This window comes from Finegoldia magna ATCC 53516 (genome assembly GCF_000159695.1).
Taxonomy (GTDB): Bacteria; Bacillota; Clostridia; order Tissierellales; family Peptoniphilaceae; genus Finegoldia; species Finegoldia magna_F.
On sequence record NZ_CM000955.1, the window covers coordinates 380,343 to 438,013 of the forward strand.

A 57,671-nucleotide genomic window follows, 5' to 3' on the forward strand; every position below is an offset into this window, starting at 1 on the left:
ACTACTGTTATTATGGCTCTGTATATTTTAAATTTATTATTCATTTCTTTATCTAAAAATTTCCTTTATCTTATCAATCAACGAATTATTTGCTTCATCTCTAAGTGCATAATTCATAACCCTGTCATTTCCAATAGCATAATCTTGAATTTGGTTTTCGATAAACATATCGGGATACCACGTTAATCCATCGCCTTTGTTTAAGTTAGAACAATGTAACACATCCTTGTAGTTATAATCATATCTTATCATTTCTCCTGATGTGTGGATGAATAGTTTGCTTTTCCCAAGATATACAAAATTTCCAGCAGATGTATTATAACTAGAAGATCCAGCAGTATTTGTTCCAATCATCTGTACATTTTCTAGGTTTCTTTTTACACTATCCAACATTTTTGTCCCAGCTGAGAAAACTCCCTCTCCAGTTAATACTTTGACATTGATTTTGGGATTTAATAATTGATATTGCATTATGGCAAATTCTAGCTCTCTGGTATGTAACTCACTGCCTCCTCCGTTATATCTGATATCTAATATGATATTGTCGATATCTTTTGCTTGTATTTCGTTTTGCATTTTTGTTATCATATCTTTTAATACGTTATCTTTATTCATATCATAAGAATAATTATATTTAATTACTAAATTTTTGTTTGATTTATAAAAGTAAAATGGTTTATTTTCTGTGAATTGTTCTTTTCCCCAATTTGTATATGCATCCCATTTTAATTCACTAGTATCATACATTATTTGATTGTAGCTTTCTTCATCGTAGTAATTTTTATATATTCCAATATTATCAGTTTTTATAGTATCTACAGTTTTATCAACGATTTTTTCATTTTGTAAAATTTGTAAATGTACTTTATCTTCTTTTAATATATTTTCTTTTTTAAGTAAATCAGTGTACATCATATAACCATAATGTAAAAGATTTTTCTTGCCAGTTTCATTTTCTGCAGATACATATTTGCTAACTTTTTTTAATATTTCTGACGATTTTACATCTTCAATGCTTACTATTTTAGAATACAATAAGTCTTTGTATTTTTCTGTTGTGTTTATGATATAGAATTCATCGCCAATTATTTTTATTATGAATGGGAATTGCTCTGTCCCCAAAAAATACATAGCAGTTGTGTGCCCGTCATTCATATTAGATATTATTTTAGCAAGTTGCAAATTCAAATCTCCAATTGTATTTCCTGTAGGATGTTGTAGTAATTTATCAATATCCAAATCTACTTGTTCTTTTGTATATCCTCCAAGATATCCTTGTTCATGAATATAAAAGCTTTTAAAATTATTAACATCTTTTATGTAATCTTCTTTTGATAAAACTCTATTTAATTCTATTTCTCCAAGTTTTTTACGTTTTTCCTTGCTTGTATCTAAGTTTCCCTTGTGGTACAGGCTATTTTTAGAAATAGTAAGAACTTCTATATTGTCTAATTCATTAGCAGTGTAAGATATATTAGAAAAAGCTACTGCTATAACTATAGCAGCGCTTAAAATTTTAATCTTATTTATCATTTTTAATTTGTATCCCCTTTCTGTATGGATTTACACATGGAAAATGGATATCCGCTCCTCCACCTTCATCTATTACCGTACAAGCTGAACTTGAAATCGATTTTAATGGTGTTTGTTTGGATACATATTGTCTAAGTCACTATTTTTGCAATATTGTATAAACTTTATTTTTTCTTCAAGAAATTATTCATTTGTTAGGTAAGTGTTTTCATTACAAGTACAATTATAATTTTCCTCATTCTTTAATACAAAATTGTATTTAGATTCCTTCATTTTTCCTTCCGTTATTACTTATAATATTACAGCAAAAATATTTTATTGTCAAAAATTTACTTATTTGATTTTCTAATAAATGGTCGGTAGTTATCTTATTTATTGTAATATTAACGATATTTATTATCATTCTTCTCGCTTTAATACTATTTCATCAATATTTGATTATTAATTTCATTTATTTGAAAAATCTATAAGTAATTGTTTTTTAGTAATACAAATTAATGTTTTTTTTGAAATTATATTATGACACAAAAAACAGGGACATTGTTTTTAAATGCCCCTGCAATATGCTCTATATATTTATTGAAAATCCAATGTATCTACGAATTTTAATATTTCTAATAGCTTTGTTCTTTTTTTGAATGTTTTCTCTATGTTTTTCTTCAAATATTGGTACAAATCATCGTTTCTAGCTTCGAATGATTTGATTTCCATAACTATATTCATGTATTTTTTGTCTTTGTATGTGCTTTTTAATCTCTTTCGATAAATTTCCCACACTTTTTCAAATGTTTTGTCTTTGTCTTGTTTGATAAGTTCTTCTACGAATAGTATAAAATAATACGAATCATGTATTGATGACAAATTTTTGAACACATTCGTATAATCTTCTTCGTTCAAATATTTCTTGGTTTCTGATATGATTTCTTTTTCCATTTCAATTGAGTAATTATCATTGTCCAAGCTTTGTGAAAGCATGATTACGTAATCGTTGATTAATTTGAATGTGGATTCTTTGTCGTCGACTTTTGAGTATTTGTATAGAAACTCTCTCCATTTTGCTATGAATTTAGTCATGTAATTCATAAGTATATACGTTCTGACATCTATTGTGAACACGTAATTGGATGTGAAGATGAAAAACTTCTTGAAATAATCAAAATATTTTAACAGTGCATCTGATATCATACTTATGGATAAGGTAGTGACTATTTCTTGGTTTTCTTCTGTTAATTGGATGTTGCCTTTTAATAGTGACGGACTATTTCCATATTGGATTAGTTTTTTGATTGCGTATACGAATAGATAAGGATATGATTGATCATCTTCGATTTTGTCGAACAAATCTTGTAACATATCAAAATCTTTGTCTTTTATGAGATATAGTATCGTCTTTTTATGAAGTTGTACTTCGCTCATATCGCTGTAGTAATTCACAACTGAAGAAAATGAATTTTCTTGTTCACGTTCAACTAAATCGATTAGTTCGATGTCACTGTTTCTGTCGTTGATGTATATGTCGTTAATTTTAAGAAGCTCTTGTTCGCTATTTTCGTTTTTGAATACGAACTTCTTTTTGTTCCAATCGTAGATGCTTAGCCCATCTGTTCCTGTTTTTTTGTATATTAAAAAGTTGTTTAATCTAAAAATATCGTAATTTTCCATAGCTTAAATTATATACAAAAAAAGCTACCAAATCAAATTTGATAACTTTTTTATAAAATATGTAGTTTAGATTATATACCCACAGATATTTTTAAAGCTTCATCCAACTTTATCAGAACTCTATCATCAAAGCTACCTACTTTTTCACGAAGCCTTTTTTTATCAATAGTTCTTATTTGTTCAGCTAAAATAACTGAATTTTTCGGTAAACCGTACTTGGATCGTTCGATTGCAACATGTGTTGGTAATTTCGCTTTATTTATTTGTGAAGTAATAGCTGCTATGACTACGGTTGGACTGTATTTGTTTCCCACATCATTTTGAACAACAACGACAGGTCTTACACCACCCTGCTCAGATCCAACAACAGGGCTTAAGTCTGCGTAAAATATGTCTCCTCTTTTTACTTTCATAAACTCACCCTATAAACTCTTCGCTATTTTAAGAACTATTTTTATTATATCCAAAACACTTCAAGAAATCAATATAATAAACTTGCCCAACTTAAAAGCTGGGCTAAGATTAGTTGATTTTTTGTAAATAGTCGCACACTTCTACGACTTTTCCATTTCTAGTGTAAATTCTAGGAATTCTCATTGTAACTCTGCACAAAAGCTCATAAACATTTGTGTTAGCCATTTCTGCCAAATCGTACAACGAGATTTCTCCCATGTCATCTTTTCCGAACAACAAAATTTTGTCGCCGACTTTTACATCTCTAATGTATGTTACATCTATCATGATTTGATCCATGCAGACTTTTCCCAAAATTTTTGCTTTTTTGCCGTTGATAATTACGTAAGCTTTGTTTGATAATTCCAAAGGATAACCGTCAGCATATCCGATTGTCGCTGTTGCAACTACTGTTTCAGAGTTTGTCGTGAATGTTCTACCGTATCCGATATCTGTTCCTTTTGGAACTGTTTTAATCATGGACACTGTTGTGTAAAGTGATGATATTTCTTCCAAATTTAGTCTAGAATTTTCTCTTACATAATCTGATGCGTGATATCCGTAAAGACCGATTCCACATCTTATCATATCCAAGAAATATCCGTGAATTATCGCTCCTGCATCATTTGCTATGTGTTTTATTGGAACAGTTATACCTCTGTTTTCCACATCAATCATAAAACCAATGTATGTATTGTATTGTTCTTTTGTATAGGAATAATCTTCGCTATCAGCATCTGAAAAATGACTGTAAATTCCTTGCAACACTACATTATCCATTTTATAGATTTTGAAGATTTCTTCCAAGCATTTATCTTTGTCAAGTCTAACTTGAAATCCTAATCTTGTCATTCCTGTATCGATTTTGATGTGAACTTTGCATATTTTATTCAAACTTTTTGCAACGTTATTGATTTCAACTGCAGTTTCGTAATCGTAAACCGTTAATTCGATGTTGTTTTTGATTGCTACTTCAATATTTTCATTGGAAATGTATCCTAAAATCATAATTGGTTTGAATATTCCATTTTTGCGAAGTTCCAAGGCTTCATTTATATTGGACACTGCAAAGTAATCTATTCCTAAATATTCCAATTCTTTTGTAATAAATGCTGCGCCTTGTCCGTAAGCATTAGCCTTAACTACGGCACACATTTTGACTAAATTGCTGATGTTTTTGATTTCTTTGTAATTGTGTTTTAATTTGTCCAAATCAACCTTTAAATAACTTTGATATTTAAACATTATTTCTCCTTACAAGCATTAATCGCATCCGGTAAATTTCTAATAATATCCGATGCAATAATGCTATCTTCTCCTATTTTTTGTTTTGCAAAATCTCCAGCTAATCCGTGAATGTAAACTCCCAATTTACAAGCTTCGAACACATCTCTGTTGTGCATGAAACTTGCAATGATACCAGACAAACAATCGCCACTTCCAGCAGTCGCCATTCCAGCATTTCCAGTATTATTTACATGTATCTCATCATTTTTTGCAACGATTGTGTGATGACCTTTGAGAACTACAATACATTTATGTTTCTTTGAAAAATCCGTGGCGACCTTTTCGCGATTTTGATTGATATATTCTACATCCAATCCAGAAAGTCTACTAAATTCAAGCGGATGTGGAGTTATCGCAACAGAATAATCATCGTATTCTAGTTCACTGAAGTCTTTTATTGAGTTCAATCCATCAGCATCTATCAACACTGGTTTGTGGAAGTTTTTGAGTACGGATTTTATCAATTCGTAATTTAACTTGTCTTTTCCCATACCACAACCTATTGCGACACAGTTTTTATTGGAAATATATTCTAAAATCTGAAAAATAGAATTGTCACTCAATTTTTTGTCGACACACTCAAGTGGAAGTATTATATTCTCAACGGATTTAATTTGCATAATTTCTGAGATTACTTCAGGGACAATTGTGTACACCAATCCACTACCACAACGAAGTGCTGCCATACTTGCCAAGTACACACTGCCACACATTCCGTCAGATCCACCGACTATGCAGACTCTTCCGTAGTTTCCTTTATTGGAAAAAGGATCGCGTTTTTTTATTGTAAAATCCATTTTAATCCTCCAACATCAACACGCACATTGCTATTGCGTATTCTTCATCGTGAGAAATGGATGCATCAATATCTAAAACTTTTGGAAATTTATCTGTATTTAATTTTACAACTAATCCATCATCATGTATAGACTCTACATCCATAAAACTCATTTTACCAATTCCAGTCTTCAAAGCTTTTGACACTGCCTCTTTCATGCAAAACATCCCCGTAATTGTCTCAAAACTTCTATTTTTGGATTCAATGTATGAAATTTCACGTTCAGTGAAGACTTTTTTCATAAATTTATCCAGATTTTTGATGTTTTCTATTCGTGAAACCCTTAGTATATCAGTTCCACATCTAATCTTCATTTTTTATTCCTTCAAATTTTTCCAAGAATTTGTTTCTCAATGCTAAGAAATCTAATTTTTCGATATCTTCCACACTTTCGACATCTTTTACGAAATCTTCCACGATTTCTCCAATTATTTCGAATGAATTTTGTGAAAAATTATTAATATTATACGATTCTGACAAATATTTTATGCTTTCTTTCATTAATTTATCCGTCAAAATATCTTGGTAAGTTTGGTTTATATTGCAGTTGCTGATTTCTTTTTCGATGACTTTTTTTATGGAATATATCACATAATACACAAAGTCCATAAAAATTTCGTTGTTTTCTCTGTCATCAAGCGCAAATAATATCGACAAACAGAAGTTCCAGTTGAAGTCCTTGTCCAGTCTGCTATTAAGTCCTTGTGCAAATGAAGTGTGAATGTAATCCCCAAATTCCATATCTGAAAAATCATACAATTCACCAAAACTAATTGGCTTGTTACTTATGGCATTGACCTTGTTTAGTATGTCGATCAATCTTTCTTCGTATTGTTTTTTCTCCAAAACATCCATTACAGAAAACAAATAATCGCTCACTACATTTGCTATGTTTCTCATATCTATTACAAAACCTAAGTTGTATTTCAGTTTGAGAATGTAACCATCGTGAATCATTTTTGTTATGATGCTTTTAAATTGTTGTCTTGTAGCGTCATCTTCGTTGGATTCCACTGTCATCATTTTTTTGTAAACGCTGTTGAGTTGCTTGTCGATAATTGTAAGGTTATTTTTGATTGAGTACATCACATCACGTATCAAATCTTCTGTCATAACGTAGTTTGAATTTTTGTACAAAATCGAATGATCTACCTCTCCCCAGAACACATTGACCATGGATTTGATTTGCACTTCGAAATTGATTTTCATGTCGTCATTTTCCACGAAAATAGCGTCGATTTTATAGATTTCGAACCCGTTTTTTTGTTTTTGTGGTTGTGGTTGATCCAGGTTAAGTCTGATTCTCATATCATACTTGGAATAATAGTAGCCATTGTCATCTTTGTAATAAAAAAGTCTTTTCAAATATTCGTACAAATCTTTTTCATTTTCATTGAAACGACATTCTATTCTAACTCCAATCAAATCTGGAAATAGATTGAACACATCCTCTACGTCTTTACATTTTATATAATAATTTTGTTTTAGTATTTTTTCTTTGATGCTGTCTTCTTTTTTTACACGTGCGTTAATATTAATAACATCTTCGTTTTTTTCAAAAACTTTACTGAAAAACTCTTTTGTTTCTTCTGCAACAAAGTTTATGAATTTGTAACGGCTATTAATTAAATTAACAGCATCATTCATAAATTGAAAAATTCCAGCTCTCATTTTTATTCTCCTTTTTATTGCTACTATTATTTTACCATATTTAAGCTTTTCACAAGCATGAAAAAAGAGCACTGCGTGTGCTCTTTTGATTTTACAATTTATAGAAACTTCATCCTGTTAGGATTAATGTCTCGTTCTATTTCGTGAAAGCCTTTGATTTCGATGTTGTTTTCTTCTATGATTTTTTCGATTTTCGGTTTGTCTTCCAAGTTATCATACAATATAGAAATCCCACAACACACATCCAATACTCTTGGTGTTGGTGCAATCGTAGCTTTGATAGAATTTTCTTTGATTAAATCGTAAAGTTTTTGTCCGTTTGCCACATCTTTGAACAAGATGTAGTTCATTTTATCTGCCATTTTCTATCATTTCAACGAACGCTTCAATTCTTGTCTTCAATTGTTCGCTGTCTTCGTCTGTATAATCAGTTTCAATTCCCAATACTGGAATGTTGTGATCTTTAAGTTCTTTTTCTACAATGTGACCTTCTGTATCGTAAATGTTACAGAATTTTAAGTTAACATCGATTACACCATCAACGTTGTATTCTTTTGCAAGTCTGATAATGTCGTCAACTCTTTCAGTGTTTGGAGTGTAACATGCGCAGTTGATACCTTTCATGTATCTATCTGTTAGGTGATCAACCATTTCGTCCATAGTTTTTCCAGATTCATCTACAGTTAATTCAAAATATCTTGAACCTGTACACATTTCTTCACATACAACAGCTGCTCCACTTGATTCAATGATGTGGTGTAGTTTCCAGTTTGGAATAGATAATGGAGTTCCTGTTAACATTAATCTTGTAGCGCCTTTTTTATATACGCTAATGTTTTGTTCTTTTCTCTTATCCAATTCATCGCATAGTTCATTAACTTTTTGTGCAAATCTTGTTGGATCATCGTAGAATGCGATTTGTGAAATCAATAAGCAGTCTTTACCACTGATTGGGACATTGTCTAATTTACGGAATTCCCACAATCTTTGCATTGCACGTCTTTTGTTGTTGATTAAAACAATTGCATCGTGAAGAGATTCTGGAGTTAATTTGTTGCCAGTTAATTCTTCGATTCTTGCGATGTATCTGTAAACTTCGTCTTTGAAAAATTCAACGTCTTTGTCTCTTTTCATTTGTGGCAAATCAAAGATGTACATTGGAGCATCTTTTGACATGATTTCCCAAGCTTTTTTCTTACCGTCGCATGTTGTTTCTCCGACGAATAAGTCTGCAAGTCTAAAGAATGGACAAGTTTTTTCAAATCTAGCACCTAGAGATGCTTTGATTAGTGGACATGTTGCAGTTGGAAGATATTTTTCTCCACCTGGTACCCAAAATTGTGATCCTGAACACAAACCAGTATTGATAGCTCCACAACCAAATACTACTTCATCAGGAACGTGAATACAGAATGTTCCTACAACTTTTCCGCCGTTTTTTTGGAATTCGATTAATTCAGCTGGTCTAATTCCGTGGATTTCTGCAACAACCATGTTGAAATAATCCATTTTTTCTGGTCTATTTTCTTGTGATAAATATACATCACCAAATGCTTGTGGTAAAACTTCACACAAAACGTCGTGTTGATCGACATCCATTCCTAAATCTTCCCACATTTTTCTGTAATCTGCCATTTTTATACCCCCTAGTAAGTAATTACATTATCATCACAATCAAATTGGCTACAGTTATTAATAACATAATCTGGTTTGAAATCGAATTGCTTGTACTTTTCATCTATGTATTCAAACCCTTTTTTTGTAAAAATATCGTGATATTCGCCTTCACAAAAATAGCCTTCTTTGATTAATTGATCAAATTTTTTGTACACTCCAGCTGCTGCCTGAAGTTTTACAGATGATTTATCCCTAAAAGAATCATCTATATGTTTTTTGATGAATTCTATTCTTTTGTCTATGTCGAAGATAAATTTTGAGAAATATTCCACCTCGTATATTCTTCTCTCATCAATATCGCATTTTCTGAGATTGAATATAAGAGATGAAATTTCTCTGGATTTTTCAATTAAATCATTAAATTTTTCTTCGTCAAATTTTTTGTCCAGTTTACCTTCCAAATACTCAATCAAAGATTTATAATCCCTGTATTTGTACACGAAAACATCTTTGTCAGTTTTCTTTTTCAAAGTTTCGTAGCGAATTTTGCAACTATCATCTACAATGAAAAACGATGAACTAAACATAAAAGGACATCTTCCAAGTTCCAAATAAGCAAAAGAAGAATTCAACATATCACAGTAATTATTATCTGTATAATCTTCTGTGACTTCCCTGTCTATTCCATAAGAATACACTGTTGTAACTCCAAAACTCTCAACGATTTCCCATGGAACTCTGCCCCACAATGAAACAACAGTTGTTGATTTACTCAAAGTGAGTGCATCAATATATGCGTTTTTTCTAATATCTAAATAATCCATTATCTTGCCAAGACTGCTGCTCCTATCGCTCCTGCAAATCTCGCGTTTTCATTTGTTTCTACGGTTGCTGACAGAAGTTGTGACAAGTGTTCTGTCATATAATCATTTCCCGAAAAACCTCCAGTTAAGAAATAATAATCCGTAGCAGGAAGTCTGTGAACCAAAGTCTTCACTTTATTAATGATAGAATTAATTACACCACAAGCAATATCTTCTTTTGGTGTGCCTTTTCCAATTAATGAAATGATTTCTGTTTCAGCAAAAACCGTACACATCGAAGAAATTTTCACATCTTTTCCAGTTCTTGCCAAATCAAACATTTCGTCCAGTCCAACACCAAGACGATTTGCCATTACTTCCAAAAATTTCCCAGTACCAGCAGAACACTTATCATTCATTATGAAATCTTCCACCATACCATTTTTGTAACTTATGGCTTTTGTATCTTGTCCTCCAATGTCGATAATAGTCATATCAGTATCGTTGAAAAAACTTGCGCCTTTTGCGTGGCATGTTATTTCTGTAACGACTTTGTCCGCAAATGGAACAGAAACTCTCCCGTATCCTGTAGCAACAACTTTGCTATTATCTTCGTTTACTCCATTTGATTCTAGCCATTCTTTTATAGTTTTACTTGTTTCAACAGAACTCCAGCCCGTTGGCATAACTTTTTTGAAAAGAATTTCTTTTTTTGAATCATCTAAAACAACTACCTTTGAAGCAGTTGAACCTATATCAATTCCTACATAATACATATTTATCACCATCTTCATTATAACATCAAACAAAATTATTTTCTGATTTATAAGATTATTCAATAAATCAAGGCTTATTTATAGGAAAAATTTATAAATAAAAATGTGAATAAAAAAAGCCTCGAAAATTAATTTCAAGGCTTTCATTCTTATCCTATTACTATAATATTTCCCCACCATCTGAAAATTGATTGTGACAATTCGTTTGCTGCATATAATCTGTCTTTACCTTTTGGTTGACCGTTAAAATACATTTCTCCCCAATTGTTTGGATCGTAAACTTCAAAATACAATCTATTATTGATATGAGTGTATCCTTTGACAACTAAGAAATGTCCTCCTTGGTAGTTGTAAAATCTACCAATGTTTGAATTATTGTTATTATTAAATGAAATAAATCCAGTATTCACGCAAACAATTGCAATGTTTCCATTATCCAATATATCTGTCAAAGTATCTTCTCCATTGTATACAATTGTACGATTTGGAATTCTTTGATCATTCAAATATTGTGATACAGTGTTTGTGGACCACCATCCACCTTGCATAGGATAACGATCTCTTGCACCAGCTGCTGTTGAGATTGTATTTCTGTTGAACCATTTTTCTACCATTACACTTGAAGATGGACCACAATTTGAGTTACTAGCCCAGCCAGTATTTCCTTGATCTATGTACCAATTATAGTTTCTATTGTTGTGTACTTCTTGTCTTACTGCGCCTGTAAAAGTAGGTGTTACTAAAACTACGATTGCCATTAAAAGCATTAATATTTTTTTGCTAAATTTCTTCATATTTTTACTCCTTTAATTTTATTTTTAAAAAGAAGACGTTTTACTTATATTTATAACCTCCTTATTTTATTTTTCTTCTTTTTATTAGCTAAATTATTTGATTTTATAACAATTAATTTCATAAATCTATGTATTTTCTGTAGTTATGTTATCGTTTACAATAAAAGTATAACATTTAATTTTAAATTTTGAAATAGTTTTGAACAAAAAAATAGTAGCGCATTTTTAAAATGCACTACTATTTTAATTTAATATTTAAAATAATGGCCAAATTATTCTTAATACGAATACTATTGCCAAGATATACATCAAAATTGAAACATCTTTTCTTTTTCCTGCTAATAATTTTATCAATACATAGCTTATCATTCCGAAAGAAATTCCTTCTGCGATTGAATAACAAAATGGCATCGCAATTATTGTTATGAATGCAGGAATTGCTTCTGAATAATCGTAAAAGTCGATTTCTTTGATTGAGCTAAGCATAAATAATCCTACGATTACAAGTGCAGGTCCTGTTGCTTGTGCAGGAATCATTCCGAATACTGGGAACAAGAATAAGCTTAGGAAGAAAAATAATGCTGTTGACAAAGCTGTTAGACCAGTTCTTCCACCTTCTGCAACTCCTGATGCCGATTCAACAAATGTAGTTACTGTACTTGTACCAAGTAGAGCTCCCATTGTTGTTCCAATCGCGTCTGCTAATAATGCAGGAGATGCTTCTTTTAATTTTCCTTGTTCATCTAACATACCAGCTTTTGCACTAACTCCAACCAAAGTTCCTACTGTATCGAAAATATCTACAAATAAGAATGTGAATACTACAGTGAACATATCAAAAGTAAATATTTTATCGAATTGTATTTTAAAAGCTACTGGAGCTAATGATGGTGGCAATGTTATTGGAGATCCGCCTTGGTATTTTGACACTCCCAAAATTAATGCCAAAATAGTAGACGCCAAAATTCCATACATCAACGCACCTTTGATTTCTCTTGCTAAAAGTAAAGCGATAATGAATAATCCTACAATAAATACTACGCTTTCTCTACTCAAAAGATTTCCCAATTGTAATACAGTACCTTCACCTTGCATAATAATTCCTGAATTTACCAAACCAACTAATGCTATAAAAAGTCCAATTCCACAGCTAACAGCTTTTTTCAAATTAATTGGAATCGCATCAAAAATCATTTCTCTTACTTTAAATAATGAAAGAATTAAAAATATAATACCTTCCAAAAATACAGCAGTAAGTGCAAATTGCCAAGTATAGCCTAAAGTTTTTACGACTGTGAATGTAAAAAACGCATTAAGTCCCATTCCTGGAGCGAGTCCAAATGGTAAGTTCGCTAAGAAAGCCATGCAAATCATAGCAATGATACTTGAAACAACACTAGCCGTAAACACTCCGCCCTTGTCCATTCCAGTTTGACTCAACATTTGTGGATTCACTGCCAAGATATAACTCATAGTCATAAATGTAGTAAATCCCGCCATTAATTCCGTCTTAACATCTGTTTTCTTTTCAGATAGACGAAATCTTTTTTCTAAAAAATCCAAGTTTTCCCTCCTTAATTTTTATCAAAATCTTCGTATTCCAATTGTTTATCTTCCCAATCTGAATACAAAGAATTTTTGTCAGCGTTAAGATTTTCCAATTCTTCATTTAATTGAAGAATTTTTTTAGGATCATCGTAAATATCATTTTGACAAAACATATCTTCAATTTCTTTGATTCGTTCGTCAATTTTATCTATGTTTGATTCAATCGTCTCAATTTGTTTCCTTAATTTTTTAAGATTATTAGTAATAGCACGTTGTTTTTTCTTTTCTTTCAAAGCGGCAGTTTTGTTCAAACTTTCCTCTGTTTTATCCACTTTCAAATCGTTGATTTTTTCTTGATAATAATCGTAATTTCCAAGATAAGTTGTCGCTTTATCTTTTTCCAACACAATAATTTTATCACAAACTCTATTCAAGAAGTATCTGTCGTGGCTAATTACAAAAACCGTACCTTCGTAATTTATCAAAGAATCTTCCAAACTTTCCTTAGAGTCAATGTCCAAGTGATTGGTAGGTTCGTCCAGCAACAAAAAATTTGATTTTGAAAGCATCAATTTCAACAACGATACACGCGCCTTTTCTCCCCCACTCAAATCTTCAATAAGTTTGAAAATATCGTCTCCTACAAAATTCATAATAGCAAGAGCGCTTCTGATTTCGTAATGAGTCATTTTAGGGTATTCGTCCCAGATTTCATCTATAATTGTGTTTTTGTCGTTCAAATACATCTGCTCTTGGTCAAAATATCCTATATTAACATTGGATCCTAATCTGAATTTTCCAGAAGTTGGTTTTAATTTTTTCGTTATGATATTGAATAAAGTCGTTTTACCAACTCCATTTGCTCCGATTAGTCCAACTCTTTCTTCCTTATATATATCTAAGTTACAGTTCTCAAAAATTAACTTGTCGTCGATTTTTTTGGATAAATCTTCAACCATCAAGACGTCCTTGCCGCTTGGCGAAGATATTTTGAATTTTATTCCAAAAGTTCCATCGTCATACGTTGGCTTATCCATAAGCTTCATTTTATCCAAAAGTTTCTTTCTGGATTGTCCTTGTTTATTCTTCTTCGCATTATCAGTGCTAGTGTATTTTTCGACGATTTCAAGTTGTCTCTTGTATTCACGTTGTTGATTTTCGTAGGTTTTTCGTTGGATATCCATGTAGATTTTTCTCTGTTTCATAAAATCAGTGTAGTCTGTCTCATAAGTTTTGATGGTTCTATTTTCCATATGAAAAATCCTGTTCACAATTCCATCTAAGAAATATCTATCGTGTGAAATTATCACACAAGCGCCCTTGTAATTTTTCAAAAAAGTTTCCAAAAATTCGATAGCTTTGATATCCAAATGGTTGGTAGGTTCGTCTAGTAACAATACGTCGCATTTTTGCAGAAGAAGTTTCGCGAGCATTATTCGTGATTTCTGACCACCACTGAAATTTGTGACGTTTTTATCCAAATCATCATCAGAAAATCCCAAACCTTTTAATGTCCCTTTGATTTCAGAATCATAGAGATATCCTCCCATTGATTCAAATCTTTCCAAATCTCTGTGATATTTGTTCATCAAATCTTCCAAATCTTCAGTATTCTTCATTTGATTTTCGTATTCGCGAAGTTTTTGTTCCAGTCTCAATACTTCTGAAAACACGCTCAAACATTCTTCATACAGAGTATTTGTTGAATCGAATGAATTATGTTGCTTCAAATATCCTATTTTCATATCGTTTTTGATGAACAAATCTCCACCGTCTTTGGATAATTCTCCTGTAAGGATATTGAATAAAGTGGATTTTCCGGCACCATTTATTCCTATGATTCCAATTTTATCATTGTCGTTAATATTAAAAGTCACATTTTCTAAAATGCTTTTATCTAAGAAAGATTTTTCTATGTCTTTTGCGCCTATTAGAATCATTTTTTCACTTCCTAACTAAACAGTCAATCAACTCAATACTGAGTTAATTGACCTTATATTTTCAAAGATGACAAAACTTTGCTAGTATCTGTAACTATAAGTTTGATTTCATCTTCATCTATTATCGCGACTGATTTTACACCGTCTTTTGGAATCGAAGGGCTTCCTGGATTTAACAAAATAACGCCGTCTTTTTCTTCCAAAACTTTTACGTGAGTGTGTCCTGTTATTACGATGTCACAATTATTTGCCTTGGCAATTCTAATTCTATTGTCTTCATCTTCTTCATATCCATGAATTGTGAAAATTCTATGTTTACCAAGATTTAATATTCTATGTTTTTGTGTCAAATCGTGTTCAATTACCATTTGATCTACATCGCTGTCACAATTTCCTCTAGTGTAGATTACATTATCCATAGATTTCAAAATAACTGCCAAATCTTTTGGATTGTAATCTTCTGGAAGAGCATTGCGTGGTCCGTGATACAAAACATCTCCCAAATGCAAAATAGTGTCGCAACCTTTTAAAATCTCCAGAGCTTTTTTCGTATTTTCCAAAGACCCATGAGTATCACTTATTACGCCTATTTTCATTAGATTAATACCTCATCCAAAATTTCTTTAACATTACTTGTAAAATAGAATTTGATTTTTTGTCTAATTTTAGGATCAATATCTTGGATATCTCTTTTGTTTTCTTTTGGCAAGAACACTTTATTGATTCCGTATCTGTGAGCAGCCAAGACTTTTTCCTTAACTCCACCAATTGCCAACACTCTACCTGTAAGTGTGATTTCTCCAGTCATTGCAAAATCGTGTTTTACTTTTCTTCCTGTCAATGCACTCACTAAAGCTGTGACCATTGTAACACCTGCTGATGGACCATCTTTTGGAACAGCACCTTCTGGAACGTGAATGTGAATGTCTTTTTCTTTGTAGAATTCACCTTTTATTCCCAAAGCTTCTTGGTTACTTCTGATGTATGAGATTGCAGCCATTGCAGACTCTTTCATTACATCTCCAAGTTTTCCAGTAAGTTGTGTTTTTCCTGTACCATCCATTACATTCGCTTCGATTGTAAGGATAACGCCACCAACTTGTGTCCACGCTAATCCATTCACAACTCCGATTGTATCTTCTCTTGGAATTTCATCATCTAACACTAATTTAGAGCCCAAGAATTTTTCCAAATTTTTGTTGTTAACTACAACTTTTTTCACATCATCTCTTACAATTTTAACGACAGCTTTTCTGACAACTTTACCGATATTTCTTTCAAGCTCTCTTACTCCACTTTCTCTTGTGTAGTTGTTTATAATCGTATAAATAGCATCTCTTGTGATGTGGAATTGAGATTTGTCCATTCCATTTTCTTTTAATTGACGTGGAAGTAAGTATCTGTTAGCTATTTCAAATTTTTCATAATCTGTATAACTTGTAACTCTTATAACTTCCATTCTATCCAACAACGCATCTGGAATTTGTTCTTGTGAATTTGCAGTTGTGATAAACAAAACATCTGACAAATCAACTGGGATTTCGATGTAATTATCTGTGAATTCGCTGTTTTGTTCGGGATCTAAAACTTCCAACAAAGCACTTGCAGGATCTCCTCTAAAATCAGATGCTAATTTGTCAATTTCATCCAATAAGAAAACTGGATTTAATTTCTTAGCTTTTTGCAATTGAGTTATAATTCTTCCTGGCATTGCTCCGATGTAAGTTTTTCTGTGACCCCTGATTTCTGCTTCATCACGTACGCCACCAAGTCTCATGGATACGAATTTTCTATTAGTTGCTTCAGCGATTGATCTTGCAATTGAAGTTTTACCAACCCCTGGAGGTCCAACTAGACAAAGGATAGGTCCTTTTAATGATCCAGTCATCTTCTTAACAGCTAAATATTCCAAAATTCTTTTCTTAACATCTTCAAGTCCAAAATGACCATCATTTAGAACTTTTTCAGCAACTTTTAAATCAATCGAACTTTTTGATTTTTTGTTCCAAGGAATATCCAATACTTGATCGATATAATTTCTAATCACTGTGCTTTCAGGATTATTTGGATTCATAGAAGATAATCTGTTGATTTCCTTTAAGACGTGTTCTTCAGAATCTTTTTTAAGTTTTAATTTCTTAACTTTGTTGGCATAATCATCTGTGTCTTCAATGTCGTATTCTTCACCCAATTCCATCTTGATTTGACGCAATTGTTCCTGAAGAAAATACTCTTTTTGTGTGTCAGATATTTCCTTGTTTGTTCTTTCTTCGATATCTTCTTTTATCTTCAAAAACTCAATTTCTTTTATTACAAATTTGTACACCAACTCAATTCTTTCATCCATATCCAAAGTTTCCAATAATAAAATTGAATCCTTGTCGTTTAATGAAATTAGCATTGAAATTGTATCTATCAAAGAACTTGGATCTTCTTCGTTTAAAAGTCCCCCAAGCAAATCTTGTGGTAATGGTTTTTTGATAATTTCTGCCAAGCTTTCAAACGAAGAAATAATCATCCTAATCATAGTCAGTGATTTATCTGTAGGATGATATTTTGTTTTATCGTATTCCATAACTTCTACGTTTGCTTCTAAGAAACTGTCGTTTTCAACAAAGTCTACGATTTTAGCTCTGTCGTAAGCTTCAACCAAAACTCTGACATTTCCATTTGGCATTTTAATAGTTTGTTTGATACTTGCAAGAACTCCTGTATGATAAAAATCTTCTTTTGTAATGTTTTCTACCATTGGATCTTTTTGCGTACAAATAAAAATCTCAGAATTTCTGAGCAAACTAGCATTTAAAGCATTTAATGAAACTTCTCTTCCAACTTCAAAATGTTGGATATTATTTGGAAACAACCACAAACCACGCAACGCGATTATTGGAAGTTTCTTTTCTGATATTGTATAGTATTCTTTCATCAAACTCCTCTTTCGAATTTAATCTATTGATAAAAATAGCTCACCTAAAGTGAGCTATTTGTGTTATTTATTATTTGTTTTAAAAACAAGTTTTGGGTCTTTTCCTTCTAGTACACTTTCTTTTGTCAAAATTACTTTGGAAATGTCTTGTCTTGATGGTAGCTCAAACATAATATTCATCAAAGATTTTTCTATTATTGTTCTCAAACCTCTGGCACCTGTTTTTCTATCGTAAGCCAACTTGGCGATAGCTTTCAATGCATCTTCATCAAATTCTAACTCAACATCATCCATTTTGAATAATTCTTGATATTGTTTGATAACTGCATTTTTAGGTTCCAAAAGTATTTTAATTAAAGCTTGTTCATCTAGTTCATCAAGTGTAACTAAAACTGGAATTCTTCCTACAAATTCAGGAATTAAACCAAATTTAATCAAATCTTCTGGCCTAATATCTTTGAACAATTCAGAAATTCTCTTGTGTTCATTTTCTCCCAAATCTGCACCAAAACCTATTGATTTTGTTTCTGTTCTTTTTTCGATTATTTTTTCTAAGCCGTCAAAAGCTCCACCGACAATGAATAAAATATTTTTTGTATCAACTTGAATATATTCTTGATTAGGATGCTTTCTTCCACCTTGTGGCGGTACATTACAAATTGTACCTTCAACTATTTTTAACAAAGCTTGTTGTACACCTTCACCGCTAACATCTCTAGTGATGGAAGGATTTTCGCTTTTTCTAGTAATCTTGTCGATTTCGTCAATGTAGATGATTCCTTGTTCTGCTTTTTCGATATCGTAATCCGCCGCTTGAATAAGCTTCAAAATTACATTTTCTACATCTTCTCCGACATATCCAGCTTCTGTAAGGCTAGTTGCATCGGCAATAGCAAAAGGAACATCCAATATCTTGGCTAAAGTTTCAGCTAAAAGTGTTTTTCCGCTTCCAGTTGGACCCACCAATAAAATATTTGATTTTTGTAATTCTACATCATTGTTCATTAGATTAGAATTAATTCTTTTGTAATGATTATATACTGCAACAGCCAAGGCTTTCTTGCCTTCTTCTTGTTTGATTACATAATCATCAAGCACATCCTTGATTTCGATTGGCTTAGGCAAATCAATTCTTTCTTGGGTATTATCTATATCTTTGAATTCTTCTTCTATTATGCTGTTACATAATGAAACACATTCATCGCAAATAAATACTCCAGGTCCAGCAATTAATTTTCTGACTTCATCTTGTGATTTACCGCAAAAAGAACATTTATATTGATTTTCATTTTTTGGCATAAATATTTCCTTATTTAGAAGTATATATAACTTCGTCTATCAATCCATACTCTTTTGCTTCTTCTGCTGTTAGTATGAAATCTCTGTCTGTATCTCTTTCAATTTTTTCTAGAGGTTGTCCAGTTCTTTCAGATAATATCTTGTTTAATAATTCTCTCTTCTTCAAAATATTCTTAGCGTGAATTTCGATATCACTAGCTTGTCCTTGTGCTCCACCAAGTGGTTGATGGATTAAAGTGTCTGCATTTGGAAGTGCATATCTTTTTCCTTTTGCACCACTTGTTAGAAGGATTGCTCCCATACTAGCAGCCATTCCTACACAGATTGTTGAAACATCTGGTTTAACGTATTGCATAGTATCGTATATCGCTAATCCTGCACTTACAGAACCTCCTGGTGAATTGATATATAATTGAATATCCTTTTTTGGATCTTCACTTTCTAAGAACAATAATTGAGCTATAACAAGATCCGCCATCTGATCATTAACTTCGCCTGTGACGAAAATAATTCTTTCTTTTAAAAGTCGAGAGAAAATATCGTAAGATCTTTCGCCTCTATTACTTTGTTCTACAACCATTGGTACTAAAGATGGCATAATAATAACCTCCTATTATTAATTCTAATATATTGAAATATTATTTATCTTCTTTTGTTTCTTCAGCTTTCTTTGTTTCAAATTTAGTGATTTCTACTAATTTTTCTAATGCTTTCTTTCTCTTGATGTCTTCTTTTAAGAATTCTACGTTTGGACTATTTTTGAATTCTTCGATGAATTTTTCTTCGTCGTCTTGTCCGTAAACTTTAGCGAATTCTTTTAATTGTTCATCTAATTCTTCATCTGTAGATTCGATTGCTTCTTTTTCGATATATTTTTCTAATACCAAATCACCTTTAACCTTTAATTCAGCGTTAGCTCTTAATTCGTTTTTAACATCTTCTTCTGAAGTGTTAGTGATTTGGAAGTATTGATCTGTATTTAAGCCCATTTGTTGAACTCTTCTTGCAAAATCTTGGAATTGACGATTAACTTCGTTCTCAATCATTGATTCTGGAACTGTAATTTCAGTAGCATCAATCAAAGCTTCTACAGATTTGTTTTGTTTTTCAACTAATTGTCTTTGTTCGTTGTCTTTTTCTAAGTGTTCTTTGATGTCTTTCTTGTATTCGTCAAGAGTATCGAATTCAGAAACATCTTTTACGAATTCATCATCTAATTCAGGTAATACTTTTTCTTTGATTGAATTGATTTTGCATTCAAACTTAGCATCTTTTCCCTTTAAAGAATCTTCGTGGTAATCTTCTGGGAATTTAACATTAACATCAAATTCGTCTCCAACATTGTGACCTACGATTTGTTCTTCAAATCCTGGAATAAATGTGTGTGAACCTAAAACTAATTCGTAATCTTCAGCTTCGCCACCGTCAAATGCTTTATCTTCTACAAAACCTTTGAAATTGATAGAAACAGTGTCATTTTCCTTAGCTTCTCTTCCTTCAACTTCTTGAACTCTTGCGTTTGATTCTAATTCGTGGTTAATTTTCAAATCAACATCAGAATCAGTTACTTTGTATTCTTCGATTTCTGCTGAAAGATTAGAATAATCACCTAATTCGAATTCTGGTTTCAAATCAACAGTGAATTTTACTTTTACATCATTGTTTTCAGTAATGTCATCAAGATCAATGTCTGGTTGAGAAACTGGTTCTAATTCTAATTCTTCGATTGCTTTTTCGTAAATTCCTGGTAATAAAAGATTTACAGCATCTTCGTAGAATAATCCTTCACCATAAGCTCTTTCCAACATTTTTCTTGGAACTTTACCTTTTCTAAATCCTTTTAAACTAAATCTAGATCTATTCTTTTTATAACTTTCCTCAATTGCGTTATTGAAATCTTCTGCAGGTATTTCACATGTGAATACCGCTTGATTATTTTCTTTACTTACAAGCACTGCGCTCATACTTTCCTCCTAATTTTTATTTAAAACTTAAATTAATTTCACTTAAAATAGAAATTCCAGCTAATATTATACCCTAAATACCATTTTTTTTAAAGTTTTTTAGCTAAAATGATTAAAAAACTGTCATTTTTGTTCAACTTTGTAGTATAAATCCAATTTTTTTGCTAATTTTTCGAAATTTTCTTCCCCTTTTCCTATATATACACCATTTTGTATAGATGTCGTGAGAAGTTTATTGGTAGTCTTGTCTACATTTCCTTCATTTACCAAAATATTTACGTAATTTTTTTGTAGACTCACATATGATGCCAATAAAGATGTTCGGATATCTTTGTATTCTGTAAAAATAATTTTAGAATACTTGATATCTGAGTTTTGAGCATAGTTTGCATCATAAACCGATCTGTAATCATTTCGTGTGACTTTGAAACCATTTTGTTTTAATTTCTCATCGTATTCACTACTTATTATAGATGTCGGTTGGTCAATCAAAATATTTGAAATCCCCTTGTCGATAGCAAATTTGGTAATTGATTCGTCAAATTTTTTACCTTGTACAAATGTAATCGCGTATCCATTTTTTAAATAGTAGCCCATCTTTGCTTGAATAAAATTGAAATTAGACAAATCGCTAATAACTAAAGTATCTGTAGGATTTAGGTTTGTGTTCTCTTTGATGACATTCTTGGATACTTCTACACGATCTCTGCCGTCAATTCTTGTAACCAACAAACCGCTCAATTTCAAATTATCAGCAATTTCTTCTGAAACTGATTTGGGTCCGCCGATTATATACACGTTTTTAGCTTTCAACCTATTATCTTCTTTTAATATTGGACTTTCTTTCTTTATATACGCTCCATCATTTTGAATAAGCAAAATCGCCGCTTTATTCTTATATGCAAAGCTTAGAGCTGAAATTATGTCGCTTTCTTTTTTTTCATTTACTATTACTAAGTTCGCATTTTTATCGTAAACTTCTTCCGTCAATTTTTCTGACAAATCGGAGACGTCTTTCTCAATTATTTTATCCAGAACTACATCCGTATTCGCAAGTGATTTTGTGGATAAAAACAGCAAACACATACACAAAATTAAAATTCTTTTCATAATTACCTCTTCATTAATTATATATTAAAATCAAATCAAATTGCAAAAATATATCATTTCTTGCAATTTCAATCAAATTAGTTATATAATTAGTTCGTAACACTCAAAAAATGAAAGGAATTGTATATGTTCGAATTGGAATCAAAGTTAATAAAGGCTGTTCAGCTAAAATCGAATAAAGAAGCACATGAATTAGCTGACAAATTGTTGAATATTTGGCAAAATTCAGAAACTAATATAAGATCCCAAAAGAACACAATTATTCAATTGTTGGGAATATTTTGCTGGAACCAAATTAAGAATATAAGCGATAATCAGAGTCTAAAATTTTGCGAAACCGAAAAAAACAAATTATTGTCTAAAATAGAAAATGATGAATCTGAAAATCTTGATGAAATACTCCATGAAATTGTAGAATATTACACTACAAACCAAAATATATTTACAAAGGGTTGTGAAAACCCATTAATCAGAAGGGCATTGGATTATATTTACAATAACAGTGAGCAGAAGATTTCTCTGGATATTCTGTCTGATCACTTGCACGTGTCAAAAAGCTATTTGTCGACATTGATTTGTCAAAACACGGGAAGCAATCTTCCAAATATTTTGACTACTTTTAGAATAGAAAAAAGTCTACTGCTTTTGACTTACACCGACAAATCCGTTAGCGAGATTTCAAAGGAAGTTGGGTTTCAATCTGATTCATATTTTTGTCAACAATTTAAAAACATAAAACAAATTACACCGAAAAAATTCAGGACAATAACAAAGCGTGACCTCTGCTAAAGGCCACGCTTTTTTTATTGTTTATTGTAATTATTAGAATGAGGGCAAGAAGTGGAACCGCAATCGCAGCTACCACCTTTTTTAATCATACGACGTACTGCAAACACAATTGCTACGACAATTATTGATAATACTACTATATCAGCTATATTCAAAAAATCACCTTCTTTAAAATTCTATCTCTATTCTACTGCTCTTTTTGATTGATTGTTTTTGTATTTATCTTTTCTAAATATCATATACAACGTTCCAACCAACACTACAAGCGCTATTGCTGTCATAATTGTAAATGGTTGTTTTACTACCAACACATTTAAGAATTGATATACCATAAACGATATTAAATATGCAAAAACAATTTGATAAATAATCGCAAATGCTGTCCATTTTGAAGAATTCATTTCTTCTTTTATAGCACCAACTGCCGCAAAACAAGGAACTGTTAATTGGTTGAATACCAAGAAACTCAAAGCAGATGCTATAGTGAAGTTACTTTTTACCAAATCAGCTATTTTACCTGTATCATTACCTACACCAGAAACTATTCCGTAAACGCTGACTACCATTTCTTTAGCAACAGTTCCTAAGAATGAAGCTACAGTTGCAGTCCAATTTCCGAATCCTAATGGAGCAAACAATGGTGCGAATATTTTTCCGATGAACGCCAATATAGTATCGGTACTATCATCAGCGAAATGAACAAATTCTCCCTTAACAGAAATACTTTGTAAAATCCAAACGCAAATTGATGCAACTAAGATTATTGTACCTGCTTTTATGATAAATGATTTAGTTCTATCCCAAGTTACACGCAAAACATTTGAAACAGTTGGTTTGTGATATTCAGGAAGTTCCATTACGAATGGAGCTGGTTCTCCTGAAAAAGCTTTTGTCTTTTTCAAAATAAGGCCACTGATTATTACTGCCAAAATTCCTGTAAAATACAATAATGGAGCAAACCACCATTGACCGAAAATCGCTGCTGCAAATAATGCTATGATTTCTGTTTTTGCACCGCAAGGCATGAATGATGCAACGATGATAGTCATTTTTCTGTCGTTTTCATTTTCAATAGTTCTTGTTGCCATAATTCCTGGAACTGAACAACCAGTACCAATTAAGATTGGAATAAATGATTTACCAGATAAACCAAATTTTCTGAACATTCTATCCAACATAAATGCGATTCTTGACATGTATCCTATATCTTCTAAAATAGCTAACAATAATTCCAACGTTGCAACCAAAGGCAAGAATCCCAATACTGCACCAACGCCGGCAACAATACCATCTACAACAAGGCTTGTTACCCATTCGCTAGTTCCGATTGCTTCTAATCCTTTTGTAGCTAAATCAGCTAATGCAGTTCCCATCACAGTATCTGCCCACCAATCGTGGAATGGAGGACCACCAACAACCTTTACCGCAATAAAGTAAACGGCTATCATTATCAATACGAAAATTGGTAATGCCAAAAATCTATTCGTAACCACCCTGTCGATTTTATCACTAGTTGTTAATCCCAATCTTCCTTTTTGTACAGAATCTGAAATTACTGAAGTAATGAATGTATATCTTTCATCTGTAATTATGGATTCACCATCATCATCGTATTCTTCTTCAATTTTTGAAACAATTTCTTCAACTTTTGCTTTTTCTTCATCAGTGATATGAACAGCTTGTAATGCTTTTTCATCTCTTTCCAAAGCTTTTACAGCAAACCATCTTTTTGATTCAGAATTTTTAATGGATTCTACACTATTTTCTATTTCAGTAAGCACATTTTCAATTTCATCACTAAATGATTTTATCGATTCATGATGAGATTTCACTTGTTTTTGTGCAACTTCAATTAATTCATCCAAGTTTAATTTTTTAAGTGCTGATACTTCAACTATTGGAATTCCCAATTTTTCAGATATTAGTTTTGTGTTTAATTTATCGTTATTTTTCTTAACGACATCCATCATATTAAATGCCAAAACCATTGGAATTCCAATTTCAGATAATTGTGTTGTAAGATACAAGTTTCTTTCAATATTTGAAGCATCCACAACATCAATAATTACATCTGGTTTTTCGTTTATTAAGTAATTTCTACTAACAACTTCTTCCAAAGTATATGGAGAAAGCGAGTAAATTCCCGGTAAGTCGGTAATTTTAATATCTTTGTTATTTTTTAAAGTTCCCTCTTTTTTTTCTACAGTAACGCCTGGCCAGTTACCAACATATTGATTGGATCCTGTCAACGCGTTAAACATCGTGGACTTACCACTATTAGGGTTACCTGCTAAAGCAATTCTTATTGACATAAGTCCTCCTAATTATTTATCTATAATTTCTATTAAAATATTTTCTGCATCATCTTTTCTAAGACTTAGTTCATATCCTCTCAAATTAATTTGAACTGGATCTCCTAATGGTGCTACTTTTCTGATATAGATTTCTACATTTTTTGTAATACCCATATCCATTATTCTTCTTTTAACAGGACCTTTTCCCAAAATCTTAACAACTCTGTAGTATTTTCCTACTTCGGCGTGTTTAAGATTCATTTCGTTATCCACTTATGTATCCTCCTTAATTAAATATGATTTACCATAATTCTCATAGCTATATCTTTTCCTATAGCCACTCTTGAACCTTTTATTTTAACTATCAAATTTCCGTAGCTTTCTGAAACAACCGTAACTACTGCTCCTTCAACAAAACCCATATTATTCAATAATTTTTTTTGTGAATCATCTTTTATTTTTTTTATTTTTACGATTTCAAAATCTTCATTGAGTGGCACTAATGCCAAATTCATTTAATCACCTTCATTTAAACGTTTAAATCTATTACATTGATATTATATTGATAAAGAGTATTAATGTCAAGTGAAAATCATTATTATTTTTTCATTTGTTACAAAATTATTGCAATTTGCTAATAAAATTTACACTACATTTTATATTTGATATAATATCTCAAGAGATAAAAACAAAAAAGCGCCAGACCTTTACGGTTAACGAGGGATAGAGTTATCGAATTTTTCGGCGGGAGCTCTATAGGTAACACAGCCTTAGCATTTAACAAAGTTCAAGAGCAATTTTGAAACAAAAATAATGAAGTGTATCTCTAAAAAATTTGGAGGTAAATATATGTGCGGAATAGTATGTTATAACGGCGAAAAATCAGCCGTAGAAATCATATTAAACGGATTAAAATCTCTGGAATACAGAGGATATGATTCAAGCGGTATTTCTGTAGTAACAGACAAAATCGAAACAGTAAAAAGAAAAGGAAAATTACAAAATTTAATAGATTCTATCGATGAAATTGACAATGACGCAAGTGTCGGAATTGGTCACATTAGATGGGCAACTCACGGTGAACCAAACGAAATTAACGCTCACCCACAAGTAAGCGAAGACGGCGAATTTTCAGTTGTTCACAACGGTATCATCGAAAATTATAAAGAATTAAAAAAAGAATTGGAAGATAATGGCTACACATTCAAATCGACAACGGACACAGAAATTGTTGTTGCATTGATTAGCCAGTACTATAAAGACGATTTATTAGAAGCAGTAAAATCTACAATCAAAAGATTAAAGGGAGCTTATGCATTAGGAATTGTTTCAGAATACGAAAAAGACAAACTAATCGCTGTAAGAAAAGAATCTCCGTTGATTTTAGGAAAATGTGACGACGGAATAATTCTAGCAAGTGATATTCCTTCTGTTTTAAAATACACAAGAGACATCGTGTATTTGGAAAATGGAGACATCGTAGAAATTGACAAGAAAAACTACACAATTTACGACAAAGATTTCGAAAAAGTAGATCGTGAAGTTAAAACTGTAGACATGACAATTGATCAAGCTAGTAAAGGTGGCTACGATCATTTTATGTTAAAAGAAATTCACGAACAACCAGAAGTTGTTAAGAAGACTTTGGAAGTTAATGTAAAAAATAACGTAATAGATTTTGCAGAAAATTCATTAACTAAAGAAGAATTATCGAAAATCAACAAAGTATACATCGTTGCATGTGGTACAGCTTATCATGCAGGTGAAGTTGGCAAAGTTGCTATTGAAAAATTAGCGAAAATCCCTGTAATTACTGATATCGCATCAGAATTTAGATACAACGATCCATTTATCGATGAAAACACTCTAGTGATTTTGATTTCTCAATCAGGAGAAACTGCTGATACATTGGCAGCTCTTAGAGAATCCAAAAACAAAGGCGCAAAAATCTTGGCGATTACAAACGTAGTTGGCTCATCAATAGCAAGAGAAGCTGACAAAGTTATCTACACTTTGGCCGGTCCTGAAATTGCAGTAGCCAGTACTAAAGCATACATTTCACAATTAGTTACAGTGATAATGTTGGCTTTGGATTTCGCAAAAAAATTAGGCACAATTGAAGATGTTGAGTATTCAAAATACATCGAAGAATTAAAAACAATGCCTGAAAAAATAGATGAAACATTAAAAACAGAACCTATAACTGAAAAAATAGCTGAAGCTATCAAGGAAGATAAATCGATGTTCTTTATTGGACGTGGACTTGACTTCTTGAGTGTAAAAGAAGGAGCTTTGAAGTTAAAAGAAATATCCTACATTCACACTGAAGCATTCCCTGCAGGAGAATTAAAACACGGTTCAATCGCTTTAATAGAACAAAACACTCCAGCATTATCAGTTATCACACAATCAAAATTAGCTGAAAAGACAATTTCAAACGTTCAAGAAGTTGTGACAAGAGGAGCGAAAGTATTCACAATCACAGTTGAAGGAAATGACAATATGAAAGACTTCTCAGAAGAAATCATCTTCATTCCTAAAACTTTAGAATTATTGTACCCTATACTTTCAGTAGTTCCTGAACAATTATTGGGATATCATACTTCCTTGAAAAAAGGCTTAGACGTAGATAAACCACGTAACTTAGCAAAATCAGTTACAGTTGAATAAAAAATACGGAGTGCTCATTTTAAAGTGAGCACTCCTTTTTTGATGTTAATATTTAATTTTCTAGCTAAAATTTATAATTCTAAATTAGGATAAACTTTCAAATCAAGTCCGTCTTGTTTTCCGTTGATATAATCATAATATCCAGCAGTTGCAATCATTGCAGCATTATCTGTACACAAGATTTTGTCTGGGAAGTAGACTTGTATTCCTTTTTCTTCTGCTTTTTCCAAAACTCTTTCTTTTAATCTGGAATTTGCTGCAACTCCACCACTTAGAACGAAAGTTTTTTGATTTTTTTCTTCTAATAATCTAAAAGATTTTTCAACCAAAACATCTATGACAGCTTCTTGGAAAGATGCTGCAACATCTTCTTTTATTATTTCTTCGTTTTTTTGATTTTTATTGTTCAAATAATTTAGAACAGCTGTTTTCAATCCACTAAAACTAAAATCGTAACTGTCTTTTTCAAGCATTACTCTTGGAAAATCTATCGCTGTTGGATTTCCTTGTTTTGCAAGCCTGTCAATAACAGGTCCCCCTGGATATTCCAATCCCAAAGCACGAGCGACCTTATCATAGCTTTCTCCACAAGCATCATCTCTTGTAGATCCAATTATTTCATAATTTTGGTAATCCAAAACATCTATAAGATAAGTGTGTCCTCCTGATACAACCAAGGAAATGAATGGAGGTTCTAATTCTTTGTGGTTAATGTAGTTTGCGCAAATATGCCCTTGCATGTGATTAACACCTACAAGTGGTTTTTTCAAACAAAAACTCAATGATTTCGCACAAGATATTCCAACCAAAAGAGCTCCAATAAGTCCTGGGCCCTTTGTAACGCAAATCACATCCACATCTTTCAAAGTAATATTAGCCTCATCCAACGACTGTTGCAAAATGGAGTTCATAGCTTCCAAATGAAGTCGACTTGCAACTTCTGGAACAACTCCTCCGTATCTTTTGTGTACATCAATTTGAGAAGAAATCACATTGCTCATTACTTCTCTTCCATTTTTGACAATAGCAACACTTGTTTCATCACAAGATGTTTCAATTGCAAGCGTAATTATATTTTCATTTATTTCTTCCATATTCAACATCATCCTCAATGCATCCTCTTTTGGAGTTTCGTAATATCCATTAATTCTACCGTTTTTTTGAAATCCAAATTTCGTGTAAAGATTAATAGCCTCAAAGTTAGATTCTCTAACTTCCAAGTAAATATTTTTGACACTTTCTTTTCTGCAAAAATCTAACATAAATTTTATAAATTCAGTTGCAATCCCACAGTTTCTGCAACTTTTTTTCACAGAAATTGTTTGTAATTCAGCTTCATCAACAACTACTGAAAACCCAAAAACTCCTACGATTTCTCCATCTTTTTCTCCTACAAAATAGTGATTGAATTCATTTTTTAAACAAGCTTCGTATCCCATTTTGCTCCAAGCATCTGAAAAACTTTCCCTTTCAATTTCTACAACATCATCCAAATCAAAGGAATCCATCTGTCTAATTATCATTACTGTGTCTTCTTTCGTAATCTCGTTGCGCTTGTGATTTTCTCACATAATCTGGACTAAGAGTGTAATAGCTATCAAATGTCTCAGTTTTATTTGCCAAGTCACAAATCGACCTTGTAATACAATTATTCAACGAAGAATTTGCAAGGTGGAAGTTCTTCTTAGATTTGATTTCATCTAAGAAAGAATACACTCCATCTCCCACGAAAATATATTCCTTATCATCGTCAAGTTGTTCAACCAAATCTTCAAAATAAATCAAATCATCATCCATCAAACGTTCTAATTTTGAATCGTTAGTGAACATCGAGTAGTAAACTCTCCCACCTCTCGCATCCAAAATAGGAATAATGATTTTGTCAGTGCTAATCATATTAGCCAAAGCTTCCAAGGTAGATATGCCGACGATTTTTTTATCGAAAACTTGTGCAAAAGTCTTTGCAGTGGTCATTCCAATTCTAAGACCAGTAAAAGATCCAGGTCCCTTGCACACCGCAAACACGTCCACATCTTCAATATCTGTATCTAATTTTTCAAGCATTTGCTCAATCATCAAAACCAAAGTTTCGCTGTGAGTTTTCTTTTGATTTATATTATAATCTCCAACGATTAGTCCATCTTCCATCAAAGAACAAGAGCTAATCATAGTTGAAGTATCAATCGCTAAAATTTTCATTTAATTCCTCTATAATTTCTTTTTCTCTTTTGTTGTTCCCGTCAATTCTAATTTTTCTGGAAACATCACCAGTTTTTTCAATGTAAATTTCAATTAAATTTCTAGGCATATAAGACTGTGCTTGACTTGCCCATTCAATGATAGTAATTCCTTCTGGATACAACAATTCATCTATATCCAAAGATTCTATCTCCATCTCATCTTCTAATCTATACAAATCAATATGATTTAATTCAACATCACCGTAGTATGTATTTACCAATGAAAAAGTCGGACTGGTTACACTTTCTTCAATTCCAAAACTTTTTGCAATAGATTTAGTAAGAGTAGTTTTTCCGGCTCCCAAATCACCAATCAAAGATATAACATCTTGTTTTTTTAAAGCTTTTGCAAAAAGTTGTCCAAACTTTTCAGTATCTTTTAAATCATTTAAAATATATTCCATAAATATCACCAAATAAATTATATCACAACTGAACAACAACAAAAATGACTCATTATTTTAGATTAATGAGTCATTGTATATTTTATGAATTTTTACATGTATGTTATTGATTATTTTTTCAAAAATCTTGAAATTGGCTTGTAAAGTGCGATTGTAACTGCAGATACGATGATACCTTTTACAATGTTAAATGGCACGATACTGAAAAGCACGAACATCAATGGAGTGCCTGCCAATGAATTTACTTTTGCAAACTCTTTTGTAAAATCAACCAAGTTAATTCCGTACAATGGGAAAATTACAAAATAGTTAGAAATACAAGCAACTACTGTGTACGCCAATACACCAAAAACTAATCCAGTGATTGCTGATTTTTTGCTTTTTCCTTTGTTGTAAATTGAACTTGCTACAACAACAAATACTGATGATAATATAAAGTTAGATAATTCCCCAACTCCACCAGTAGTTGTTCCGTTAATTATAAAGTTCAACAAAATCTTAACTGCAGAAGTTAACACTCCTGCTATAGGTCCTAGTGCAAATCCTGAAATTAATACTCCCAAATCTCCTATGTCCACTGTCATAAATGGTGGTGCAAATGGTAGAGGGAATTTAAAAATCATAAGCAATGCACTTATTGCCCCTAAAATACTGATTTTCACCATAGTTTGAGTACTAGAATTTTTTCTTGTGGTTTCCATAACCTACCTCCTAAGATTTTCAAGGGCAAATAAAAAAGCCCTTATATTTAGGGCTAAATGTTAATTATTACATTTACTTCTTTCGTCCAGACTTTACTGTCGGTATTGGAATTACACCAATTCATGCATAATGCTCGCGGACTATAACCGCCGGTGAGGAAATCAACCTCGCCCTGAAGTAACTTCATTATACCACTAAGTATATTTTTTGTAAACTTTTAGTATTAAGTATTTTTATTTTTGGGTATACTATTAATGAGGTGATTTTATGAACATAACAAAAGAATTAATGAGTTTTATCGATAACAGTCCATCTGTTTTTCACGTTATCGATAATTTCAAAAAAACACTAACAGAAAACGGATTTACTGAATTAAAATTTAAAGATAATTGGAAAATCGAAAATGGCAAAGGATATTTTGTAACAAACAACGATTCATCAATTATAGCTTTTAAAGGAAGTTCTGATTTTGATAATATCAGATTGGTTGGATCTCATTCAGATAGCCCAACTTTTAGAATAAAACCAAATTCTATCGTAAACAAAGACGGGTTTTTGACTTTAAACACTGAAGTTTATGGAGGACCAATACTAAGCACATGGTTCGATAGACCATTGTCTGTAGCTGGTAGAGTTGTGTTGAAATCAGATAATCCTTTCAAACCTGAAATCAAACACATCAATGTAGACAAAAATTTATTGATAATTCCTAACGTTGCAATCCACATGAACAGAGATGTAAATAATGGATACAAATTCAATGCACAAAAAGATACATTACCACTTTTGGCGTTATCAGAAAAAGATTCAAAGATCTCTTTCGAAGAAATTTTGGCAAGAAATACTGGAATAAATGCAGAAGATATTTTGGATTTTGATTTATTCTTGTACGACAGACAAAAAGGGGAATTTGTCGGAGAAAACGACGAATTTTATTCAGTAGGAAGAATCGATAATTTGGGAATGGCTTTTAATTCTATTAAATCGTTGGTAGATTCAAATGTTACTAACACATTAGCATTGGCTATGGTTTTTGACAACGAAGAAATAGGCTCTTCAACAAAACAAGGCGCAGGTAGTACACTTCTAAGCGATTGTTTCAAAAAAATTGTAGAAGATAATGATAAAAACTTCTACGAAGTATTACACAATTCTTATTTGATCAGTGCAGACCAAGCTCACAGTTTGCATCCAAATTACACAGAAATGGCAGATCCTACTAACAGACCACTAATCAATAACGGCCCAGTTATAAAATACGCCGCAAACGGAGCATACACTTCAGATGCTGTTAGCTCTTCAATATTTAAAAAATTATGCTTAGATAAAAACATTCCATGCCAAGAATTCACTAACAGATCAGACAAAAGAGGAGGATCCACAATCGGACCTATCACTGTTTCTAATTTGGATATTCAATCTATTGATATTGGAAATGCAATCCTTTCAATGCACTCTGTAAGGGAATTAGGCGGATGTAAAGACAACGAATATATCTACGAATTATTCAAGTATTACTACGAATATTAACAGAATGTAAATAAAAAGTTAAAATTTTTAAAAACTTAATAAAAAGGAGATAAAACGCGATTATTAAAATTAATCGTTTTTATCTCCGATTATTTAGTTATAAACAGATTTGTCATAATCCTAAATCTATCGTATACTAATAAAGTACTTGAGATAAGCAAGTAATAAAAACGTCGGGGTGTAGCGCAGTCCGGTAGCGCACGTGGTTTGGGACCATGGGGCCGGGGGTTCAAATCCTCTCACCCCGACCATAATCACAAATATAATTTGTGATTTTTTTGTTTCCTTTTGTTATTGATATTATGAAAAAATACATCTGTTTCGTACAGATGTATTTTTTTGCCCATTTTTAAGCAAAATAAAAAACGCAGGACAAATTTTCATTCATCCTACGCTTTTCTCTACATATTTTTAATCAATACGACTACACTGTGTGCAGCTTTTTTTGTTTTTGTTTCTAAATCATTGTAAAACTCATCGTCCGCATCGTCATCTGCAAAGTCGGACAAACTTCTTATGACCAAAAACTTCACATCGTTAAGATAACACGTATGAGCAATGGAGCAGCCTTCCATTTCCGTTCCCAACGCGTGATATTTTTCAAATAACTCTTCTTGTTTTTCAGTAGTTGAGATGAATTGATCTCCCGTAACAATAAGACCAATTCTGTGTTTCAAATTTTCTTGCGTCATAATCTCATCTAATTTTTGCAAAGTTTCACGGTCAGCTTCAAAAGTGTCAGTGTATGGAATATTATCACTAAAAATATCCACATTTATGTCGTGGTATTTTAATTTGTCAGCAAGTATTACCTCATCAAAAGTAAGTGATTTGTCCAATCCACCGCACACACCACAATTTATTACCAAATCAGGATTGTACATATCGATAATTCTTTGTGTTAGAGCTGCTGAGTTAACTTTTCCAATTCCACAAACACAATTTATAATTTTCTTGTCTTCAAATTCCGAAACATATATTTCATAGTGATTGAACTTATCTATTTTGATTGGTTTGAATTGTTCTCTGAAATACTCTTGTTCGCTTTCTAATGCTGAAATAATCGCTATCGTTCTCATATCAACTCACATCTTTCTTCTATTAAATCTTTTAATTCAATAGCTTTTTTCTCTAAATATTCTTGGTTTTCTCCCTCAATCATAACCCTAATCAAAGGCTCAGTTCCCGAAGGCCTAATCAAAACTCTGCCTTCATCTTTGAATTCATGTTCGAGTTCCGCTATTTTTTGATTAATAACTTCATCATCTTTGTACACTTTTTTGTATTCGTTATTGACTTTTGCATTCACCAAAACTTGTGGGAAACTAGTCATTAATTTGTTCATTTCTGAAAGTTTTTGTTTTGATTTAATAGCTATTTCCGCTAATTTAATCGCCGATAATATTCCATCACCAGTAGTATTATCTTCTATGAAAATAATATGTCCTGATTGTTCTCCTCCAATAATGTAGCCATTTTTTCTCATTTCTTCAAGAACGTATCTGTCCCCAACTTGTGTTTTGATAACATCTACGCCAATTTCTTTCAAGCTTTTGATAAGACCGATATTAGTCATAACAGTTCCCACTACAGCATTGTTTTTTAGTTTGTTGTTTTCTTTTAAGAAATGTCCAACTGCACAAATAGCGTGGTCTCCGTCCATTATTTCACCAGTTTCATCACAAGCAATCAATCTATCGCCGTCGCCATCAAATGAAAATCCCATGTCAGATTCAGAAATTTTTACCAAATTACTTATAACTTCAGGATTTGTTGAGCCGCATTTGAAGTTGATGTTTTTCCCATCGTATTCAGTATTTGTAACAGTTACATCGGCGTTTAATCTATTGAAAATAATTGGTGCGATTTCAGAAGTCGCTCCAAAACCACAGTCCAAGCTCACCTTCACACCAGTCAAATCCAAATCAACCCTGCTCAAAAGATAATTGATATATGTATCCTTTGCACATTCTTCTTCATAAACTCTGCCTACTTTTTCTCCTGTAATTTTCACGTTGATTTCATCTTGATGATCAATCAAATATTCGATTTCTTCTTCAAGACTATCTTTTAATTTGAAACCTTCATTCGAAAAATATTTTATTCCATTAAATTCGTAAGGATTATGGCTTGCAGAAATTACAATTCCGCAACAAGCATTGTAAAATCTAGTCAAATACGCCACAGCTGGTGTTGGAATCACACCTAATCTGTACACATCAAAACCCATACTAGTAATTCCACTAATCAAAGCCGCTTCCAACATATCCCCAGAAATTCTAGTATCTTTTCCTATAACAATTAATTTATTATCTACATCTTTTAATTTATAACAAGCTGCTCTCGCAAGTTTATAAGCTAATTCAACAGTTAAATCTTCTCCCGCAACGCCTCTTATGCCGTCAGTTCCGAAATATTTTCCCATCAATATCCCCCTCATATTTTTATAATCTAATTATAACACATAATGTAAAAATCAATTAAAATGTACATTTTTTGCAAACAAAAAGCGAGTATACACTCGCTTTTATATAAACATAAAACTTGTAATCGGTAACAAGAACAATGTATTTATTATTAAAGTTTTAAAATTTTCAGTTTTATATGAAAAGTACACACCAATAAATGATGTGATTGGCAATGAGTAAAATACAACTTGGCTCAGTAATTTTGGTAAATCCGGCGATGTTTCAGCTACTCTTTGCATATAGAATGAAATAACTGTTAGAATTACACCTAGTATAATTGTTATTATTGGGATTTTGTTTTTAGTTTTCATATTATTTTTCCAGAACAACTGTTGCTGTGATTCTTCCATTGGAGCCTTCTGCAAGGACTATTGATTGCGGTAAATCCAATGCTACATCTACAGTGTTTTCTCCCTCTTTAAAATCTTTTAAATCTATTGCTTTGGTTGTTATATTTGAATGTGATTTTATAATATCATCTTGTCCTTTTATCTTGATTGTTGGTCTACTAAATGTAACTTTCTTAACTTTCAATCCATCTGGAATATTAGTCACAACCGGTTTGATTTCGACATCTTTTTTCAGCAATACATCGATTATTACTTTGCAACTTTCAGATGATTTGGTCAAGTATGATCTTGCCGTGTCGTCTTTTAAGCTTAGATTAATCGGTAAATCTAAGTTGATATCTTTGTCAATATTTGACTGATCGATTTTGACTGATGCGTAATCAATTGAATTAAGATATGTTTTCGCTCCAGATACTTTTATATCTTTTGGATCTAGTTTTATGGAGTCAATTTCCACATTTTCTGGTAAATCCCCAACCTTCATTAATCTTATAGGGAATTTAACCGTATCGACTGTTTCTGTTTTCACTAAAATAGTTTCGTCAGATTGATCAGTTACGTTGACTCCTTGAGGAAGATTTACTTGCACAGGTAATGTTTCAGAATCCACTTTTATGGATTTTACATCGACAAAAGCTTTTATTTCTGAATTTTTCATTTTGGTTATTGTGTTTCTTCTTCCTTCCACACGCATAGACATTGTCGGAGTTTTCGGTGATATTATCACTCTTCCATTTTCCCTTAACTTATCTATGTCACGATATTCAACATTTACTACTGGAATATCTTTTGTTACTACAGGGTTTTTATTTTCCATTACAAAAGACCACAAAAATATCGCCAAAAAAAGACAGACTATTTTTATTATAAGATTGTTTGAATAAAATCCTTTGAAGTCAATATTTTTTAAGTATGAATTATTCTTTATTTTATCTTTCATCTTCTATTTCCTTTCTGTTGAAAATATAAGAATCTTGATCATTGTATAATTTTGTCAGAATCTTTGTTAGAGTTGGTTCATCAACGTATCTGTTGATTTTGCCGTGTTCAGCTATTGAAATACCACCTGTTTCTTCTGAAACTATAAGTGCCAGACAATCACTTTTTTCACTCATTCCTATAGCTGCTCTGTGTCTTGTCCCCAATTCCTTGGATATGGATTGTTCTGTGGACAATGGCAAAAAACATGCCGCCGCTTTGATAGTATCATTTTTGATTACAACTGCGCCATCATGAAGTGGAGTATTAGGTATGAATATATTTATCAAAAGTTCGCTAGAAATCGCAGAATTTAAAACCGTGCCTGTTTCTACAACATCTCCAAGACCTGTACTTCTTTCGAAGATAATCAACGCACCGATTCTTTGTCTTGAAAGTGAAAATACAGCGTGTACAATTTCTTCCACGCACTTATCCACTTTTTCTCCTCTGATATCCGCAAATGATTTGGTCAAAATATTACTTCTACCTATTGTTTCCAAAATTTTTCTAAGTTCAGGCTGGAATACCACTATTATCATGATAGCCAAAGCCGTCATCATGTTCTCCAAAACCCAGTTTACAGTGTATAATTTCAACGAATCACTGATTTTTACAAAAATAAATATGATTACTAAGCCTTTTACAAGTTGTTCGGCTCTTGTTTCTTTTATCATCATATATAATTTGTAAATACAGACCGCAACTATAGCGATATCTATGATATCCAAAAATCTTAGTGTATTGATCATATTAAAAAATTTATCCAAAAAAACCAAATTAATCATTCCCATCTATGCTTCTTTAATTATATGATACCATAAATTATCACCAATTTTTCGCAAAATTAAACGATTATATAACCATTTATCCGTAAAAACATTTTCATACTATGTTTTAATAATCCAGCCCTTTTTCAATTAATTCGCTTAATTTTTCAAGTGCTAATTGTTCATCTTCACCATCGCACCTTAAAATAAGCTCACATCCTTTGTGCGCTGATAATGACAAAATGCTTATAATACTTTTGCCACTGTATGTTTTATCATCTTTTATGAATTCAATATTAGAATTGTATTTTACTGCTTCATTCAAAAATTTAGATGCAGCTCTTGCGTGAAGTCCTATCTCATTTGTTATACAAACCTTTTTCTCTACCATAATTTCCTCCAGATTTTAAAAATATAAGCCGGTATTACCCGGCTTATATCAAAAAATTAATATTCTATGAATTTTTCGGATTTACATCCGCAAATTGGACATGCATCGATTTTTTCAAATCCTATGTATCCACAAATTGGGCATAGTAATATTTCTTCTACTTCTAAGTCTTTTCCACCGTCAACGAATTCTTTTGCTTTTCCGAATCTTTCAGCGTGAACTTTTTCAGCTTCTACAGCAAATCTCATAGCTCTTACTGCTTCTTTTTCTTCTTGCATTTCAGCTACTTCTATGTAAGCTGGGTACATTTCTGTTGCTTCGAAGATTTCTCCGTTTCTAGCTCCTTCTAAGTTTTCAGAAGTGCTTCCAATTCCGAAACCAGCCATGCTAGTTACTGCGAAATCACCATGAACATCTTTTAATGCATCAAAGTGTAATGCAGCGTGGATTTTTTCAGCGTCAGATGTAGCGTTGAACAATCTAGCAACATTTTTAAAACCGTCTTTTTCAGCTTTATTCCCCCAAATGTTGTATCTGTTTCTTGCTTGAGATTCTCCTCCGAATGCTGATTGTAAATTTGCTTGTGTCATCATTTTCATATCAAAATACCCCCTATTTTATTTTATACATATATTATACCACATCGTTAAAAAACAATGAATACAATTTGTAATAATTACATTTTATCTCATTCTACTAACTATTACTTTTCTTCTCAAATCTTGATGAGAGTCACTGTCTTCTTTTAATTTATCCATCCACATTAGTGATTTGCCTGTTCCCCTAACAACTGCTGTGATTGGACCATCTACTATTCTAGCGTTCACGCCAATTCTTTCAGAAATCAACTTATCCAATCCTTTTAATAGACATCCGCCGCCGCTCATGATGATTCCTCTTTCGTAAACATCTGCCGCTAATTCAGCTGGTGTTTGTTCCAAAACTTCTTGAACAGTGTCTACGATTTTGTCGATTGGTTTTTTCAAAGCAACAGAAATATCTTTTGATGAAACGTAGATGTGCATTGGTAATCCATTTACCAGGTTTCTACCTTTGATTTCGTACAATTCACCATCATCTCTAGGATATGCGCTGCCTACATTTATTTTAACTTTTTCTGCAGTAGATTCTCCAATAATCATGTTGTATTTTGTTTGGACAAAATCTTGTATTCTTCTGTCAAATTCATCTCCTGCAACAGGAATTGATTTGTTGATTACAATTCCTCCCATGGAAATCACCGCGACATCCGTAGTTCCTCCACCGATATCTACGACAATGTTTCCCCTTGCATCTGTCACATCAATTCCCGAACCTATTGCTGCAGCCAATGGTTCTTCAATTAAATACGTGTTGTAAGCTCCAGCATATTTTGAAGCTTGAATGACAGCTCTTCTTTGAACTTGTGTGATTTGACTTGGAACGCAAATTAAAACTTCTGGTCTGATTAATGATTTGCCCAAAGTTTTTTTGAGTAAATAAGAAATGATTTTTTCTGTTGAATTAAAATCTGCAACCACACCATCTTTTAATGGCTTTTTGGCGACAATATTTCCTGGAGTTCTCCCCAAAATTTTCTTAGCGTCTTTTCCAACAGAAATTATTTTTGAATTAAAACTATTCATCGCCACAACAGAGGGTTCATTCAATACGACTCCTTTGTTTGGCAAATACACAAGAACAGACGCTGTTCCCAAATCTATTGCTATTTTTCTTCGAAAATTCATATTATCACCTATAAATCTTTTTTATTCAATATGCAGACACTGTTAGCTGTGATTCCTTCGCATCTGCCTTCGAAGCCAAGTTGTTCTGTTGTAGTTGCCTTGACTGAAATATTAAATGTATTAGTGTGCAAATCTTGTGCGATATTTTCACGCATTGTGTCGATGTAATCTCTAAGTTTTGGTTTTTGGCAAGAAATCGTAGAGTCAATATTTCCAACTTCATATCCCATATCATCCATAATTTCAAAAACTTTTCTAAGCAAAACTCTGGAATCAATGTCCTTGTATTTCATATCAGTGTCTGGAAATAACTTGCCAATATCTCCCAAGCAAAGTGCTCCACATATAGCATCCATTATAGCGTGAATCAAAACATCTGCATCACTGTGACCTAAAAGTCCCTTATCGTGTGGAATTTCAACCCCGCCTAATATCAATTTTCTATCTTCAACAAGTTTGTGTACATCTAACCCAAAACCTATTCTCATTCGTTTTCTCTCTTTCTAGCAATTAACTCTCCAAATAGCAAATCCTCTTGTGTAGTTATTTTGATATTGGAATAATCGCCCTTAATTATTTTTACTTTTTTACCGACGATTTCAAGTAAAGATGAATCGTCTGTCACATTTATTTTTTCGTCAAATACTAGCTTGTATGCATCTTTGATAGACTTATATTTGAAAACTTGTGGCGTTTGCGCCATATACAAATGCGATCTGTTAGGAGTATTCACAACTCTCATATCATCATCAACGTATTTTATTGTATCCTTAGCTCCCACGCTCACCACAAGCCCGTCATAATCGCCGATAGATTCAATGGCTTCAAGTATTTTCTCACGTCTAATAAATGGCCTTGCTGCATCATGGCTTATTATTAAATCACAATTTTGATTTACTTTATTCAAGCCATTGTATGTAGATTTTTCTCTTGTGTCGCCACCGATAGCGATTATGATATCTCTGTAGTTTTTATCTTTTATAAAATTTCGTACAAATTCTTCGTCTTCTTCTCTAATTACAAGAATGAATTCTTTGATTTCGTCGATTGACTGGAACACATCCAAAGTCATCTCCAAAATCATTTTGTCTTTGATTTTCAAAAATTGTTTTGGAATTTTTTTATTCATTCTTTGAGAGGATCCAGCCGCAGTTATAATAGCTGAAATATATTTATCCATATAACACCTCATTATTATTATATCAAAAAATCAATTTAATTAAAAAGATTTGCTCTTGCAATAAAAAAGAGAACTACACAAATAGTTCTCTAATAAGTTAAAATAATAAATACAATATAAAGCTACTGATCTTTCCCATCAGATTTCTTTGCAAAGATCATTTTCCCTGCAGAAGTTTGAAGAACACTTGTAACAGTACATTCAATAACTTGTCCCAAATATTTTTTGCCATCTTCCACTACAATCATAGTACCATCATCTAAGTAGCCTATACCTTGATTGTTTTCGCGTCCTTCTTTTATGATTGACACATTAATCGGCTCACCCGCTACAAAAACAGGTCTCATAGCATTTGCCAAATCATTTATGTTGAACACGAAAACTTCTTGCAAGTCTGCAACCTTATTCAAATTATAATCGTTCGTAAGTAAATTTGCGTTCAATTCTTCTGACATTTTAACAAGCATAGAATCGACTTTATCGATATTAGGATATCTCTTATCAACCACTTTAACCTTGTCCTTGTACTCAGTTTGCATAGTTTTTAAAATATCCAATCCACGTCTTCCTTTTTGTCTTCTCAAATAATTATCAGAATCCGCGATATGTTGAAGTTCTTCGATAACAAATATTGGAATTATTAAATTTCCTTCCAAAAATCCCGTCTTCAATATATCGATAATTCTCCCATCGATAATAGTAGAAGTATCTACGATTTTAGGTCTAACTTTGCTATCTTTGTTTGAAAATTTTAGATTTGGTTTTTCTTTAGTTTTGATTCTATCGAAAAATGCGAGAAAATCATCGTGATAATTAAGAGCAAGTTTTGCTCCCAAAAATCCCATTCCAATATAAAACACAATTTCAAAAATAACCGTCAATACAGTTCCTATCCCTGGAATATTTAATTTTAACAACGGTTGCGATATCAAGAAAGCTAATATCAGCCCTACCACCAAACCAATTGTCCCTATAATAATATCGACCAGAGAGAACTTTTTAAGCGAATCTTCAATAGATTCTATCAATTTTAATTCTACCGATATGAATTTCGGAGCCAAAGCATAAAATATGAATCCAAATACGACTGCCGCTATTATCATAGCGACTATCTTAATAATAACACTAGTTGATTTTTCAATAAAATTACTGAAAATAACATTAGTAAATATAATTCCTAAAATAGCTCCGATGATAGATATCAGTATTGACATCCCTCGTCTGAACAAATCATTTCTCCTTTCACAAATATTTTAATCTAAATCGATTAATTCGTTCACCATGCTTTCAGCTTTTGATGGTTTGATATTCAAACCACTTGCTATTTCACTAATAAGCATTTTTCTGGAGGTATTAAGTACTTTCTTTTCAATCATGGATAGGCCTTTTGAACAATCTAATTCATACAAGCCCTTATACACAATGGCAGTTTCTTTTATATCTCCCGTTCTCAATTTTTCGAGATTTTCTTTGTACCTTTTATTCCAATTTGAAGGAAAATCAACTTCACTATTCTTTAAAATATCTCTTAAAGAATGAATGATTTCTTCTTGTGCAACAAATCTTATTCCCATATCATTTATCTTATCTACGGGTATCGAGATTTTCATTTCTCCCATTGGCATTTGCAAAATATAATAATCTTTTTTAACTCCCAAGACCTCTTTATTTTGTACTTCGGTAATTATGCCTGCACCGTGCATAGGGTAAACAATCTTATCGCCTATTTTAAACATACTATCACCTCACTATATATTATAGCTTAATCACAAATTTAATTCAATAACAAAACTTTTTATTATATCATATCTTATGTATTTGTCAATTAAAAAAGACGATGAAATTCATCGCCTCATTTTATCGTAGTAATAATATTTAATTAGTTTAAAATTGTAACTCTAACAGTTCTTCTTCCCCAATTGTTGCTTTGAGATCTCGAACCAAATACTAAGTCGATTCTATTTCCTTTAATAGCTCCACCAGTATCTTCTGCTCTAGCGTATCCATAACCTTCAATGTACAATCTAGTTCCTAATGGAATAACTCTAGGATCCACAGCTGCCACACCATATCTAATTGCAGTTCCCATTGCAGTTGTAGAATATCCACCATTTTCTGCAGGATCTGAAGTATAAGCAGTAGATCTCATTGTGATAGTTCTTCCTGAAACATTTTGAGGAGCTGATTGTGCTTGTTGTTTTTCCTCCTTAGCTCTTTCTTCTTGTTCTTTTTTTCTTTTTTCTGCAAGTTTTTGAGCTTGGATTTTTCTTTCTTTTGCTAATCTTTTGTCTCTATCTGCTGGAGACTCCTTTGTTGTATTCTTTGCAACAATATAAGCAGTTCTTCCGAAATAAGTAATTCTCAAATTATCTTCATCGATATGACCTTTGATTTCTGAGTCTTTGTCGATTACTCCCAATTCTTTTGCTTCTTTTTCTTTTGAATCAAAAACTTTAGTTTCTTCGTTAACCCATCCTTCAAATTTGTTTGGATCTGGTTTAACTTCTTTTTCTGACAAATATGATTTATAAATAAAGCCTTCGAATTTTTTGCCATCTTTTGTGAAATTTACTTTCGCAAAAACTTCTCCGATTTTTTCAACTTTTACATTGTCACCTTGTTCCAATCCTTCGATTATTTTACTATGTTCATTTTCTTTCTTAAACAAATCTGTATCATCATTTATCCAATATTTTTTTGATTGTATATTTTCACTTGATTTTTGTTCTACTTTAACATTCTTTAAATCTTTTGCTTGTGAATTTGATGGTACAAATGCTAATAAACTTGTCATAATGACAACCGAAGAATTTAAAATTAACTTTCTAAAATTCATTTGTATCTCCTCTTTCTTTTTTAGATTTTTTTGTGTTTAATTTTTACTACTCGGCTATTTTATTAAACCAAGAAAAATAATTCAAGAAAAAAGATCATATTTTTAACCCTTTAAATGATATTTGTTTTCATTAGAACTCTTTGTATCTATTCGCTCAAATTTTAAAATTGTTAAATGCTTGAAAATTAAGGGTTACAAAAAGGTTACAGTGATTTTTAATTTCATTTGTTAATTGAGTACAACAGTTTGAAATATTACATTTTTGTAATATTTATGGTGTTTTTGACTGGATTTAGAAAAAATTGTCATTTTAAAATGAAAAAATCCCCATAAAAGTTATCAAAAACAAAAATTTTGAATTTCAATCATGAGGACTATGTCAATTATTTAATTGTAAACATCTATACCCTACAATTCTCCCAATTCCTTTTTCAGTTCATACACTAATTTATTCTCTAGTTTTTCCACATCCATTACGAAATTCATCAATCCGCCGAATAATGATTTGTTATGAAGTTTCATATCAACATCCACAAAACTTCCTGAATTTGTATCTCCAAAATCAAAATTCAAATATCCATCTATGCTTTTGGAGTTTAAATCGATGTACATTTTTTCGTTTTCAACGATTTCTTTTATAGTGTAGGTCATTGTAACTCCCAAGTTATCTATTACGTACTGATTTTCAACTCCTGTTGGTTTTGAATTGTCTAACAATCTATCTTTTATCGTTTGGAAAACTCTACTTTTATCCGACTTGAATTCTTCTCTTTTCTTTAGTTCACCCATTGATGATTTCCACCTTTCTTTTTATTATTTCGTCTAATTTTTCTGAATAATCTCTTAAATTTTTGTAGTTTGTGTATTTTATTATATCATCTTTTATGATTTTAGAATTAGCAGTCATTCCAAATCCTATTATGCTTTCTAATTCTTCATTGATTACGATATTGTATCTGGAAGGAATGTCTTTGCAATATCCGATATTTTCCATGTTATTCAGAATATTTTTCTGACGATATAAATAATACGGACGGTAATTATTTTGAAATGTCCATTTTTTTATCAATTGCATTTGTTTCTCAGCAATATTTTCTTTAAAATTTCCCTTGTCGTATTGTTGTGAGTATTTACTTCCTTTTTTTATCGACAATGTGTGAAAAGTTATATTATCAGGTTGTAGCTGTCTTAGAATTTCGAGGTTTTTTTCTGTATTGTTCACATCATCGTACAATAATCCAAGTATGAAATCCATATTTATCACAAATCCCAAGTTTTTGGCTTGAGTGTACAAATCAAGTAAGTTCTCATTATTTTGAATCCTTCCCATAGCTTTCAGTGCTTTTTCGTTAAAAGTTTGTGGGTTCAAGCTAATTCTTGTCACGTTGTACTTTTTTAACAATTTTAGCTTATCAAAGTCCAAGCTATCTTCTCGTCCAGCTTCAAATGTGTATTCAACCAAGTTTTCCGACACAAAACAGTTTTCAATAACTTTCAATAATTTTTCTAGCATTGTGTAGTCTAAACTAGTCGGAGTTCCACCTCCAACATAAATTGTTTTAATTATGTTTTTGTCGATATTTTTTGAGACTTCGGTTATTTCTTTTAATAGATACCCCAAGTATTCTTCTCTTCTGTCGTTGTTTTTGTAAACAATAGTAGGAAAGGAACAATAATCGCATCTGCTCGGGCAAAAAGGAATATTGATGTAAATGTTGTAGTTTTCCTCATCAAAATCTAAACTAGACTGAACCTCGTCTATATCTCTAAGTAATTTCAAATTCTCATCATTAATTAAATACATTTGTTTTAATTCTTCGTCTGTATGATTTTTCAAAATCTTAGAGGGTTTCGTTCCAGTTAATATTCCCCAATCATTTGTATAATTGTATCTTTTTGAAAATATGGTATAGAGTATTCTCTTTAATTCTAATCTTGTAGTGAATGGATGAGTTTTCTCTTTTTTCACGTAATCTTTTCCTATCACAAAATCACTTTCACCAAATTCTAGATTCTGTTTGGAATCAAATATCGTAAAAATATCTATGCACTCTTTTTGATATCTTTTGTCTTCTAATTGTATTTTCATAATTTCTCAATTAAATAATCCGGCATTTCCTGTATGAAAAATGCCGGTTTTATTTTATAAATCGTCTTCTATTATCGCTGATTTGGAATATGCTGATGGTTTTGCTTCGAAGAAATCTGTCTTGATTTTATTTGGATCAGAATATTCGCTTACCCATTTCATTGAAGGGATTTCTCTCTCATAACCTGGATAGATAACTCCAAAACCAAGTCCCGTAGATCTCAAATTACCCAAATATTTGATGTAATCTTCAACCATTTTGATGGACAATCCTTGGATTTTTTCTCCGATAACGTATTTTGCCCATTCAATTTCAGCTTCTGAACCTTGTTTTATCATTTCTTTGTATTGGGCATTTTTTTCTTCAGTAAACAATTCTGGACGTTCTTTTTTCAAATCTAAAATCATAGATCTGAACAACCACAAGTGAGTGTTTTCATCTCTATTGATGTATCTGATTTCTTGTACAGTTCCTGGCATTTTGCCCATTCTTCCCAAATTATAGAAGAACATAAATCCAGAATAGAAGTAAATTCCTTCCAAGATATAATTTGCGATAAGAGCTTTCATGAAGTTTCGTTCGCTTTTTTCTTCAAAAAAGTCGTTGTATTGATCTCCAATAAATCTGTTTCTTTCTAGTAAAAACTCATCATCTTTCCATTGATACAAAATGTCTGTTCTTTCTTCTGGAGAACAAATCGTATCCAAAATATAGCTGTAAGATTGTGAGTGAATAGATTCTTGGAACGCTTGGATGGACAAGCACAAGTTTATTTCATTAGCAGTGATGTATGCTTCTAAGTTTGGAAGTTGTGCAGTTTGTAAACTATCCAAGTAAATCAAAAACGATAAAATCTTGTCGTAAGCAATCTTTTCGTCTTCCGATAAATTTCTGTAATCTTTGATATCTTGATTCAAGTTGATTTCTTCTGGAATCCAGAAATTATTCATAGCTTGTCTGTACCATTCACTTGTCCAAGAGTATTTTATGTTATTAAAATCGTTCAAATTAGTAGTATTGCCATTAATTATTTTTCTCTTTGATAATTCAATATCTCCGTGTTCATTAAATAAACCACGTTTTTGTAATTCGTCCATTGCTCCTCCTTGATTTTTCATACCTATATTATATTCTATTTAAGAAAAAATCGATAGCCTCAATATATCCATCTGCTCCTTTTCCTTTGATAACTTTTTTTGCAAAAAGTGATACATAAGAAAGTTTTCTGAAATACTCTCTTTCATCTACATCTGATAGATGCACCTCAACTGTGTCTACATCTACAGCTTTCAATGCATCCAAAATCGCAACAGAAGTATGCGTGTATGCTGCAGGATTGATGATTATTCCGTCTGCTTTTTGATAGGCGCTTTGTATAATATCCACGATTTCTCCTTCGTGATTCGATTGATAAAACTCTACATCTATTTGATTTTTTGCGCAGTATAAGTTTATCTTGGATTCAATGTCTTGTAATGTCAGCTTCCCATAAATTTCAGGCTCTCTTATGCCAAGCATATTTAAATTGGGTCCATTAATAATAAATAGTTTCATTGAAATCCTCCACGATTAATTTGGCAGTTGTTTTTGCGTTGTAATTGTTGAAATATTTATCACTGAATCTTCGATACAAATAATTTCTGTTTTGTCTAATCTCACGCATAGTATTCGTTTTGTAAATCGGCCTGTTTTTTCTGGATAATTTACTGTTCGGTCTGTCAATCCAATAAACAACTGAATTTTGATGAAGATAATAAAAATTCTTCTTCACAGTTACAGCCCCTCCCCCAGTTGCGATAACCAAGTTCTTTTCCTTGGAAAATTCTTCTAAAACTTCAGACTCTATTTTTCTGAAATATTTTTCGCCTTGTACTGCAAATATATCATTAATATTTCCGTATCTTTGTGTGATGATTTTGTCGATATCCACAAGTTCCTTGTCAGTGTTTTTTGCGATAATTTTAGCAACTGTACTTTTACCACTTCCAGGCATTCCAACCAGTGCAATATTCATATTTTTTGTTCTAATTTTCTGTACGATATTTTCTACAACATCATCGTCTATTTTTTTAGAAGTAAAAATCTCACACGCTTTGACAGCTTGATACACCAGCATTCGCAAACCATTGTCGTTAGGAATTTTAAGTCTATCGCAATCCATTAAAAGGGAAGTTTTGTTCGGATTATAAATCACATCGAACACAGCTTTTGGTCTGATTTTCCCTAATTTTATAACTGATTTCAAATTGTTCGGATACATTCCCACTGGAGTTGCGTTAATTAAAACGTCGCAGTTTTTATAATAATCTACATCTTCAAACTTATGCTCACCTTTTCGTGAAATCACTTTAATAGTTCTTGCCTGAAGTCTCTTCGCGCACTCTACGGCTGTTTTGCTTGTAGCTCCATCACCTAAAATCACGACTTCTTTACCTTTCAAATCGACAATTCGACTAATCATATACTCCATTCCGTCGATGTCGGTGTTATATCCTTTGATAGTATCAGAAAATTTAATCGTATTTACGCATCCGATTTTCTTCGCATCTTCGCTCATTTCGTCCAAGTATTTTATGACGTCTTCCTTGTACGGAATAGTTACATTGATTCCATTGATATCCTTTCTTTTGAAAAATTTATCCAAATCATCTTCTTCAAAATATTCGTATTTGTAGTATCCTAATAGTTCGTGAATTTCTTTGGAATAACTATGTTTTAAAGATTTTCCTAATAATCCGTATTTCATTTCAAATTATCCTGAATTTTTTTTGATTCTAGTAAAATTTTGGATTCAACTTCCTTTATATTGTCGCGGTATTTTAAATTTGTTTGTTCTATTTTTTCAAAAATTTCCTTTTCTCTCGATTTGTCTTCTGTTTCAATATTATTCTTTGTTTTAAAATCGCCAATTTCAGAACAAATCTCAAATCTTTTTTCTAATAAATTGGCGATTTCAGAATCAATTTTATCTATTTCTTTTCTAAATTTTTCCATCCGTACTCCTTTAACAAATCGTAAATCAGAAATGCCGTAATAGATTCCATCACGCTTACGGCTCTGATACCAATGCTTGGGTCGTGTCTTCCTTCAACAGTCAATGTAGTGTTCTTTTTGTTTCTCAAATCAACTGTATCTTGTGTTATTCCAATCGATGCTGGTGGTTTGAACGTAACTAAGGAAATTATCGGCATTCCCGTCGAAATTCCTCCCAGTATTCCACCGTTATAATTCGTTTTTGTTTTAATTTGTTCGTTTTCTATATAATAGCAGTCATTCACAACAGATGCATTTGATTTGTCGAATGATTTCCCCAAACCAAATTCAACCGATTTTACTGCTCCAATTCCAAAATAGCTTTGTGACAATCTAGATTCAATCGAATCAAAAAGCGTATCTCCAACTCCCGCTCTCAAATTATACACAACAGTTTCGACACTTGAGCCAACGGAATCTTTTCTATCTCTCAATTCTTCTATTTTATCATCTATTTTATCAATTATTTCATCGTTTATTACTTCGATTTTCCTATTCTTCAAATAACTGTAGTCTGTAAATTTTAAATCATCAAATCGTTCATCTACAATATCTCCCAGTGAATACAAATGGCTGAACACATATATGTCGTGTTCCTTTAATATTTCTTGTGCGATAAATCCTGCCACGTTAATGACTGCAGTCAATCTTCCAGAAAAATGTCCACTTCCATTGATATCGTTGAAACCATTGTATCTAACAGTTGCTGGATAGTCTGCATGCGATGGCCTTGGAGTATTGTAAATATTTGAATAATCTTTTGAGTGATGGTCCGAGTTTTTTATAATAAAAGATAACGGAGCACCCGTTGTTGTATCATTCAAAATCCCCGATACGAACTCAACTTCATCTGATTCTTTTCTAAGTGTAGTGTTGGATTTGCCGGGAGATCTTCTTTTCATATGCGCTCTCAATTTTTCGTAGTCTATTTTGATTCCTGGATCAATTCCGTCAATCACGCCACCAATCATTGAGCCGTGCGATTCTCCCCACACGGTTAACTTAACCAATTTACCTATAGATGACATCGCTACCCAACCTTTCTATTTCATCAAAAAATGATGGATAAGATTTCTTCACTGCTTGCCAATCTTTGATTTCAACTTCTTTCGTGATGATAGATGCTATTGTAGCCGCCATTACAATTCTGTGATCATCACAAGAATTTATAACAGCAGGTTTCATTTCTGATTTATAAATTATTAAATCATCTCCGTCTATTTTGCAGTTTACACCGAATGATTGTAGCATATCAAATGTGGATTGAATTCTATCCGATTCTTTTAGCCTCAATCTTTTAGCGTTTTTTAGAACCGATTTCTCACATTTTTGAGACAAAACCACTGCCAAAATTACAAATAAATCTGGTGTTTGTGATATATCGATTTCGCAGTAATCTTCATTGTTATCGATTTTTTCTAATAATTCGACAATTTTTCTGTCTGCTTGTACTGATTTTTTATTTAAGTTAAGAACTTTTATATCTGCACCCAACTCATTTGCACACAAGAAAAACGCTGCATTTGACCAATCTCCTTCTACGATAATTTGCCCTGGTGATTTTAATGCACCTGGTTTTACTATGACTTTATCAGGCAAAATCTCAGACTCCACTCCAAATAATTTCAAACATTCTTGTGTGATTTTGATATATCCAGTAGATTCAAGTTGTGATGTCAATTTGATTTCACAGCCACCGATAAGTGGTGCAATCATCATAATCGCAGAGATGTATTGGCTGGATACATCGCCAGGAAATTCGAAATCAATTTTGTGAAAAGTTCCATCAACTGTAAATGGAAGTTTCTCTTTGCTAAAAGTAAGTCCCGATAATTTCAATTGATCCATCAATTCTTTTATCGGTCTATCTTGCAGTCTTCCACTACATTTGATGTTTGTCTTTTGAGATAAGAAACTCACCAATGGTAACAGAAATCTCAACGTTGAACCCGAATCATTTACATTAATATCAGACACATCTTTTTGGAAAAACGAAGGATGAACTGTAACTTCATTTCCATTTATTTCGATTTCTACTCCCAAATTTCTCAAGCAATCAATAGTTGTCATTATATCGTTTGAGAATTCATTGATGATAATAGTTGTATCTGTATCTGCTACACTTGCCAAAATCAAAAACCTGTGTGCAAATGATTTGGAAGATATAGCGTCCACCGTTCCTTGTAATTTGTCCGTTTTAATTTTCATAAATATCACTCAAAACCTTTTTGTAATCCGATTTGTTCATACTCAAAACCGTACAATCTCCAATTTCTTCGGAAACTATCAAACTAATCATATCTTTTGTGTTTTTTTTATCGCGAAGGCTAACTTCATACACATCTTCCACAGAATAATCGTAATTTCCATCTAAATTATACATTTTCAAAACTTCCAATATTCTGTCATAATCTTTGCTGTATTTTTTGGCAATGCACTTCATTCCATAAGCTACAGCATGTCCGTGCATCACACTATAGTCTGATAATTTTTCGACAGCGTGTCCCAATGTATGCCCGTAATTTAATAATCTTCTCAAATTTTGTTCCAATTTATCTTTTAGTACGATATCTTTTTTTATACTCACACAAATCTCCACAATTTCCGATAAATTGCTTTGTTTAGTGTATCTTTTGGAACTTATCATATCGAATAATTCCTCATCAAAACAAATTGCGTATTTGATAATTTCCCCGAAACCATCTTCAAACACGTAATCGTCTAAAGTTTTCAATAAGAGTGGATCAATAATGCAAAGCTTTGGATCTTTGAACGCTCCTATCAAATTTTTTCCAGTTGGTAAATCAATCCCAGTTTTGGATCCCACTGATGAATCTACCATCGACAAAACAGTCGTAGGAATTTGAATGAAGTCAATCCCGCGCATAAATGTCGCAGCGACAAACCCAGCCAAATCTCCAACCACACCTCCACCAAAAGCAATGACAGTATCATTTCTATGATAAGACATGCTCATGTGTGTCATTATTTTTTCGTATTCTGATAAACTTTTGGAAGATTCACCTGGTTTTATAACGTAAAATTCGTGCTCAATCTCCAACTCGTCTAATAAAATATCCAATGTTTTGTGGTGATATTTGTCTACATTTTCATCAGTAATAATAATCGCCCTTGATTTTATGAAATTTTTCAAATAGTCGCGCGATTGATTCAACGCATCAAGCCCAACTATTAGATCGTAATTTTCGACATTTATTACTGAATACATTGTCTTAATTTCCTTACTTTTTTCATTATTGTTCTGAATCGTTCACAAGTGACAGATTGTGGTCCATCGCTAAGTGCATTTTCAGGATCATTGTGGACTTCAATCATAAGTCCATCACAGCCTGCCGCAGTTGATGCAAGTGATAGTGGTTCAATCAAAGTGTATTTGCCACTAGCATGTGATGGATCCATTATTATTGGCAATTGGGACAATTCCTTCATAACAGAAATCGCTGAAATATCCAAAGTATTTCTAGTGTAACTTTCGAAAGTTCGAATTCCCCTTTCACACAATACGACATTTTCGTTGCCACCAGTCATAATGTACTCCGCACTCATTATCCATTCCTTGTAAGTCGCACTCAAACCTCTTTTTAATAATATTGGTTTGTCAGAATGTCCCAACTCTTTAAGCAAGGAATAATTTTGCATATTTCTCGCTCCAACTTGCAACATATCGACATCATTGAAATAATCCAAATCTGACAAATCCATTATCTCAGTAATAATTGGAAGTCCTGTTTCTTTTTTTGCTTGGATTAACAAATCAATTCCCTTTTTCCCCAATCCTTGAAATGCATAAGGTGATGACCTAGGCTTAAAAGCTCCACCTCTAAGGATATTAGCTCCGTTTTCCTTCACGCTTTTAGCAATCGTTATAATTTGTTCCTCACTCTCAACAGAGCATGGTCCTGCCATCACGCAGAAATTTCCGTCACCTATTTTTACACCATTGACATCTACAATTTTAGGTTGTGGATGGTATTTTTTGTTCGCCTTGCTGAAAGGTTCTTCAATTCTAATAACCTTGTCTACGATATCAAAACGCGATATTAATTTCTCATCAATACTTGAAGTATCTCCTATTAATGAAATAATAGTGTATCTATCGCCAACAGTCTCGTCAACTCTGACGTTCTGTTCATTTAAAAAATCTATTAATTTTTTTACTTCCTTTTCGTTAGGATTTCTTTTTAATTTTACTATCATAATTTTCTCCGATAATCTTATTCTATTAATAGTATATCAAAACTGAGAAATTTAGTATAATATAAGTAGAGAAATTTAGAAAGAGTGATAACATGATAGAATCAAACGATTGGCTATTAAAACAAATCAACGTAGTCAGTGAATTTTTGCAAAAATTATTTACTGATATGGAAACAAGTAGAAAATTAAACGAGAATGAACAATACCAAAAAGATTCGTTCGAATTTGAAAGATTGTTGGAAAATCTAATCGAAGAAGATAGAATAAACGATGCGGAAAATATTTTGTTCGAAAATCTAGAAACTAATAATCTAATGTATGCGACAATCGCTACTAGATTTTACGAAAAATTAAAAGGTCTTTCCGATGAAAAACTTCAAAAATCAAACTACAGTCGTGAAGAAATCCTACAAGGATTGAACGATATGTGCGATATGTTTGGCTTGGAAATATTCAAGGGATAAAAAAAGCTGGTTTATAAAAACCAGTTTTTTTAATCGTACGACCTTTGCCATATATCTCTAATTTTTTGCATTATATCGCGGTCAACTCTCTTAGGATATTCATATCCCAAAAGCTCTGCCACGTGAAGTCCTTGTTTTCTGAAAAGATCACATGATTTAAACAATGTACTCCACAAATTTTCTAATTCTGGAAGTGGATATGTTTGCAGATATCTTTCGTAATGATCTTTTGGAAGATAAGTCTTGATGTATTCGTAGTTGTATCCAATATTTACATTGAAGTCGTAATTGCTACCAATGTAGTAACCAGTCATTTTATCTACGTTTTCTCTAACATGATAAAACATTTGAATGGCGTAGATTTCTTCTTTTCTGTACAATCCTTTCGCAACATTCAATGAATTTATGAACATTTGATTAACAAGTGATTCAAATTCATGTTTAGTTGGCTTTAATTGTCTAAAACAAACATCTGATTTCGTGCTATTTCCAACTAAAACTTGGTCTTTGTCTACCAAAATTTCTGATTGACTATCTTCATTAATATAAGCCTGCATCGTGTTTTCTTTTATGAAAAATATTCTGATTTTAGAAATATCATTGAGCACTATTGTGTAGCTTATGTTGTGCGGATTAATTTTATTCGTATAAGTTAATTTGTCAGATTTTTCTAACATCAACACATCGCCGAATAAGTTTTCAATGAAATGTGAATCCTTAAACTTTTCAAAATCACTAACGCCGAAAACAAAGTGATAATCAGTGTTTTCGTCCTTTTTTAAAGTAGGATTAAGTCTTCTTCCCGTTTCTATAAGACTTCTAACTTCTTCATTTTGTTTTGAAAATTCTATAACCGTATTTTTAATATTATTAACCATTCAAATCACCTATCATTTTGATTAATCACATATTCATACACATCAATTGGTTTTTCTGCAACAAAAACCGCATTTTCGTATTCTTCTGCATTTCCAAATCCATATCCTGCAGCGATTGCTTTAATATTGTTAAGTCTTGCCCCTTCAATATCGTGATGTCTGTCCCCAACCATAATCGATTCTTCTGGTTTTATATCAGTTTTATCAATTAAATATGCTATTACATCTTCTTTTTCAACTCTAGATTGATCCATAGTCGCACCAGCAGTATACGAAAAATATTTCAACAAATTATTATCCGAAAGAATTTTTCTAGCCGACGATTCAACTTTGCTCGTCGCCAAATAAATTTTATATCCATCATCATAAAATTTGTCTATAGTTTCTACAATTCCATCGTAGAGTTCCATTTCTTTCATGCCTTTTTCGAAATAGTAATCCCTGAAATCTTCAATTCTTTCTTTGGATTCAGTCTCACTAAATCCCAACTCCATGTAACTGTCTTTCAAAGGTGGTCCTATAAAAGATATGAGCTTACTTTCATCGTATTTAAAATTTATTTTATCCAAACTAAACTTAACAGCATTTACAATTCCCTCATAGGAATTAGTAATAGTACCATCAAGATCAAATATTATATTCTTAATCATAATTCCCCTCTCAATTTATTATATCATAGCAAATTTACTATGGTGTAATTATAAATTTATTTTAACACCAATGATTATTTTATCATATATTTGATATTGTGTTTGAATTTTAGGCAAAACAAAACCCCGCACATGGCGGGGAATATAATTTATTTTGTCATTCCTGTAGAGTCGATATTTCTAGCTTTTGCTTCGTCATCTAATCTCTTATCCATTTGTTGATCAGCTGTTGTTTCTTCAACATTTTCTTGAACTTCAGATTGAGGTGCACGACTAAGCTTAGTATCTTGTTCTTTCATAGCTCTTATACCTTCGTCTAATCCTTTATCGAATAAGTGACAAGCTACAAAGTGTTTATCTGCTACTTCTTGTAATACAGGTCTGTCTTTTTTACAGATTTCCATTACATAATTACATCTTGTACAGAACTTACATCCTTCTGGCGCATTAATTGGTGAAGGAATTTCTCCTTGTAATTTAACACGTCCTTCGCTTGAAACATCTGGATCTGGAATAGGAATTGCAGAAATCAATGCTTTAGTGTAAGGGTGAAGTGGTTGATTATAAATCTTAGTGTTAGAAGATACTTCGACCATACTACCCAAATACATTAGGCCTATTCTATCTGAAATGTGTTTTACCATTGATAAATCGTGAGAAATGAATAAATAAGTTAATTTCTTTTCTCTTTGTAATTCAATAAGTAAGTTAACAACTTGTGCTTGAATACTTACATCAAGCGCAGAGATAGGTTCATCACATACGATAAATTCTGGTTCAACAGCTAAAGCTCTGGCAATACCAATTCTTTGTCTTTGTCCACCAGATAATTCGTGTGGGAATCTTGCTCCGTGTTCAGCGTTAAGTCCTACAGTTTTTAATAATTCTGTAATTCTGTTTTGAATATCTTTTTCTTTCATTTCAGGGAAGTGAACTCTGATACCTTCTCCAATGATATCACCAATTGTCATCTTAGAATCAAGTGATGAGTATGGGTCTTGGAAAATCATTTGAGCTTTTTTCTTGAAAGATTGTTTTTCTTTTCCACTCAATTTTGAAGTATCTTTTCCTTCATAAATAACTTTACCGTTTGTAGGTTCGTATAAGTTAATAACTGTTCTTCCGCATGTAGTTTTACCACATCCAGATTCTCCTACAAGTCCGAAAGTTTCCCCTTTATATATTTTTAAATTTACATTTTCAACAGCTTTTAAAGTCTTGTTCTTACCAACTTTGAAAAACTTATCCAAGTTTTCTAAATCAACAAGCACTTCTCTGTTTGAATAATCTATGTTTTTATCTTTAATAACGTTAGTTTCTGACATAATTCACTCCTAATAAGGTCTTTCAACTTTTGGTGCTTGTTCGTGTGTTAACCAACATCTGCAAACATGATGGTCTGAATATCTAGTTTCAGGTGGTTTCTTTTCTCTACAAATTTGCATTGCATAATCACATCTCGCTGCAAATGGACATCCCGGAATTTCCATCAATAAATCTGGTGGAGTTCCACCTAATGAATACAATTCATTATCTTTTGATGAGTCAAGTCTTGGAACGCTCATCAACAATGCCCATGTGTATGGGTGATGTGCATCTTTAAATATTTCTTGTACTGTACCAGTTTCCATGATTTCACCGGCATACATTACTTGAATTCTGTCTGCAAAGTCAGCTACTACGCCTAAATCGTGAGTTACAAGAACTATAGAAGTGTTTTTAGTATCTCTTAATTCTCTCATCAAATCCAAGATTTGTGCTTGAATAGTTACATCAAGTGCTGTGGTTGGTTCGTCAGCCAAGATAACATTAGGGTTACATGCCAATGCTATGGCAATCATAACTCTTTGTCTCATACCACCTGATAATTCGTGTGGATATTGTTTAACACGTTCTTCAGCGTTAGGAATATTTACAGTCTTTAACAATTTAACAGCTTCTTTTTTAGCTTCATCTTTTGATAAATCAGTGTGCAATAAAAGAGATTCTGTAATTTGTTTACCTATTTTCATAGTTGGGTTAAGAGAAGTCATAGGGTCTTGGAAAATCATTGATACATCAGAACCTTTATATTCTCTTAATCTCTTCTTATCCATGTTAAGAACTTCTTCATTCATATATTTAATTGAAGATGGTTCTTTGATAACTGCTGATTGAGGTAAAATTTGAAGTATAGATTTACTTACTACTGTTTTACCACATCCAGATTCACCTACTAAAGCCAAAGCTTCTCCATCGTAGATGTCAAAACTTACACCTCTTACAGCCTTTACTTCACCAGCATAAGTATTGAAAGATACGTTTAAGTTATCTACTTCAATTACTTTTGGTCTGTTAGTGTAATCTTTTTCTACTCTAGCAGTTCTTGTAAGTTCTTCTGATAAATTTTGTTTTTCGTTCATATTTTTTTCTTCGTTAACTCTATCTTCTACAACTTCAGAGGAAACATATTTAGTTGTAGTTTCCACTTCATTATTTTCATTAATTACAGTTTCTTCAACTAAAGTTTCTTCTGAAAGGTTTTGTTCTTTTTTTAGTTCATCTACATCTTTGTATTTATTCTTGCTCATGTTTTTTCCTCCTACTGTCTAAGGTTAGGGTCAAGCGCATCTCTCAAACCATCACCTAACAAAGTAAATGAAAGCATTGTTAACCCGATCATTAGAGCTGGGAAAAACAATTGATAAGGATAAAATTGGAATACTTGTTGAGCTTGTGAACACATAAGTCCCCAAGAAGTTTCTGGAGGTTGTACACCAAGTCCTAAGTAACTTAAGAAAGCTTCACC

General features: G+C 32.1%; 61 protein-coding genes, 1 tRNA gene, 1 pseudogene and 1 riboswitch (2 of these 64 cut by a window edge). Of the genes and pseudogenes, 5 read left to right on the forward strand and 58 right to left on the reverse strand.

Annotation, left to right across the window (positions count from 1 at the left end; genetic code table 11):
- From HMPREF0391_RS01690 to HMPREF0391_RS01790, 21 genes are all read right to left on the reverse strand, one after another.
- Positions 1–44, reverse strand: the start of a protein-coding gene (locus HMPREF0391_RS01690; RefSeq protein WP_002835107.1) for a S41 family peptidase. 1,459 nt of this gene lie to the left of the window's left edge; only the first 44 of its 1,503 coding nucleotides appear in the window; it begins with the start codon at positions 42–44; the stop codon falls past the left edge of the window.
- Positions 45–48: 4 nt separating this feature from the next.
- On the reverse strand, positions 49–1,533 hold the full coding sequence (locus HMPREF0391_RS01695) for a hypothetical protein (RefSeq protein WP_002835109.1): 1,485 nt from the start codon (positions 1,531–1,533) through the stop codon (positions 49–51).
- 576 nt (positions 1,534–2,109) lie between these two features.
- Positions 2,110–3,195 carry a hypothetical protein gene (locus HMPREF0391_RS01700; RefSeq protein WP_002835110.1) on the reverse strand — a complete coding sequence of 362 codons (1,086 nt, stop codon included), beginning with the start codon at positions 3,193–3,195 and terminating at the stop codon, positions 2,110–2,112.
- Positions 3,196–3,266: 71 nt separating this feature from the next.
- Positions 3,267–3,608 carry a type II toxin-antitoxin system PemK/MazF family toxin gene (locus HMPREF0391_RS01705; protein WP_002835111.1) on the reverse strand — a complete coding sequence of 114 codons (342 nt, stop codon included), beginning with the start codon at positions 3,606–3,608 and terminating at the stop codon, positions 3,267–3,269.
- Between the two features lie 109 nt (positions 3,609–3,717).
- Positions 3,718–4,893 (reverse strand): alanine racemase, encoded by a 1,176-nt coding sequence (gene alr, locus HMPREF0391_RS01710; RefSeq protein WP_002835112.1) that lies wholly within the window; start codon positions 4,891–4,893, stop codon positions 3,718–3,720.
- On the reverse strand, positions 4,893–5,732 hold the full coding sequence (locus HMPREF0391_RS01715) for an NAD(P)H-hydrate dehydratase (RefSeq protein ID WP_002835113.1): 840 nt from the start codon (positions 5,730–5,732) through the stop codon (positions 4,893–4,895). Before HMPREF0391_RS01715 ends, alr begins: the two co-directional genes overlap by 1 nt.
- 1 nt (position 5,733) lies before the next feature.
- A complete protein-coding gene (acpS, locus tag HMPREF0391_RS01720; RefSeq protein ID WP_002835114.1) occupies positions 5,734–6,087 on the reverse strand; it encodes a holo-ACP synthase in 354 nt (117 codons plus the stop codon).
- Positions 6,077–7,444 (reverse strand): GTP pyrophosphokinase, encoded by a 1,368-nt coding sequence (locus HMPREF0391_RS01725; RefSeq protein ID WP_035109097.1) that lies wholly within the window; start codon positions 7,442–7,444, stop codon positions 6,077–6,079. Before HMPREF0391_RS01725 ends, acpS begins: the two co-directional genes overlap by 11 nt.
- 98 nt (positions 7,445–7,542) lie before the next feature.
- Positions 7,543–7,806: a DUF3343 domain-containing protein gene (locus HMPREF0391_RS01730; RefSeq protein ID WP_002835117.1), complete on the reverse strand. Its 264-nt coding sequence runs from the start codon at positions 7,804–7,806 to the stop codon at positions 7,543–7,545.
- Positions 7,796–9,079, reverse strand: a complete 1,284-nt coding sequence (locus HMPREF0391_RS01735; protein WP_002835118.1) for a double-cubane-cluster-containing anaerobic reductase — start codon at positions 9,077–9,079, stop codon at positions 7,796–7,798. Before HMPREF0391_RS01735 ends, HMPREF0391_RS01730 begins: the two co-directional genes overlap by 11 nt.
- Positions 9,080–9,090: 11 nt before the next feature.
- Complete coding sequence (locus tag HMPREF0391_RS01740; RefSeq protein WP_002835119.1) at positions 9,091–9,885, reverse strand: 2-hydroxyacyl-CoA dehydratase family protein; 795 nt, start codon at positions 9,883–9,885, stop codon at positions 9,091–9,093.
- Positions 9,885–10,640, reverse strand: a complete 756-nt coding sequence (locus HMPREF0391_RS01745) for an acyl-CoA dehydratase activase (protein ID WP_035109100.1) — start codon at positions 10,638–10,640, stop codon at positions 9,885–9,887. The genes HMPREF0391_RS01740 and HMPREF0391_RS01745 overlap by 1 nt, the downstream gene beginning before the upstream one ends.
- 149 nt (positions 10,641–10,789) lie before the next feature.
- Complete coding sequence (locus tag HMPREF0391_RS01750; RefSeq protein WP_002835121.1) at positions 10,790–11,434, reverse strand: hypothetical protein; 645 nt, start codon at positions 11,432–11,434, stop codon at positions 10,790–10,792.
- A gap of 255 nt (positions 11,435–11,689) precedes the next feature.
- Entirely contained in the window at positions 11,690–12,997 is a 1,308-nt protein-coding gene (locus HMPREF0391_RS01755; protein ID WP_002835122.1) for an NCS2 family permease, read from the reverse strand.
- Positions 12,998–13,008: 11 nt separating this feature from the next.
- Positions 13,009–14,922, reverse strand: a complete 1,914-nt coding sequence (locus HMPREF0391_RS01760; RefSeq protein WP_002835123.1) for an ABC-F family ATP-binding cassette domain-containing protein — start codon at positions 14,920–14,922, stop codon at positions 13,009–13,011.
- Between the two features lie 53 nt (positions 14,923–14,975).
- Complete coding sequence (gene yfcE, locus HMPREF0391_RS01765) at positions 14,976–15,518, reverse strand: phosphodiesterase (RefSeq protein WP_002835124.1); 543 nt, start codon at positions 15,516–15,518, stop codon at positions 14,976–14,978.
- Positions 15,518–17,848, reverse strand: a complete 2,331-nt coding sequence (lon, locus tag HMPREF0391_RS01770; protein WP_002835125.1) for an endopeptidase La — start codon at positions 17,846–17,848, stop codon at positions 15,518–15,520. Before lon ends, yfcE begins: the two co-directional genes overlap by 1 nt.
- A gap of 63 nt (positions 17,849–17,911) precedes the next feature.
- The gene (clpX, locus tag HMPREF0391_RS01775) at positions 17,912–19,147 is read right to left on the reverse strand and encodes an ATP-dependent Clp protease ATP-binding subunit ClpX (RefSeq protein WP_002835126.1); all 1,236 of its coding nucleotides are present in this window, start codon (positions 19,145–19,147) and stop codon (positions 17,912–17,914) included.
- A gap of 10 nt (positions 19,148–19,157) precedes the next feature.
- A complete protein-coding gene (gene clpP / locus HMPREF0391_RS01780) occupies positions 19,158–19,745 on the reverse strand; it encodes an ATP-dependent Clp endopeptidase proteolytic subunit ClpP (protein ID WP_002835127.1) in 588 nt (195 codons plus the stop codon).
- A gap of 40 nt (positions 19,746–19,785) precedes the next feature.
- Positions 19,786–21,111 carry a trigger factor gene (gene tig, locus HMPREF0391_RS01785; protein ID WP_002835128.1) on the reverse strand — a complete coding sequence of 442 codons (1,326 nt, stop codon included), beginning with the start codon at positions 21,109–21,111 and terminating at the stop codon, positions 19,786–19,788.
- Positions 21,112–21,234: 123 nt separating this feature from the next.
- A complete protein-coding gene (locus tag HMPREF0391_RS01790; RefSeq protein ID WP_002835129.1) occupies positions 21,235–22,221 on the reverse strand; it encodes a cell wall-binding repeat-containing protein in 987 nt (328 codons plus the stop codon).
- A 126-nt stretch (positions 22,222–22,347) separates the two neighbouring features.
- Between HMPREF0391_RS01790 and HMPREF0391_RS01795 the strand changes: the two genes are divergently transcribed.
- Positions 22,348–23,010: a helix-turn-helix transcriptional regulator gene (locus HMPREF0391_RS01795; RefSeq protein ID WP_002835130.1), complete on the forward strand. Its 663-nt coding sequence runs from the start codon at positions 22,348–22,350 to the stop codon at positions 23,008–23,010.
- Between the two features lie 14 nt (positions 23,011–23,024).
- On the opposite strand, the gene HMPREF0391_RS09275 is transcribed toward HMPREF0391_RS01795, so the two are convergent.
- The 4 genes from HMPREF0391_RS09275 to HMPREF0391_RS01810 are packed head-to-tail and all read right to left on the reverse strand — an operon-like array spanning position 23,025 to position 25,819.
- Positions 23,025–23,165, reverse strand: a complete 141-nt coding sequence (locus HMPREF0391_RS09275) for a FeoB-associated Cys-rich membrane protein (RefSeq protein WP_002835131.1) — start codon at positions 23,163–23,165, stop codon at positions 23,025–23,027.
- A gap of 27 nt (positions 23,166–23,192) precedes the next feature.
- A complete protein-coding gene (feoB, locus tag HMPREF0391_RS01800; protein ID WP_002835132.1) occupies positions 23,193–25,322 on the reverse strand; it encodes a ferrous iron transport protein B in 2,130 nt (709 codons plus the stop codon).
- 12 nt (positions 25,323–25,334) lie between these two features.
- A complete protein-coding gene (locus tag HMPREF0391_RS01805) occupies positions 25,335–25,565 on the reverse strand; it encodes a FeoA family protein (protein WP_035109672.1) in 231 nt (76 codons plus the stop codon).
- A 29-nt stretch (positions 25,566–25,594) separates the two neighbouring features.
- Entirely contained in the window at positions 25,595–25,819 is a 225-nt protein-coding gene (locus HMPREF0391_RS01810) for a FeoA family protein (RefSeq protein ID WP_002835135.1), read from the reverse strand.
- A 334-nt stretch (positions 25,820–26,153) separates the two neighbouring features.
- Here HMPREF0391_RS01810 and glmS point away from each other — a divergent pair, with 334 nt between their 5' ends.
- Complete coding sequence (glmS, locus tag HMPREF0391_RS01815; RefSeq protein WP_035109103.1) at positions 26,154–27,974, forward strand: glutamine--fructose-6-phosphate transaminase (isomerizing); 1,821 nt, start codon at positions 26,154–26,156, stop codon at positions 27,972–27,974.
- A gap of 71 nt (positions 27,975–28,045) precedes the next feature.
- On the opposite strand, the gene tsaD is transcribed toward glmS, so the two are convergent.
- From tsaD to HMPREF0391_RS01835, 5 genes and pseudogenes are all read right to left on the reverse strand, one after another.
- A complete protein-coding gene (tsaD, locus tag HMPREF0391_RS01820) occupies positions 28,046–29,068 on the reverse strand; it encodes a tRNA (adenosine(37)-N6)-threonylcarbamoyltransferase complex transferase subunit TsaD (protein ID WP_230454543.1) in 1,023 nt (340 codons plus the stop codon).
- 21 nt (positions 29,069–29,089) lie between these two features.
- Positions 29,090–29,497: pseudogene (rimI, locus tag HMPREF0391_RS09535) on the reverse strand (ribosomal protein S18-alanine N-acetyltransferase); the annotation flags it as partial.
- A complete protein-coding gene (tsaB, locus tag HMPREF0391_RS01825) occupies positions 29,487–30,173 on the reverse strand; it encodes a tRNA (adenosine(37)-N6)-threonylcarbamoyltransferase complex dimerization subunit type 1 TsaB (RefSeq protein WP_002835140.1) in 687 nt (228 codons plus the stop codon). The pseudogene rimI and the gene tsaB, both read right to left, overlap by 11 nt.
- Positions 30,154–30,618, reverse strand: coding sequence for a tRNA (adenosine(37)-N6)-threonylcarbamoyltransferase complex ATPase subunit type 1 TsaE (gene tsaE / locus HMPREF0391_RS01830; RefSeq protein ID WP_002835142.1), 465 nt, complete (start codon positions 30,616–30,618; stop codon positions 30,154–30,156). The genes tsaB and tsaE overlap by 20 nt, the downstream gene beginning before the upstream one ends.
- Positions 30,619–30,728: 110 nt before the next feature.
- Positions 30,729–31,319, reverse strand: a complete 591-nt coding sequence (locus HMPREF0391_RS01835; RefSeq protein WP_002835143.1) for an ECF transporter S component — start codon at positions 31,317–31,319, stop codon at positions 30,729–30,731.
- A 70-nt stretch (positions 31,320–31,389) separates the two neighbouring features.
- A riboswitch (FMN riboswitch) is annotated at positions 31,390–31,504 on the reverse strand.
- Positions 31,505–31,587: 83 nt separating this feature from the next.
- On the opposite strand from HMPREF0391_RS01835, the gene HMPREF0391_RS01840 reads away from it, so the two are divergent.
- Both HMPREF0391_RS01840 and HMPREF0391_RS01845 read left to right on the forward strand, forming a co-directional pair.
- Positions 31,588–32,850: a M18 family aminopeptidase gene (locus HMPREF0391_RS01840; RefSeq protein WP_002835144.1), complete on the forward strand. Its 1,263-nt coding sequence runs from the start codon at positions 31,588–31,590 to the stop codon at positions 32,848–32,850.
- 174 nt (positions 32,851–33,024) lie between these two features.
- Positions 33,025–33,101, forward strand: a tRNA-Pro gene (locus HMPREF0391_RS01845).
- 150 nt (positions 33,102–33,251) lie between these two features.
- Here HMPREF0391_RS01845 and HMPREF0391_RS01850 read toward each other — a convergent pair.
- The 23 genes from HMPREF0391_RS01850 to aroF form a co-directional block, all read right to left on the reverse strand.
- The gene (locus HMPREF0391_RS01850; protein ID WP_002835145.1) at positions 33,252–33,929 is read right to left on the reverse strand and encodes a 5'-methylthioadenosine/adenosylhomocysteine nucleosidase; all 678 of its coding nucleotides are present in this window, start codon (positions 33,927–33,929) and stop codon (positions 33,252–33,254) included.
- Positions 33,926–35,275, reverse strand: coding sequence for a phosphoglucosamine mutase (glmM, locus tag HMPREF0391_RS01855; RefSeq protein WP_035109106.1), 1,350 nt, complete (start codon positions 35,273–35,275; stop codon positions 33,926–33,928). Before glmM ends, HMPREF0391_RS01850 begins: the two co-directional genes overlap by 4 nt.
- Positions 35,276–35,377: 102 nt before the next feature.
- Positions 35,378–35,668: a hypothetical protein gene (locus tag HMPREF0391_RS01860; protein ID WP_035109107.1), complete on the reverse strand. Its 291-nt coding sequence runs from the start codon at positions 35,666–35,668 to the stop codon at positions 35,378–35,380.
- The gene (locus tag HMPREF0391_RS01865; RefSeq protein WP_002835148.1) at positions 35,631–36,608 is read right to left on the reverse strand and encodes a YbbR-like domain-containing protein; all 978 of its coding nucleotides are present in this window, start codon (positions 36,606–36,608) and stop codon (positions 35,631–35,633) included. The genes HMPREF0391_RS01860 and HMPREF0391_RS01865 overlap by 38 nt, the downstream gene beginning before the upstream one ends.
- Positions 36,598–37,440 (reverse strand): diadenylate cyclase CdaA, encoded by an 843-nt coding sequence (gene cdaA / locus HMPREF0391_RS01870; RefSeq protein WP_002835149.1) that lies wholly within the window; start codon positions 37,438–37,440, stop codon positions 36,598–36,600. Before cdaA ends, HMPREF0391_RS01865 begins: the two co-directional genes overlap by 11 nt.
- A gap of 103 nt (positions 37,441–37,543) precedes the next feature.
- Positions 37,544–37,807, reverse strand: a complete 264-nt coding sequence (locus HMPREF0391_RS01875; RefSeq protein ID WP_002835150.1) for an HPr family phosphocarrier protein — start codon at positions 37,805–37,807, stop codon at positions 37,544–37,546.
- A gap of 56 nt (positions 37,808–37,863) precedes the next feature.
- Positions 37,864–38,406 (reverse strand): rubrerythrin family protein, encoded by a 543-nt coding sequence (locus HMPREF0391_RS01880; RefSeq protein ID WP_002835151.1) that lies wholly within the window; start codon positions 38,404–38,406, stop codon positions 37,864–37,866.
- An 84-nt stretch (positions 38,407–38,490) separates the two neighbouring features.
- Positions 38,491–39,534 carry a rod shape-determining protein gene (locus tag HMPREF0391_RS01885; protein ID WP_002835153.1) on the reverse strand — a complete coding sequence of 348 codons (1,044 nt, stop codon included), beginning with the start codon at positions 39,532–39,534 and terminating at the stop codon, positions 38,491–38,493.
- An 8-nt stretch (positions 39,535–39,542) separates the two neighbouring features.
- Positions 39,543–40,022: a 2-C-methyl-D-erythritol 2,4-cyclodiphosphate synthase gene (gene ispF, locus HMPREF0391_RS01890; RefSeq protein WP_002835155.1), complete on the reverse strand. Its 480-nt coding sequence runs from the start codon at positions 40,020–40,022 to the stop codon at positions 39,543–39,545.
- Positions 40,019–40,714: a 2-C-methyl-D-erythritol 4-phosphate cytidylyltransferase gene (gene ispD, locus HMPREF0391_RS01895; RefSeq protein ID WP_002835157.1), complete on the reverse strand. Its 696-nt coding sequence runs from the start codon at positions 40,712–40,714 to the stop codon at positions 40,019–40,021. The genes ispF and ispD overlap by 4 nt, the downstream gene beginning before the upstream one ends.
- 122 nt (positions 40,715–40,836) lie before the next feature.
- Positions 40,837–41,943 carry a PIN/TRAM domain-containing protein gene (locus HMPREF0391_RS01900; protein ID WP_002835158.1) on the reverse strand — a complete coding sequence of 369 codons (1,107 nt, stop codon included), beginning with the start codon at positions 41,941–41,943 and terminating at the stop codon, positions 40,837–40,839.
- A 24-nt stretch (positions 41,944–41,967) separates the two neighbouring features.
- Positions 41,968–42,450 (reverse strand): CarD family transcriptional regulator, encoded by a 483-nt coding sequence (locus HMPREF0391_RS01905; protein WP_002835159.1) that lies wholly within the window; start codon positions 42,448–42,450, stop codon positions 41,968–41,970.
- 143 nt (positions 42,451–42,593) lie between these two features.
- Positions 42,594–43,550, reverse strand: a complete 957-nt coding sequence (locus HMPREF0391_RS01910) for a 3D domain-containing protein (protein WP_002835161.1) — start codon at positions 43,548–43,550, stop codon at positions 42,594–42,596.
- A 408-nt stretch (positions 43,551–43,958) separates the two neighbouring features.
- Entirely contained in the window at positions 43,959–44,339 is a 381-nt protein-coding gene (locus HMPREF0391_RS01915; protein WP_002835162.1) for a hypothetical protein, read from the reverse strand.
- The gene (locus HMPREF0391_RS01920) at positions 44,332–45,639 is read right to left on the reverse strand and encodes a coproporphyrinogen III oxidase (protein WP_002835163.1); all 1,308 of its coding nucleotides are present in this window, start codon (positions 45,637–45,639) and stop codon (positions 44,332–44,334) included. The genes HMPREF0391_RS01915 and HMPREF0391_RS01920 overlap by 8 nt, the downstream gene beginning before the upstream one ends.
- A gap of 54 nt (positions 45,640–45,693) precedes the next feature.
- The gene (locus tag HMPREF0391_RS01925; RefSeq protein WP_035109109.1) at positions 45,694–46,737 is read right to left on the reverse strand and encodes a ribonucleotide-diphosphate reductase subunit beta; all 1,044 of its coding nucleotides are present in this window, start codon (positions 46,735–46,737) and stop codon (positions 45,694–45,696) included.
- 28 nt (positions 46,738–46,765) lie between these two features.
- A complete protein-coding gene (gene aroQ, locus HMPREF0391_RS01930) occupies positions 46,766–47,194 on the reverse strand; it encodes a type II 3-dehydroquinate dehydratase (RefSeq protein ID WP_002835165.1) in 429 nt (142 codons plus the stop codon).
- Positions 47,175–48,386 (reverse strand): shikimate kinase, encoded by a 1,212-nt coding sequence (locus tag HMPREF0391_RS01935; RefSeq protein WP_002835166.1) that lies wholly within the window; start codon positions 48,384–48,386, stop codon positions 47,175–47,177. Before HMPREF0391_RS01935 ends, aroQ begins: the two co-directional genes overlap by 20 nt.
- A complete protein-coding gene (locus tag HMPREF0391_RS01940) occupies positions 48,383–48,634 on the reverse strand; it encodes a chorismate mutase (RefSeq protein WP_002835167.1) in 252 nt (83 codons plus the stop codon). The genes HMPREF0391_RS01935 and HMPREF0391_RS01940 overlap by 4 nt, the downstream gene beginning before the upstream one ends.
- On the reverse strand, positions 48,610–49,701 hold the full coding sequence (aroC, locus tag HMPREF0391_RS01945) for a chorismate synthase (RefSeq protein ID WP_002835168.1): 1,092 nt from the start codon (positions 49,699–49,701) through the stop codon (positions 48,610–48,612). Before aroC ends, HMPREF0391_RS01940 begins: the two co-directional genes overlap by 25 nt.
- Entirely contained in the window at positions 49,685–50,881 is a 1,197-nt protein-coding gene (locus tag HMPREF0391_RS01950; protein ID WP_002835170.1) for a 3-phosphoshikimate 1-carboxyvinyltransferase, read from the reverse strand. Before HMPREF0391_RS01950 ends, aroC begins: the two co-directional genes overlap by 17 nt.
- A complete protein-coding gene (gene aroB / locus HMPREF0391_RS01955) occupies positions 50,871–51,902 on the reverse strand; it encodes a 3-dehydroquinate synthase (RefSeq protein WP_002835172.1) in 1,032 nt (343 codons plus the stop codon). Before aroB ends, HMPREF0391_RS01950 begins: the two co-directional genes overlap by 11 nt.
- Complete coding sequence (aroF, locus tag HMPREF0391_RS01960; RefSeq protein ID WP_002835173.1) at positions 51,890–52,891, reverse strand: 3-deoxy-7-phosphoheptulonate synthase; 1,002 nt, start codon at positions 52,889–52,891, stop codon at positions 51,890–51,892. Before aroF ends, aroB begins: the two co-directional genes overlap by 13 nt.
- A gap of 92 nt (positions 52,892–52,983) precedes the next feature.
- On the opposite strand from aroF, the gene HMPREF0391_RS01965 reads away from it, so the two are divergent.
- Positions 52,984–53,355, forward strand: a complete 372-nt coding sequence (locus HMPREF0391_RS01965; protein WP_002835174.1) for a DUF6483 family protein — start codon at positions 52,984–52,986, stop codon at positions 53,353–53,355.
- Positions 53,356–53,384: 29 nt separating this feature from the next.
- Here the strand turns inward: HMPREF0391_RS01965 and HMPREF0391_RS01970 are convergent, their stop codons facing one another.
- The 5 genes from HMPREF0391_RS01970 to HMPREF0391_RS01990 form a co-directional block, all read right to left on the reverse strand.
- Positions 53,385–54,233 carry an aminoglycoside 6-adenylyltransferase gene (locus tag HMPREF0391_RS01970; RefSeq protein WP_002835175.1) on the reverse strand — a complete coding sequence of 283 codons (849 nt, stop codon included), beginning with the start codon at positions 54,231–54,233 and terminating at the stop codon, positions 53,385–53,387.
- A 5-nt stretch (positions 54,234–54,238) separates the two neighbouring features.
- Positions 54,239–54,883: an HAD hydrolase-like protein gene (locus tag HMPREF0391_RS01975; protein ID WP_002835176.1), complete on the reverse strand. Its 645-nt coding sequence runs from the start codon at positions 54,881–54,883 to the stop codon at positions 54,239–54,241.
- A 149-nt stretch (positions 54,884–55,032) separates the two neighbouring features.
- Positions 55,033–56,208: an ABC transporter ATP-binding protein gene (locus tag HMPREF0391_RS01980; RefSeq protein WP_002835177.1), complete on the reverse strand. Its 1,176-nt coding sequence runs from the start codon at positions 56,206–56,208 to the stop codon at positions 55,033–55,035.
- A gap of 9 nt (positions 56,209–56,217) precedes the next feature.
- Entirely contained in the window at positions 56,218–57,453 is a 1,236-nt protein-coding gene (locus HMPREF0391_RS01985; protein ID WP_002835178.1) for an ABC transporter ATP-binding protein, read from the reverse strand.
- Between the two features lie 11 nt (positions 57,454–57,464).
- Positions 57,465–57,671, reverse strand: the 3' end of a protein-coding gene (locus HMPREF0391_RS01990) for an ABC transporter permease (RefSeq protein WP_002835179.1). Its footprint extends 711 nt past the window's final position; 207 of the gene's 918 nt are visible here — the last part of the coding sequence; its start codon lies off the right edge, out of view; its stop codon occupies positions 57,465–57,467.

Excerpts from the sequence above, each read along its gene's own strand:
- HMPREF0391_RS01695 (WP_002835109.1), bottom strand. The coding sequence starts at position 1,533 with ATGATAAATAAGATTAAAATTTTAAGCGCTGCTATAGTTATAGCAGTA.
- HMPREF0391_RS01700 (WP_002835110.1), bottom strand. The coding sequence starts at position 3,195 with ATGGAAAATTACGATATTTTTAGATTAAACAACTTTTTAATATACAAA.
- HMPREF0391_RS01705 (WP_002835111.1), bottom strand. The coding sequence starts at position 3,608 with ATGAAAGTAAAAAGAGGAGACATATTTTACGCAGACTTAAGCCCTGTT.
- alr (WP_002835112.1), bottom strand. The coding sequence starts at position 4,893 with ATGTTTAAATATCAAAGTTATTTAAAGGTTGATTTGGACAAATTAAAA.
- HMPREF0391_RS01715 (WP_002835113.1), bottom strand. The coding sequence starts at position 5,732 with ATGGATTTTACAATAAAAAAACGCGATCCTTTTTCCAATAAAGGAAAC.
- acpS (WP_002835114.1), bottom strand. The coding sequence starts at position 6,087 with ATGAAGATTAGATGTGGAACTGATATACTAAGGGTTTCACGAATAGAA.
- HMPREF0391_RS01725 (WP_035109097.1), bottom strand. The coding sequence starts at position 7,444 with ATGAGAGCTGGAATTTTTCAATTTATGAATGATGCTGTTAATTTAATT.
- HMPREF0391_RS01730 (WP_002835117.1), bottom strand. The coding sequence starts at position 7,806 with ATGGCAGATAAAATGAACTACATCTTGTTCAAAGATGTGGCAAACGGA.
- HMPREF0391_RS01735 (WP_002835118.1), bottom strand. The coding sequence starts at position 9,079 with ATGGCAGATTACAGAAAAATGTGGGAAGATTTAGGAATGGATGTCGAT.
- HMPREF0391_RS01740 (WP_002835119.1), bottom strand. The coding sequence starts at position 9,885 with ATGGATTATTTAGATATTAGAAAAAACGCATATATTGATGCACTCACT.
- HMPREF0391_RS01745 (WP_035109100.1), bottom strand. The coding sequence starts at position 10,640 with ATGTATTATGTAGGAATTGATATAGGTTCAACTGCTTCAAAGGTAGTT.
- HMPREF0391_RS01750 (WP_002835121.1), bottom strand. The coding sequence starts at position 11,434 with ATGAAGAAATTTAGCAAAAAAATATTAATGCTTTTAATGGCAATCGTA.
- HMPREF0391_RS01760 (WP_002835123.1), bottom strand. The coding sequence starts at position 14,922 with ATGATTCTAATAGGCGCAAAAGACATAGAAAAATCTTTCTTAGATAAA.
- yfcE (WP_002835124.1), bottom strand. The coding sequence starts at position 15,518 with ATGAAAATAGGCGTAATAAGTGATACTCATGGGTCTTTGGAAAATACG.
- lon (WP_002835125.1), bottom strand. The coding sequence starts at position 17,848 with ATGAAAGAATACTATACAATATCAGAAAAGAAACTTCCAATAATCGCG.
- clpX (WP_002835126.1), bottom strand. The coding sequence starts at position 19,147 with ATGCCAAAAAATGAAAATCAATATAAATGTTCTTTTTGCGGTAAATCA.
- clpP (WP_002835127.1), bottom strand. The coding sequence starts at position 19,745 with ATGCCATCTTTAGTACCAATGGTTGTAGAACAAAGTAATAGAGGCGAA.
- tig (WP_002835128.1), bottom strand. The coding sequence starts at position 21,111 with ATGAGCGCAGTGCTTGTAAGTAAAGAAAATAATCAAGCGGTATTCACA.
- HMPREF0391_RS01790 (WP_002835129.1), bottom strand. The coding sequence starts at position 22,221 with ATGAAAAGAATTTTAATTTTGTGTATGTGTTTGCTGTTTTTATCCACA.
- HMPREF0391_RS01795 (WP_002835130.1), top strand. The coding sequence starts at position 22,348 with ATGTTCGAATTGGAATCAAAGTTAATAAAGGCTGTTCAGCTAAAATCG.
- feoB (WP_002835132.1), bottom strand. The coding sequence starts at position 25,322 with ATGTCAATAAGAATTGCTTTAGCAGGTAACCCTAATAGTGGTAAGTCC.
- HMPREF0391_RS01805 (WP_035109672.1), bottom strand. The coding sequence starts at position 25,565 with ATGAATCTTAAACACGCCGAAGTAGGAAAATACTACAGAGTTGTTAAG.
- HMPREF0391_RS01810 (WP_002835135.1), bottom strand. The coding sequence starts at position 25,819 with ATGAATTTGGCATTAGTGCCACTCAATGAAGATTTTGAAATCGTAAAA.
- glmS (WP_035109103.1), top strand. The coding sequence starts at position 26,154 with ATGTGCGGAATAGTATGTTATAACGGCGAAAAATCAGCCGTAGAAATC.
- tsaD (WP_230454543.1), bottom strand. The coding sequence starts at position 29,068 with ATGGAAGAAATAAATGAAAATATAATTACGCTTGCAATTGAAACATCT.
- tsaB (WP_002835140.1), bottom strand. The coding sequence starts at position 30,173 with ATGAAAATTTTAGCGATTGATACTTCAACTATGATTAGCTCTTGTTCT.
- tsaE (WP_002835142.1), bottom strand. The coding sequence starts at position 30,618 with ATGGAATATATTTTAAATGATTTAAAAGATACTGAAAAGTTTGGACAA.
- HMPREF0391_RS01835 (WP_002835143.1), bottom strand. The coding sequence starts at position 31,319 with ATGGAAACCACAAGAAAAAATTCTAGTACTCAAACTATGGTGAAAATC.
- HMPREF0391_RS01840 (WP_002835144.1), top strand. The coding sequence starts at position 31,588 with ATGAACATAACAAAAGAATTAATGAGTTTTATCGATAACAGTCCATCT.
- HMPREF0391_RS01850 (WP_002835145.1), bottom strand. The coding sequence starts at position 33,929 with ATGAGAACGATAGCGATTATTTCAGCATTAGAAAGCGAACAAGAGTAT.
- glmM (WP_035109106.1), bottom strand. The coding sequence starts at position 35,275 with ATGGGAAAATATTTCGGAACTGACGGCATAAGAGGCGTTGCGGGAGAA.
- HMPREF0391_RS01860 (WP_035109107.1), bottom strand. The coding sequence starts at position 35,668 with ATGGAAGAATCACAGCAACAGTTGTTCTGGAAAAATAATATGAAAACT.
- HMPREF0391_RS01865 (WP_002835148.1), bottom strand. The coding sequence starts at position 36,608 with ATGAAAGATAAAATAAAGAATAATTCATACTTAAAAAATATTGACTTC.
- cdaA (WP_002835149.1), bottom strand. The coding sequence starts at position 37,440 with ATGGGAATGATTAATTTGGTTTTTTTGGATAAATTTTTTAATATGATC.
- HMPREF0391_RS01875 (WP_002835150.1), bottom strand. The coding sequence starts at position 37,807 with ATGGTAGAGAAAAAGGTTTGTATAACAAATGAGATAGGACTTCACGCA.
- HMPREF0391_RS01880 (WP_002835151.1), bottom strand. The coding sequence starts at position 38,406 with ATGAAAATGATGACACAAGCAAATTTACAATCAGCATTCGGAGGAGAA.
- HMPREF0391_RS01885 (WP_002835153.1), bottom strand. The coding sequence starts at position 39,534 with ATGAATTTTCGAAGAAAAATAGCAATAGATTTGGGAACAGCGTCTGTT.
- ispF (WP_002835155.1), bottom strand. The coding sequence starts at position 40,022 with ATGAGAATAGGTTTTGGGTTAGATGTACACAAACTTGTTGAAGATAGA.
- ispD (WP_002835157.1), bottom strand. The coding sequence starts at position 40,714 with ATGGATAAATATATTTCAGCTATTATAACTGCGGCTGGATCCTCTCAA.
- HMPREF0391_RS01905 (WP_002835159.1), bottom strand. The coding sequence starts at position 42,450 with ATGTTTAAAATAGGCGATAAGATTGTTTACCCTATGCACGGTGCAGGC.
- HMPREF0391_RS01910 (WP_002835161.1), bottom strand. The coding sequence starts at position 43,550 with ATGAATTTTAGAAAGTTAATTTTAAATTCTTCGGTTGTCATTATGACA.
- HMPREF0391_RS01915 (WP_002835162.1), bottom strand. The coding sequence starts at position 44,339 with ATGGGTGAACTAAAGAAAAGAGAAGAATTCAAGTCGGATAAAAGTAGA.
- HMPREF0391_RS01920 (WP_002835163.1), bottom strand. The coding sequence starts at position 45,639 with ATGAAAATACAATTAGAAGACAAAAGATATCAAAAAGAGTGCATAGAT.
- HMPREF0391_RS01925 (WP_035109109.1), bottom strand. The coding sequence starts at position 46,737 with ATGGACGAATTACAAAAACGTGGTTTATTTAATGAACACGGAGATATT.
- aroQ (WP_002835165.1), bottom strand. The coding sequence starts at position 47,194 with ATGAAACTATTTATTATTAATGGACCCAATTTAAATATGCTTGGCATA.
- HMPREF0391_RS01935 (WP_002835166.1), bottom strand. The coding sequence starts at position 48,386 with ATGAAATACGGATTATTAGGAAAATCTTTAAAACATAGTTATTCCAAA.
- HMPREF0391_RS01940 (WP_002835167.1), bottom strand. The coding sequence starts at position 48,634 with ATGGAAAAATTTAGAAAAGAAATAGATAAAATTGATTCTGAAATCGCC.
- aroC (WP_002835168.1), bottom strand. The coding sequence starts at position 49,701 with ATGTCATCTATAGGTAAATTGGTTAAGTTAACCGTGTGGGGAGAATCG.
- HMPREF0391_RS01950 (WP_002835170.1), bottom strand. The coding sequence starts at position 50,881 with ATGAAAATTAAAACGGACAAATTACAAGGAACGGTGGACGCTATATCT.
- aroB (WP_002835172.1), bottom strand. The coding sequence starts at position 51,902 with ATGTATTCAGTAATAAATGTCGAAAATTACGATCTAATAGTTGGGCTT.
- aroF (WP_002835173.1), bottom strand. The coding sequence starts at position 52,891 with ATGATAGTAAAATTAAAAAGAAATCCTAACGAAAAGGAAGTAAAAAAA.
- HMPREF0391_RS01965 (WP_002835174.1), top strand. The coding sequence starts at position 52,984 with ATGATAGAATCAAACGATTGGCTATTAAAACAAATCAACGTAGTCAGT.
- HMPREF0391_RS01970 (WP_002835175.1), bottom strand. The coding sequence starts at position 54,233 with ATGGTTAATAATATTAAAAATACGGTTATAGAATTTTCAAAACAAAAT.
- HMPREF0391_RS01975 (WP_002835176.1), bottom strand. The coding sequence starts at position 54,883 with ATGATTAAGAATATAATATTTGATCTTGATGGTACTATTACTAATTCC.
- HMPREF0391_RS01980 (WP_002835177.1), bottom strand. The coding sequence starts at position 56,208 with ATGTCAGAAACTAACGTTATTAAAGATAAAAACATAGATTATTCAAAC.
- HMPREF0391_RS01985 (WP_002835178.1), bottom strand. The coding sequence starts at position 57,453 with ATGAGCAAGAATAAATACAAAGATGTAGATGAACTAAAAAAAGAACAA.